This is a genomic window from Pseudomonas sp. PDM30, from assembly GCF_019218985.1.
Taxonomy (GTDB): domain Bacteria; phylum Pseudomonadota; class Gammaproteobacteria; order Pseudomonadales; family Pseudomonadaceae; genus Aquipseudomonas; species Aquipseudomonas jessenii.
The window spans coordinates 747,068-802,684 of the sequence record NZ_JAHUWM010000001.1 but is presented as its reverse complement, the minus strand read 5'-3'; the positions used below and the strand labels follow the sequence as shown (position 1 = coordinate 802,684).

General features: G+C 59.3%; 58 protein-coding genes. 30 read left to right on the top strand and 28 right to left on the bottom strand.

Annotated elements, in window-relative coordinates; all coding sequences use genetic code 11:
* Positions 1 to 188 precede the first annotated feature (188 nt).
* The gene (locus tag KW840_RS03750) at positions 189 to 1,124 is read right to left on the bottom strand and encodes a chemotaxis protein CheV (protein ID WP_007973464.1); all 936 of its coding nucleotides are present in this window, start codon (positions 1,122 to 1,124) and stop codon (positions 189 to 191) included.
* Positions 1,125 to 1,587: 463 nt separating this feature from the next.
* Between KW840_RS03750 and KW840_RS03745 the strand changes: the two genes are divergently transcribed.
* From KW840_RS03745 to KW840_RS03735, 3 genes are all read left to right on the top strand, one after another.
* On the top strand, positions 1,588 to 2,058 hold the full coding sequence (locus KW840_RS03745) for a hypothetical protein (protein ID WP_057713847.1): 471 nt from the start codon (positions 1,588 to 1,590) through the stop codon (positions 2,056 to 2,058).
* A gap of 399 nt (positions 2,059 to 2,457) precedes the next feature.
* The gene (locus KW840_RS03740) at positions 2,458 to 3,351 is read left to right on the top strand and encodes a sensor histidine kinase (RefSeq protein ID WP_057713846.1); all 894 of its coding nucleotides are present in this window, start codon (positions 2,458 to 2,460) and stop codon (positions 3,349 to 3,351) included.
* Positions 3,348 to 4,007, top strand: coding sequence for a response regulator transcription factor (locus KW840_RS03735; protein WP_150812306.1), 660 nt, complete (start codon positions 3,348 to 3,350; stop codon positions 4,005 to 4,007). The genes KW840_RS03740 and KW840_RS03735 overlap by 4 nt, the downstream gene beginning before the upstream one ends.
* On the opposite strand, the gene yegS is transcribed toward KW840_RS03735, so the two are convergent.
* Positions 3,991 to 4,908, bottom strand: a complete 918-nt coding sequence (gene yegS, locus KW840_RS03730; RefSeq protein ID WP_218494472.1) for a lipid kinase YegS — start codon at positions 4,906 to 4,908, stop codon at positions 3,991 to 3,993. The two genes, KW840_RS03735 and yegS, sit on opposite strands and share 17 nt — an antisense overlap.
* A 208-nt stretch (positions 4,909 to 5,116) precedes the next feature.
* Here yegS and KW840_RS28415 point away from each other — a divergent pair, with 208 nt between their 5' ends.
* Positions 5,117 to 5,431, top strand: a complete 315-nt coding sequence (locus tag KW840_RS28415; RefSeq protein WP_224795438.1) for a hypothetical protein — start codon at positions 5,117 to 5,119, stop codon at positions 5,429 to 5,431.
* 64 nt (positions 5,432 to 5,495) lie between these two features.
* On the opposite strand, the gene glp is transcribed toward KW840_RS28415, so the two are convergent.
* Positions 5,496 to 6,722, bottom strand: a complete 1,227-nt coding sequence (gene glp / locus KW840_RS03720; RefSeq protein WP_218494471.1) for a gephyrin-like molybdotransferase Glp — start codon at positions 6,720 to 6,722, stop codon at positions 5,496 to 5,498.
* Positions 6,706 to 7,245, bottom strand: a complete 540-nt coding sequence (moaB, locus tag KW840_RS03715; RefSeq protein ID WP_090457038.1) for a molybdenum cofactor biosynthesis protein B — start codon at positions 7,243 to 7,245, stop codon at positions 6,706 to 6,708. Before moaB ends, glp begins: the two co-directional genes overlap by 17 nt.
* A gap of 81 nt (positions 7,246 to 7,326) precedes the next feature.
* Here moaB and mobA point away from each other — a divergent pair, with 81 nt between their 5' ends.
* Both mobA and KW840_RS03705 read left to right on the top strand, forming a co-directional pair.
* Complete coding sequence (gene mobA / locus KW840_RS03710; protein ID WP_057713841.1) at positions 7,327 to 7,929, top strand: molybdenum cofactor guanylyltransferase MobA; 603 nt, start codon at positions 7,327 to 7,329, stop codon at positions 7,927 to 7,929.
* Positions 7,930 to 8,006: 77 nt separating this feature from the next.
* Positions 8,007 to 8,228 carry a YgdI/YgdR family lipoprotein gene (locus KW840_RS03705; protein ID WP_007994800.1) on the top strand — a complete coding sequence of 74 codons (222 nt, stop codon included), beginning with the start codon at positions 8,007 to 8,009 and terminating at the stop codon, positions 8,226 to 8,228.
* 84 nt (positions 8,229 to 8,312) lie between these two features.
* Here KW840_RS03705 and KW840_RS03700 read toward each other — a convergent pair whose 3' ends face one another.
* The 4 genes from KW840_RS03700 to KW840_RS03685 all read right to left on the bottom strand — a co-directional run bounded on the left by KW840_RS03700 (position 8,313) and on the right by KW840_RS03685 (position 11,314).
* Positions 8,313 to 9,203: a pseudouridine synthase gene (locus KW840_RS03700; protein WP_218494470.1), complete on the bottom strand. Its 891-nt coding sequence runs from the start codon at positions 9,201 to 9,203 to the stop codon at positions 8,313 to 8,315.
* Positions 9,204 to 9,273: 70 nt separating this feature from the next.
* Positions 9,274 to 9,591 carry a hypothetical protein gene (locus KW840_RS03695; protein WP_057713839.1) on the bottom strand — a complete coding sequence of 106 codons (318 nt, stop codon included), beginning with the start codon at positions 9,589 to 9,591 and terminating at the stop codon, positions 9,274 to 9,276.
* 172 nt (positions 9,592 to 9,763) lie between these two features.
* Positions 9,764 to 10,000 (bottom strand): glutaredoxin family protein, encoded by a 237-nt coding sequence (locus KW840_RS03690; protein ID WP_057713838.1) that lies wholly within the window; start codon positions 9,998 to 10,000, stop codon positions 9,764 to 9,766.
* 105 nt (positions 10,001 to 10,105) lie between these two features.
* Positions 10,106 to 11,314 (bottom strand): ammonium transporter, encoded by a 1,209-nt coding sequence (locus KW840_RS03685; RefSeq protein WP_150755995.1) that lies wholly within the window; start codon positions 11,312 to 11,314, stop codon positions 10,106 to 10,108.
* Positions 11,315 to 11,642: 328 nt separating this feature from the next.
* On the opposite strand from KW840_RS03685, the gene KW840_RS03680 reads away from it, so the two are divergent.
* The 8 genes from KW840_RS03680 (at position 11,643) to KW840_RS03645 (ending at position 22,322) form a co-directional block, all read left to right on the top strand.
* Positions 11,643 to 11,957: a YqjD family protein gene (locus KW840_RS03680; RefSeq protein ID WP_057713836.1), complete on the top strand. Its 315-nt coding sequence runs from the start codon at positions 11,643 to 11,645 to the stop codon at positions 11,955 to 11,957.
* A 1-nt stretch (position 11,958) separates the two neighbouring features.
* Positions 11,959 to 12,348, top strand: coding sequence for a phage holin family protein (locus KW840_RS03675; protein WP_057713835.1), 390 nt, complete (start codon positions 11,959 to 11,961; stop codon positions 12,346 to 12,348).
* A complete protein-coding gene (locus KW840_RS03670; protein ID WP_057713834.1) occupies positions 12,345 to 12,689 on the top strand; it encodes a hypothetical protein in 345 nt (114 codons plus the stop codon). Before KW840_RS03675 ends, KW840_RS03670 begins: the two co-directional genes overlap by 4 nt.
* Positions 12,690 to 12,905: 216 nt before the next feature.
* Entirely contained in the window at positions 12,906 to 14,234 is a 1,329-nt protein-coding gene (locus KW840_RS03665; RefSeq protein ID WP_218494469.1) for a deoxyguanosinetriphosphate triphosphohydrolase, read from the top strand.
* A 178-nt stretch (positions 14,235 to 14,412) separates the two neighbouring features.
* On the top strand, positions 14,413 to 14,805 hold the full coding sequence (locus KW840_RS03660; RefSeq protein ID WP_057713832.1) for a response regulator: 393 nt from the start codon (positions 14,413 to 14,415) through the stop codon (positions 14,803 to 14,805).
* A 245-nt stretch (positions 14,806 to 15,050) separates the two neighbouring features.
* Positions 15,051 to 15,677 (top strand): response regulator transcription factor, encoded by a 627-nt coding sequence (locus KW840_RS03655; RefSeq protein WP_057713831.1) that lies wholly within the window; start codon positions 15,051 to 15,053, stop codon positions 15,675 to 15,677.
* A gap of 8 nt (positions 15,678 to 15,685) precedes the next feature.
* Positions 15,686 to 19,327 carry a transporter substrate-binding domain-containing protein gene (locus KW840_RS03650; RefSeq protein ID WP_218494468.1) on the top strand — a complete coding sequence of 1,214 codons (3,642 nt, stop codon included), beginning with the start codon at positions 15,686 to 15,688 and terminating at the stop codon, positions 19,325 to 19,327.
* 49 nt (positions 19,328 to 19,376) lie between these two features.
* Positions 19,377 to 22,322 (top strand): HD domain-containing phosphohydrolase, encoded by a 2,946-nt coding sequence (locus tag KW840_RS03645; RefSeq protein ID WP_218494467.1) that lies wholly within the window; start codon positions 19,377 to 19,379, stop codon positions 22,320 to 22,322.
* Here KW840_RS03645 and KW840_RS03640 read toward each other — a convergent pair whose 3' ends face one another.
* Positions 22,323 to 22,805, bottom strand: a complete 483-nt coding sequence (locus KW840_RS03640) for a GAF domain-containing protein (RefSeq protein WP_057713828.1) — start codon at positions 22,803 to 22,805, stop codon at positions 22,323 to 22,325. It lies immediately after the preceding gene.
* Positions 22,802 to 23,692: an ATP-binding protein gene (locus KW840_RS03635; protein ID WP_057713827.1), complete on the bottom strand. Its 891-nt coding sequence runs from the start codon at positions 23,690 to 23,692 to the stop codon at positions 22,802 to 22,804. The genes KW840_RS03640 and KW840_RS03635 overlap by 4 nt, the downstream gene beginning before the upstream one ends.
* Before the next feature lie 123 nt (positions 23,693 to 23,815).
* Here KW840_RS03635 and KW840_RS03630 point away from each other — a divergent pair, with 123 nt between their 5' ends.
* Positions 23,816 to 26,179: a response regulator gene (locus KW840_RS03630; protein WP_218494466.1), complete on the top strand. Its 2,364-nt coding sequence runs from the start codon at positions 23,816 to 23,818 to the stop codon at positions 26,177 to 26,179.
* On the opposite strand, the gene KW840_RS03625 is transcribed toward KW840_RS03630, so the two are convergent.
* From KW840_RS03625 to msrB, 3 genes are all read right to left on the bottom strand, one after another.
* A complete protein-coding gene (locus KW840_RS03625) occupies positions 26,163 to 26,624 on the bottom strand; it encodes a MarR family winged helix-turn-helix transcriptional regulator (protein WP_057713825.1) in 462 nt (153 codons plus the stop codon). The genes KW840_RS03630 and KW840_RS03625 overlap by 17 nt on opposite strands.
* Entirely contained in the window at positions 26,621 to 27,106 is a 486-nt protein-coding gene (locus KW840_RS03620; RefSeq protein WP_056727098.1) for a glutathione peroxidase, read from the bottom strand. Before KW840_RS03620 ends, KW840_RS03625 begins: the two co-directional genes overlap by 4 nt.
* Before the next feature lie 195 nt (positions 27,107 to 27,301).
* Complete coding sequence (msrB, locus tag KW840_RS03615; RefSeq protein ID WP_218494465.1) at positions 27,302 to 27,697, bottom strand: peptide-methionine (R)-S-oxide reductase MsrB; 396 nt, start codon at positions 27,695 to 27,697, stop codon at positions 27,302 to 27,304.
* 226 nt (positions 27,698 to 27,923) lie between these two features.
* Between msrB and KW840_RS03610 the strand changes: the two genes are divergently transcribed.
* Positions 27,924 to 29,135, top strand: coding sequence for a pyridoxal phosphate-dependent aminotransferase (locus KW840_RS03610; RefSeq protein ID WP_007973513.1), 1,212 nt, complete (start codon positions 27,924 to 27,926; stop codon positions 29,133 to 29,135).
* Positions 29,136 to 29,451: 316 nt separating this feature from the next.
* Positions 29,452 to 30,342 (top strand): protease HtpX, encoded by an 891-nt coding sequence (gene htpX / locus KW840_RS03605; RefSeq protein WP_007973520.1) that lies wholly within the window; start codon positions 29,452 to 29,454, stop codon positions 30,340 to 30,342.
* Between the two features lie 181 nt (positions 30,343 to 30,523).
* Here htpX and KW840_RS03600 read toward each other — a convergent pair whose 3' ends face one another.
* On the bottom strand, positions 30,524 to 31,180 hold the full coding sequence (locus KW840_RS03600; RefSeq protein ID WP_218494511.1) for a thiopurine S-methyltransferase: 657 nt from the start codon (positions 31,178 to 31,180) through the stop codon (positions 30,524 to 30,526).
* Between the two features lie 102 nt (positions 31,181 to 31,282).
* Between KW840_RS03600 and KW840_RS03595 the strand changes: the two genes are divergently transcribed.
* Positions 31,283 to 32,050: a class III extradiol ring-cleavage dioxygenase gene (locus KW840_RS03595; protein ID WP_218494464.1), complete on the top strand. Its 768-nt coding sequence runs from the start codon at positions 31,283 to 31,285 to the stop codon at positions 32,048 to 32,050.
* A gap of 219 nt (positions 32,051 to 32,269) precedes the next feature.
* On the opposite strand, the gene KW840_RS03590 is transcribed toward KW840_RS03595, so the two are convergent.
* Positions 32,270 to 33,943, bottom strand: coding sequence for a DEAD/DEAH box helicase (locus KW840_RS03590; RefSeq protein ID WP_007973525.1), 1,674 nt, complete (start codon positions 33,941 to 33,943; stop codon positions 32,270 to 32,272).
* Positions 33,944 to 34,365: 422 nt separating this feature from the next.
* On the opposite strand from KW840_RS03590, the gene KW840_RS03585 reads away from it, so the two are divergent.
* Positions 34,366 to 35,157, top strand: coding sequence for a crotonase/enoyl-CoA hydratase family protein (locus KW840_RS03585; RefSeq protein WP_218494463.1), 792 nt, complete (start codon positions 34,366 to 34,368; stop codon positions 35,155 to 35,157).
* Positions 35,158 to 35,263: 106 nt separating this feature from the next.
* Here KW840_RS03585 and KW840_RS03580 read toward each other — a convergent pair whose 3' ends face one another.
* Entirely contained in the window at positions 35,264 to 36,019 is a 756-nt protein-coding gene (locus KW840_RS03580) for a spermidine synthase (protein ID WP_102672544.1), read from the bottom strand.
* A 150-nt stretch (positions 36,020 to 36,169) separates the two neighbouring features.
* On the opposite strand from KW840_RS03580, the gene KW840_RS03575 reads away from it, so the two are divergent.
* A complete protein-coding gene (locus KW840_RS03575) occupies positions 36,170 to 37,516 on the top strand; it encodes a class II 3-deoxy-7-phosphoheptulonate synthase (protein WP_057713820.1) in 1,347 nt (448 codons plus the stop codon).
* Positions 37,517 to 37,613: 97 nt separating this feature from the next.
* On the opposite strand, the gene KW840_RS03570 is transcribed toward KW840_RS03575, so the two are convergent.
* Positions 37,614 to 38,843: a winged helix-turn-helix domain-containing protein gene (locus KW840_RS03570; protein WP_218494462.1), complete on the bottom strand. Its 1,230-nt coding sequence runs from the start codon at positions 38,841 to 38,843 to the stop codon at positions 37,614 to 37,616.
* A 64-nt stretch (positions 38,844 to 38,907) separates the two neighbouring features.
* Positions 38,908 to 39,123: a DUF1127 domain-containing protein gene (locus KW840_RS03565; RefSeq protein WP_008049076.1), complete on the bottom strand. Its 216-nt coding sequence runs from the start codon at positions 39,121 to 39,123 to the stop codon at positions 38,908 to 38,910.
* Between the two features lie 95 nt (positions 39,124 to 39,218).
* On the opposite strand from KW840_RS03565, the gene KW840_RS03560 reads away from it, so the two are divergent.
* A complete protein-coding gene (locus KW840_RS03560; protein ID WP_057713818.1) occupies positions 39,219 to 40,073 on the top strand; it encodes a LysR substrate-binding domain-containing protein in 855 nt (284 codons plus the stop codon).
* On the opposite strand, the gene KW840_RS03555 is transcribed toward KW840_RS03560, so the two are convergent.
* Positions 40,063 to 40,812 (bottom strand): sulfite exporter TauE/SafE family protein, encoded by a 750-nt coding sequence (locus tag KW840_RS03555; protein WP_218494461.1) that lies wholly within the window; start codon positions 40,810 to 40,812, stop codon positions 40,063 to 40,065. The genes KW840_RS03560 and KW840_RS03555 overlap by 11 nt on opposite strands.
* 111 nt (positions 40,813 to 40,923) lie before the next feature.
* Here KW840_RS03555 and KW840_RS03550 point away from each other — a divergent pair, with 111 nt between their 5' ends.
* The 4 genes from KW840_RS03550 (at position 40,924) to KW840_RS03535 (ending at position 44,238) form a co-directional block, all read left to right on the top strand.
* Positions 40,924 to 41,880, top strand: coding sequence for a LysR family transcriptional regulator (locus KW840_RS03550; RefSeq protein ID WP_154860244.1), 957 nt, complete (start codon positions 40,924 to 40,926; stop codon positions 41,878 to 41,880).
* 67 nt (positions 41,881 to 41,947) lie between these two features.
* A complete protein-coding gene (locus KW840_RS03545; protein WP_150812289.1) occupies positions 41,948 to 42,409 on the top strand; it encodes a MarR family winged helix-turn-helix transcriptional regulator in 462 nt (153 codons plus the stop codon).
* Between the two features lie 361 nt (positions 42,410 to 42,770).
* On the top strand, positions 42,771 to 43,190 hold the full coding sequence (locus tag KW840_RS03540) for an organic hydroperoxide resistance protein (RefSeq protein ID WP_218494460.1): 420 nt from the start codon (positions 42,771 to 42,773) through the stop codon (positions 43,188 to 43,190).
* A gap of 34 nt (positions 43,191 to 43,224) precedes the next feature.
* The gene (locus tag KW840_RS03535; RefSeq protein WP_218494459.1) at positions 43,225 to 44,238 is read left to right on the top strand and encodes an alpha/beta hydrolase; all 1,014 of its coding nucleotides are present in this window, start codon (positions 43,225 to 43,227) and stop codon (positions 44,236 to 44,238) included.
* Between the two features lie 173 nt (positions 44,239 to 44,411).
* On the opposite strand, the gene KW840_RS03530 is transcribed toward KW840_RS03535, so the two are convergent.
* Together KW840_RS03530 and earP are read right to left on the bottom strand one after the other, a co-directional pair.
* Positions 44,412 to 44,981 (bottom strand): elongation factor P, encoded by a 570-nt coding sequence (locus KW840_RS03530; RefSeq protein WP_007943632.1) that lies wholly within the window; start codon positions 44,979 to 44,981, stop codon positions 44,412 to 44,414.
* A 48-nt stretch (positions 44,982 to 45,029) separates the two neighbouring features.
* On the bottom strand, positions 45,030 to 46,172 hold the full coding sequence (gene earP, locus KW840_RS03525; RefSeq protein WP_218494458.1) for an elongation factor P maturation arginine rhamnosyltransferase EarP: 1,143 nt from the start codon (positions 46,170 to 46,172) through the stop codon (positions 45,030 to 45,032).
* 124 nt (positions 46,173 to 46,296) lie between these two features.
* Between earP and KW840_RS03520 the strand changes: the two genes are divergently transcribed.
* Positions 46,297 to 46,707, top strand: a complete 411-nt coding sequence (locus KW840_RS03520; RefSeq protein ID WP_218494457.1) for a hypothetical protein — start codon at positions 46,297 to 46,299, stop codon at positions 46,705 to 46,707.
* A gap of 2 nt (positions 46,708 to 46,709) precedes the next feature.
* Positions 46,710 to 47,192, top strand: a complete 483-nt coding sequence (locus KW840_RS03515) for a GreA/GreB family elongation factor (protein WP_218494456.1) — start codon at positions 46,710 to 46,712, stop codon at positions 47,190 to 47,192.
* Between the two features lie 16 nt (positions 47,193 to 47,208).
* Here KW840_RS03515 and cysB read toward each other — a convergent pair whose 3' ends face one another.
* From cysB to KW840_RS03490, 5 genes are all read right to left on the bottom strand, one after another.
* Positions 47,209 to 48,183 (bottom strand): HTH-type transcriptional regulator CysB, encoded by a 975-nt coding sequence (gene cysB, locus KW840_RS03510; protein ID WP_015094029.1) that lies wholly within the window; start codon positions 48,181 to 48,183, stop codon positions 47,209 to 47,211.
* 113 nt (positions 48,184 to 48,296) lie between these two features.
* On the bottom strand, positions 48,297 to 48,800 hold the full coding sequence (locus KW840_RS03505) for a universal stress protein (protein ID WP_056727114.1): 504 nt from the start codon (positions 48,798 to 48,800) through the stop codon (positions 48,297 to 48,299).
* Between the two features lie 95 nt (positions 48,801 to 48,895).
* Complete coding sequence (locus KW840_RS03500; protein WP_046043378.1) at positions 48,896 to 49,801, bottom strand: 5'-nucleotidase; 906 nt, start codon at positions 49,799 to 49,801, stop codon at positions 48,896 to 48,898.
* Positions 49,802 to 49,826: 25 nt separating this feature from the next.
* A complete protein-coding gene (locus KW840_RS03495) occupies positions 49,827 to 50,780 on the bottom strand; it encodes a putative 2-dehydropantoate 2-reductase (RefSeq protein ID WP_218494455.1) in 954 nt (317 codons plus the stop codon).
* Positions 50,777 to 51,163 (bottom strand): co-chaperone YbbN, encoded by a 387-nt coding sequence (locus tag KW840_RS03490; protein ID WP_057713808.1) that lies wholly within the window; start codon positions 51,161 to 51,163, stop codon positions 50,777 to 50,779. The genes KW840_RS03495 and KW840_RS03490 overlap by 4 nt, the downstream gene beginning before the upstream one ends.
* Between KW840_RS03490 and KW840_RS03485 the strand changes: the two genes are divergently transcribed.
* On the top strand, positions 51,162 to 51,605 hold the full coding sequence (locus KW840_RS03485; RefSeq protein WP_079246728.1) for a PilZ domain-containing protein: 444 nt from the start codon (positions 51,162 to 51,164) through the stop codon (positions 51,603 to 51,605). The genes KW840_RS03490 and KW840_RS03485 overlap by 2 nt on opposite strands.
* A 187-nt stretch (positions 51,606 to 51,792) precedes the next feature.
* Positions 51,793 to 52,869, top strand: coding sequence for a 3-deoxy-7-phosphoheptulonate synthase (locus KW840_RS03480; RefSeq protein WP_007973561.1), 1,077 nt, complete (start codon positions 51,793 to 51,795; stop codon positions 52,867 to 52,869).
* Positions 52,870 to 52,957: 88 nt separating this feature from the next.
* Here the strand turns inward: KW840_RS03480 and KW840_RS03475 are convergent, their stop codons facing one another.
* The gene (locus KW840_RS03475; RefSeq protein ID WP_007973562.1) at positions 52,958 to 53,245 is read right to left on the bottom strand and encodes a GNAT family N-acetyltransferase; all 288 of its coding nucleotides are present in this window, start codon (positions 53,243 to 53,245) and stop codon (positions 52,958 to 52,960) included.
* A gap of 640 nt (positions 53,246 to 53,885) precedes the next feature.
* Here KW840_RS03475 and oprI point away from each other — a divergent pair.
* Positions 53,886 to 54,137, top strand: coding sequence for an outer membrane lipoprotei OprI (oprI, locus tag KW840_RS03470; RefSeq protein WP_003199355.1), 252 nt, complete (start codon positions 53,886 to 53,888; stop codon positions 54,135 to 54,137).
* A 124-nt stretch (positions 54,138 to 54,261) separates the two neighbouring features.
* Here oprI and KW840_RS03465 read toward each other — a convergent pair whose 3' ends face one another.
* On the bottom strand, positions 54,262 to 55,236 hold the full coding sequence (locus KW840_RS03465; RefSeq protein WP_057713807.1) for a L,D-transpeptidase family protein: 975 nt from the start codon (positions 55,234 to 55,236) through the stop codon (positions 54,262 to 54,264).
* Positions 55,237 to 55,617 lie beyond the last annotated feature (381 nt).

Sequence of the window (55,617 nt, the reverse complement as noted above, 5' to 3'; positions counted from 1 at the left end):
AGCTCCCTGGTAGGTAAAAACGCCACCCTATACGAGCTTGGTCAGCGAATCAAAGTGCAAAAACCCTGCAGGAGCGAGCTCGCTCGCGAAAAACCCAAGGACGCCGCTGGGCTCCGGTTTACGCGTTATCGTTCAAGACCATCGCGAGCGAGCTCGCTCCTACATCCTACAGGTTGACCATGGCCTGATCAGGCCGGTACTTCGTCGAGCATCAAACGCTGGCGCACCACGTCGACGAGTTTGTCCGGCTGGAATTTGGAGAGGAAATTGTCGCAGCCGACCTTCTTCACCATCGAGTCGTTGAAGCTGCCGGACAGCGAGGTGTGCAGCACCACGTACAAGCCGCGCAGGCGCGGGTCGTTACGGATCTCGGTGGTCAGGCGATAGCCATCCATTTCCGGCATTTCCGCATCGGTGAAGACCATCAGCAGTTTTTCGGTCATGTCCACGCCGGTATCAGCCCAGGCCTTGAGCATGTTCAAGGCCTTCAACCCGTCGCTGGCAATATGCATCTTCACGCCCAGCTGTCCCAGGGTATCGCGCAATTGCGCCAGGGCCACGTTCGAGTCATCCACCAGCAGCACCTCACGGCCACGGGCGCGTTCCAGCACCGGATCTTCGAGCTTGTCGCGGGAGACTTTGGCGTTGTACGGGACGATTTCGGCCAGAACCTTTTCGACGTCGATGATTTCCACCAGTTGATCATCGACCTTGCTGATGGCCGTCAGGTAGTGCTGGCGGCCGGCGCTGCTCGGGGGCGGCAGGATGGCTTCCCAGTTCATGTTGACGATCCGGTCCACGCCACCGACCAGGAAGGCCTGAACCGAACGGTTGTATTCGGTGACGATAATCGTGCTGCCAGGCCCCGGCACCAGCGGGCGCATGCCAATGGCCTGGGAAAGGTCGATCACCGGCAGGGTCTGGCCACGCAGGTTGACCACGCCGCACACAAAAGGATGCCGCTGCGGCATCAGCGTCAACTTTGGCAGCTGCAGGACTTCCTGTACTTTAAAGACGTTGATCGCGAACAATTGCCGTCCGGCGAGCCGGAACATGAGAATTTCCAGGCGATTCTCACCCACCAGTTGCGTGCGTTGGTCTACCGTGTCGAGAATGCCGGCCATCAATGACTCCAGGTCTTGTTCGGATGAATTCACTCAAGGAAGGTTATCGGCTGTTTTTGCCGAAGCTTGACTCTCTCTAAAATGCCACGCCCAGCCATTGATGTCACATTAACATCATGCTTTACTGGCGCGGTGATTACATCTGCTGCACTTCTGCGCCCCGCGACCATTGTTCGAGCGAAAAGTTCCACTGCGTAAGGGATTCCCCTATCAATAATCAGGCGCAACCTGATATTCGCAATATCCGATAGCCATTAATGTGACGCCATTCTCATTGCATGAACGGAGTCAGGCTTTTGTGTGCGATCGCAAGTCAGTGGCCAACCACCCTCTCGTGTTCCCCAGCCTGCTTCCGGGCCAGCCGCTACTCGTTCATCCGACGACTCGGTAATGCCGGAGTTCCGACCGCCCTCGTCGACACACACGATATCCCCTCATTTGACATGACGTTGTGGAGATAAGTATGCCGAACGACCGTAAAGAGTGGGCCCAGCGTCTCACGGGGTTTCTTGTCGAGGCTGAAACACTCCTGGCTAAAACCGAGGAATGCCTGAGTCATCTGCAGTTGATCAGCAATGACAAGGACGCCATCGACTGTTTGCTCAGCACACTGCTCAAGCTGGCCAACAAGGCTGATGCCCTGGCGTTGGCGGCCGTGTCTGAATTTTCTCTGCATATTCATGGCCTGCTCAACCACGCACAGAACACCATGTGTCTGCACGACGAGGCGCTGAGTGCCCTGAAAGACTGCCTGACCCTGGTTGCCTGGCAACTCGAGCTCATCGACCAGACCACCGGACAGCTCAGTCTCGACGACAGCGAGCAGGTCACCCTGATCGAAGCCTTTGCCTTTCAGGTCGGGCAAAGCCGGTTTCAACCACCTGTCAACTCCAGGCCCTTCACCCTCGTATCCTATTCAGAGCGACAGGCCTGAACTTGCCAAACCATGCCGCATGGCGTGTTTTGGTTATCAATACCGCGCTGTAACTTGAGTGCGCACATGTCGCAAATGAATATTTCGTAGCTATAAGCGACGCATTTAAACAACCGGCATTTTTCGACGGTAACAACCCACTTGTTCCATTATGGAAGCATCGTCAAAACGACTGGATTCCTGACTTTTCGGACATACATACGGACGCGACCAACGGTATCTTAAGTGCTACTATGCCGCCTGTTAGTTGACGCCAATTAATGGCAGTGTGATCGCAGCCGAATACAGCTCGCTGCAGTTCGCAGCTGAACTCCTCGGCGCTCCACATTAAAAAAACAGGGGCCTGTCAGCCAGCATGACCGGTCAGCCCGCAGCGAACATCCATTGGCTCCATCCGCTATGCACGCCAGCCTCAAGTCAATCGCCACGTGGCCACCCTCCCGAGCAAATGCACGCCTATTCACGCTGTTGCTATGTGCCTGCTCGACCCTCGGCAGTTTGCTGGTCCATGGCTTGTCCATTCCGTTGCCCCTGTCATTGCTGGTGCTCAACGTTGCCGCGCTGACCAGTGTTGCCGTGCAGTACTGCCTCTCGCGCAAATCGATCAAATTCCAGCCTCAGGAACTGGCGGACCGGCTGTTGCAGGTCCAGGAAAACGAGCGTCACCGGCTGAGCCGCGAACTGCATGACGACATCGGTCAATTGCTGACCGCTGCCAAACTGCAAAGCGACTGGCTCAAACGCCGGATGCCCGAAGAGCTCCAGGGACAATGCGCGGTCCTCTGCGACACGCTGGAAGAAACCCTGGCCAAAGTTCGTGACGTATCCGCCATTCTCAATCCCCGGCAGTTGACCAGCCTTGGGCTGGAAGCCAGTCTGCGGGCACACCTGCTCAAGACCCTGGCCAACACCCCGGTGCACTGGAGCCTGGAATGCCAGCAGCGCCTGACCGGCATACCGGAGGAAATGGCCGTGGCAGCTTTCCGTATTACCCAGGAAGCGGTCACCAACATCCTGCGACATGCCCAGGCCAAGAACCTGCTGGTATGCCTGCAGCGCCTGCCTCAAGGCCTGAAGTTGCAGATCAGCGATGATGGTCAGGGTTTCGCGCCCGCAACAGACCCTGGTCGTGAAGGGCAGCGCGGTATGGCCGGGATGTCGGAACGGATCGATCAACTGGGCGGCACACTGACCGTTACCAGCGAGCCGGGCAAAGGCACTCAAATCGAAGCTCTTTTTCCCTGGGCGCCCCGTGCGCTCGAACGGGCCAGTTCGAATAAGGTTATGCATTGACTTGTAACTTACTACTGGTGGATGACCACTCGCTGATCAGGGCTGGCGTGCGCGCCCTGGTAATGGATCTGCCCGGCTATGCCGTCATCGGTGAGGCCAGTGACGGCTCGCAGCTGCTCGAAATGGTTGGGCGTCTGTCCCCGGATATTATCCTGCTGGATATTTCGATGCGCCAGACCGGCGGCCTCGAAGCCTTGCAGCAACTCAAGCGGGTGCGCCCGCAGAGCAAGGTCCTGATCCTCTCGATGCACACCGACCCTGCCCTGATCATGCAGGCGCTGGAGTCCGGAGCCCATGGCTACCTGCTCAAGGACACCACGGCGACCGAACTCGAGCACGCGCTGGAAGCCTTGCGCAACAACGAGCGCTATCTGAGCCCGGCCATTGCCCACACGGTGATCACTCAGGCACTGACCCGAAACCAGAAGCACCCACCCGAACCTGCCGACTCGCACAACCTGACGGCACGCCAACTGGAAATCCTGCGGTTGATCGTTCGCGGAAAATCCACCCGAGAGATCGCCAACGGCCTGGGGTTGAGCGTCAAGACCGTCGAAACCCACCGCTCGCAGATCATGAAGCGCTTGCAGATCTACGATGTGGCCGGCCTGGTGTTGTTTGCCGTGCGTGAACAAATCATCAGCCTCGATGACTAGGCACTTCACTGTCGCGTAACAACGGCGAATTCTCAGGTAGATGCACGAGTAAAGCCGCCGGGCGAACCGAGAAACGCAGGCTGTCCCCTTCCAGCGGTTCACCGTCAAGGTTGATGTACAACCCTTCCGAAACCTTGATCTCGACCCAGGGCAGGCGCGCCCGAACAAACATGCTGTCGATGCCAAAGCCTTCGGTCAGCAGGTTTTTCAAAGTACTGACCACCTCCTGCGGTGCCGGCAGGATGCTGATATCCAGCAAACCGTCATCAACCAGTGCCTGCGGGCACAATTCCCGCCCGCCTCCGGCCTGCCGACCATTGCCGATGCCCAGTGCCAGCAGATCGCCTCGCCAGTGAAAGTCCGGCCCCTGCAATTCACCGTACGCGGTATGCAGCTCATTGAAGCGTGACAAGCCGGTGAACAGATACGCCGCACCGCCGAGGATTTTCTTCAGATCCTCCGGGGTGTTCGCTGTGACATGACTGCCGAACCCACCGGTGGCCATGTTCAGGAATATCTGCCCATCAACCTCCCCCAGATCAATGGCAGTCGGCACGCTATCGAGCAGCTCCAGCGCCTGATCGGGTTCCAGGGACACACCCGCCGCACGCGCAAAATCATTGGCGGTACCTAGCGGCATCAATACCAGGCTGGCTTTTATCGAATGCTCCGCCATAGCCTCGGCAATATCGCGCAAGGTGCCATCGCCACCGCCGGCAATGATGTATCGATACCCGGCCGCCAACGCTTCGCCCACCAGCCTTTGCGCATCGCCGGCTTCCCAGGTCAATCGAACAGCCAGCTCCCGACCTCGCTCACGCTGGCTTTCGACGGCGGTGCGAACCGCCTCGTTGAGCGCTTGCTTGCCATGCAGAATCAATAGCGCCTTGCGATCGCTCATTACTCACTCCCGGTTTGAATGGCATCTGGGAGATGTTGACCGCGAAGGCTCCGGTAAAAGTCGCCAGAAATCGAATTATTTCCAGTCGGAAAGCCTTGGCCCCCACACGGCAGGACTTTTCTTACAAAACGTTAGGAATCGGCTCAATTGACCGAAAATCTGAATTGGTAGACTTTGAGGATCCAGCTGGACATCACAAGGACGTGCCATGCAACACCAAAACCTCGCATCACCGGCCATCCTGGTCTTGCCGCTCGCAGATAACAAAAATACAGGCCATCGAGCTGAATGCCGCAACAGCACAAAAGCCACGGGAGAAATTGATATGGAACCTCGCGTCACCGAGCTGGAAACACACCTCAAGTGCATACGCCGGGACATTGAAGAAGCCCGGGATGACGTCAAATCCATCAGGCACCGGCTTGTCTATTCCGCCTGCGGAACAGCCGTGATCCTCTGTCTCCTTGGCTGGATCGCCAATAGCCGTTTCGAGCAGGTCATTTCATTGCTTCTGGCCCATTGAGTGCCCTCCCACACAAGACCCGACTCAATCAACCGGGTCTTGTGTGACAAAGCCGCTGAAGCTATCAGCTCAGGACTTCGCTCAGCGGAATGAAGAAAACGCTATCGCCCTGAGCCAGCGTGCGCCCTTCCAGGACCTCTACCAGTCCATCAGCCCAGGCAGCGCTGCGCAGAACACCGGAACTCTGGTTTTTGTAGATCGTCGCCCTGCCGCTTTCCAGCCGTCCGCGCAAATACTCACGCCGATTGCCTGGCTGGAGCCAGTCAAACCCTGCCGGCACCTGCACCTTCAGCGGCTCAACGTCCATTACCCCCTGACGGCGCAAGAGATAGGGCCTGGTCAACAAGGCAAAGGTCACGAGGGTCGATGCGGGATTGCCCGGCAAGCCAATCACCGGCACACCGCGAAAATGCCCGAACGTCAGCGGTTTACCGGGCTTGATGGCGAGTTTCCAAAGCGTCAGTTCGCCCTCCTCGCGCAAGGCGATGCCCAGAAAATCGGCTTCCCCCACCGATACGCCACCGGTCGAGAGGATTAGGTCGACATCTTTCAACTCACCTAATCGGGTGCGAGTGGTTTCCAGATTGTCCGGCAGAATTCCCGCGTCGACGACCTCACACCCCAAACGCTGCAACCAGCTGCACAACAACACCCGGTTGCTGTTGTAGATCTGTCCTGGCCCCAGCGCCTGCCCCGGCTCAATCAACTCGTCGCCGGTAGACAGCACCGCCACGCGCACCTTTCGAACCACCTCCAGCTCAGCGCATCCCAGGGAAGCAGCCAATCCTTGCTCGATCGGCCCCATCTGCGTACCTGCTGGCAGAATCAGCTCACCGACAGTGGTTTCCTGGCCTTGCGGACGGATGTTCTGGCCTTGGGTCAAGGCTTGAGTGAAACGTACTCGCTCATCGGCCTGAACCTCGGCGTTCTCCTGCATCTCGACGCAATCGGCACCGGCGGGAACAGGCGCTCCGGTGAAAATGCGCGCACAGGTTCCTGGCTGCAACGGATCGGGGGCCTGGCCGGCAAACACCTTCTGACTGACCGGTAACGGCTCTCCCGTCCAGTCGACCGTGCGCAAGGCATAACCATCCATGGCACTGTTGGGCCAGGGCGGCAGATCAAGCGTCGATACCAGATCTTGCGCCAGTACACGCCCCTGTACCTGCGCCAACGGCAAGCGTTCACGCTCGACAATCCTTGACGCCTCGGCCATTTCCAGCAAGCGCGCCAACGCCTGCTCGACAGGCATCAGGCTGCCAGACTTGCCAGGCTTACCCACGGGATTCACAAGGCGCGGCCTGTTTCAAATGAGGCACGAAATTGCACGGCCGATGCCGCGCATCCAGCTGCTCGGCCAAAATGCCGTCCCAAGCGGTGCGCACAGCATTGGTCGAGCCCGGCAAGCAGCAAACCAGCGTGCCGTTGGCCAGACCGGCCAACGCCCGGGACTGAACGGTCGAGGTACCGATATCGGCAACCGAAATCTGGCGGAACAGCTCACCAAATCCATCGACCTGTTTGTCCAGCAGGCACGCAACGGCTTCCGGCGTGCTGTCACGTCCGGTAAAACCGGTGCCGCCGGTGATCAGCACCACCTGCACGACATCGTCGGCAATCCAGTTGGCGACTTGCGCGCGAATTTTGTACAGGTCATCTTTGAGCAACACCCGGGCCGCCAGGTAATGACCGGCAGCGGTCAAGCCGTCGACAAAGACCTGACCTGAGGTGTCGGTTTCCAGTGTGCGGGTATCGCTGACAGTCAGCACTGCAATATTCAGCGGTGCGAAAGGTACATCAGCCTTGGCTTTCATAGGCTCGTCCAGTTGTAGGAGAAACAGCCCGGTGTTATATCACAGCGCTCCGTTTTTTCGCCGCCCCCATGGAGGCTTGCCATGACCACGAATTCACAATTGCCACCCTGCTCCATTCTGCTCCTGGCGGGCGGCCGCGGCCAACGTATGGGGGGGCGGGATAAAGGGTTGCTGGACTGGCACGGCGAACCGCTGATTGTGCATCTGCATCGCAAGACCCGCCCGCTGACCGATGACCTGATCATCTCCTGCAATCGTAACCCTGAGAAGTACGCCCCCTACGCCGACCAGTTGGTCCACGATGATGAAGGTGACTTCCCCGGGCCGCTGGCCGGTATTCGCGCAGGCCTGAAAGCTGCTCGCCATACCCATCTGCTGGTCATGCCCTGTGACGTTCCGGGCATTGATGCGGCGCTGATCGGCAATATGCGCGAGGCCGCCAACCTGCATCCGGACAAGCCGCTGATGGTGCGGCATGATCACCACTGGGAGCCGTTGTTGTGTGTGATTCCCGTGCTACACAGGGCAGCATTCGAAAATGCCTGGAACGAGGGTGAGCGCAGCCCTGGCCGGTTGATGCGCAATCTCGGCGCGACCGCGCTGCAATGCCCCGACAACGACCCTCGGCTGGCAAATCTCAACACGCCGGAACTTTTAAGCGGTCATGACACTGTGTCAGACTGATATCGATCAGGAACTTGCGCGGACGCTGCACGTCTCAAGTTCAGCAACCACAGAATTCTTATTCGGAGACACAACTCATGACTCAACGGACCCTCGCCACTTTCATGCTCGCACTGGGCCTTGCCACCCTCGCCGGTTGTGCATCGCCTACAGTGATCACCTTGAATGACGGTCGCGAAATCCAGGCCGTCGACACGCCGCAATTCGACAAGGATTCCGGTTTCTACGAATTCGAACAGCTCGACGGCAAGCAGACCCGCATCAACAAAGATCAGGTTCGTACCGTCAAGGAGCTGTAATCCCGACGCCGCCGGATACACAAAAGCCCGCTTGATGCGGGCTTTTTCATGCCTGGAGAACAGCGCTTCAGGATCGCGTCCCGATCACCATTGCAGGGTGATTTCACTCTCGAACTCACGCGCCTGGCCCGTGACCGGATCGATAAACTTCAGCCCCTGAGCCAGCAACTTCAAAGGATTGGCGTAGTCATCCTGCGCATCCTTGAGCACCTCGGGGTAAAACGGGTCGTTGCAGATAGCGGCTCCCAACGCCGCCATATGTACCCGTAGCTGATGTTTCTTGCCCGTCACCGGGTAAAGACCATAACGCCAGAGCTCCCCCAGTTTCTCCCTGACTTCGACCGCCGTCTCGGTATTGCTGGCACCCGGGCCTTCCTGCATGCGGAAGAACGGTTCGCCATCGACCAGTCGGCTTTTATGCACCAACGGAAAAGCCAGGCCGGGCAGCGCCTTTGCGATGGCCTCGTAGCGCTTTTCGATCTGCCGGGTTGGAAACAACGCCTGATAAGCCGAACGGGTCTGCGGATTGGCGGAAAACAGCACCAGCCCCGCGGTGTGCCGGTCGATGCGATGCAATGGCACCAGGTGCGGATTGTCCAGGCGACGGATCAAGCGCCGGAGCAGCGTTTGTTCGACGTATTCGCCAGCCGGGGTCACCGGCAGGAAATGCGGCTTGTCGGCGACCACCAGATGCTCATCCGCGTACAGAATCGACTCGATCACCGGGATCGGTTTTTCATCCGGCACTTCGCGAAAATAATGAATCCGCAAACCTTCCCTGTAGGCCAGGTCGAGGGCAATCGGCATGCCCTGCCCATCGAGGACCCGGCCACGGGCAATTCTGTCCAGCCATTGTTCACGACCGATGGCGCTGAAATGCTCACACAGGCAATCGACAACGGTCTGCCACGGGCCAGGTGGCAAGTAGAGCGTACTGGCCTGACTGTGTGCCGCGGAAAAAGAAGAAGTGGACATACGAAAGCTCTAACCTCAGTGCAGAGCGGCATTATCCAACAGCAAGGGGTACGAACCTAGAGAAGATTCCTCAAGCAGGGATCCGCGTGCGCGCCGCCGCTTCGGTGTACTCCTTGAGCCAGCGCAGTACATCGACCGCCTCCCAGCGGGCGGGATCATACAGGGCGTACAACAATCCCTGATAACCCACGACATCGAGTTGCCGGTGATAACCCGCGCGTTGAAACAAGGCTTCGATTTCTGCGAAACAGGTATTGAAATGCGTTTTGTTGAAGGGCGTTTTCCCCTCGGTCACCAGACCATCCAGGCGCAACTCAAGGACAGCCTCGCGCACGACGTCCGCGGACATCCGGTTCACGCTATTCTTCAACTGTTCGACATTGACCACGATTCATCCCTCTCACGCCCGGGCTTGCCTGCTCACTCCCGAAAATCAGGAACGGCAAGACAGGCACTTCGAATAACTGTATACGCATACAGTATCCGATCAACACCGAATAAGCCAAGGGGATCAATCGTAAAGTTCGACAGGCGGGACACGCCACCAACGCAAAAACCGCTCAACCCAAGAACGCCACCACCTGATCGGCACTGAAAGGCCAGCCCAGTTCAGCACCGGTATCGACTCGCCGCAACACCGGAATTCGCAGGCTGTAGGCTGCGAACCATGTTTCATCGTCAGCGATATCCACCAGCTCCACCAGCAGGCCGCGCTCGACGAATTCCATCAACATGGCTTCGGCTACTTCACAAAGATGGCATCCAAGGGTGCCGAACAGCTGACATTCGGGAAGCATGAGCGCTCAACCAGAAAATGAAGTGATCATTCTAGGCCTGCCCCGAAAAACCGTCGAGCCATTGCGGCCCCTGCCATGATGCCGCCGACCATGAAAAGACCTGAGTCAGTCCTGGCTCACGGCGCCGATCTTGTGGATCGACAGGTCCGCGCCGTAATACTCCTCTTCCTGACTCAGGCGCAATCCATGCAGCGCCTTGATCACGCCATACACTGCAAACCCGCCGGCCAGTGCCACTGTGATGCCCAGCGCAGTGCCGATCAACTGGCTGATCAGGCTGACCCCGCCCAACCCGCCCAAAGCGGTCTGGCCGAAGATGCCGCAGGCAATGCCGCCCCACACGCCGCACAAACCATGCAACGGCCACACACCCAACACATCGTCGATGTGCCATTTGCCTTGGGCCGCGGTAAAGCACCAGACAAACAGCGCCCCCGCAACGGCACCGGTGACCAGCGCCCCCACAGGATGCATCAGGTCGGAACCGGCACAGATTGCCACGAGCCCCGCCAACGGGCCGTTGTGCAGAAAGCCAGGGTCATTGCGCCCGACAATCAGCGCCGCCACCGTACCGCCAACCATGGCCATCAACGAATTCACCGCCACCAGTCCGCTGACACCTTGCAGGGTTTGCGCGCTCATGACGTTGAAGCCGAACCAGCCAACAATCAGGATCCACGAGCCCAGTGCCAGAAACGGGATGCTCGATGGCGCGAACGCGACCAGCCGACCGTCGCGATAGCGGCCATTACGCGGTCCGAGCAACAACACCGCCGCCAGTGCCAGCCAACCGCCCATGGCATGCACCACCACCGATCCTGCGAAGTCATGGAAACCGGCACCAAAGCGCTCCAGCAACCAGGCTTGCAGACCCAGGTTGCCGTTCCAGACAATGCCTTCGAAGAACGGATAGATGAACGCGACGATCAACGCGGTTGCACACAACTGGGGAACAAACCGGGCGCGCTCGGCGATGCCTCCGGAAATGATCGCCGGGATCGCCGCGGCAAAGGTCAGCAGGAAGAAAAACTTCACCAGGCCATAACCATGGTCGGCATTGAGCACCGCCGCTGGTTGCATGAACGTCACGCCATAGGAAATCCAATAGCCTATAAAGAAGTAGGCCAGTGTCGAAACGGCGAAGTCGCTGAGGATTTTCGACAACGCATTGACCTGGTTTTTCTGTCGCACGGTTCCGACTTCGAGAAAGGCGAAACCGGCGTGCATGGCCAGAACCATGACCGCACCGATCAGAATGAACAGCGTGTTGGAGCTATGGACCAGGGTGTCCACAGCGCTTTGCAGGTTTTCCATGGGATGGGCAGACCTTATGGCAGAAAAAAGCACCAAAGCAGTTCGCGATGACTGGCCATGCACCAAGTTGCAGCTTCAAGACATCAGCGCACTGATCTCGTTGAACCACTTTGGCGCACGGACGCCGTCCAGGAAAAACGCGCCCCGGACGTTTACGCGAGTTTTTGATTGTTGGTCCTACGGTTTTACTGAAATCATGCCCGGCAATAGCGCAATGGTGCGGACCGGCGCACCACGACTCAGCAAAAGTTGTACCAGTCATTTGTACTGAACCTTCGCCGAAGGCTCATACTCGAACGCATCAGAAAGCCACTTAAGGAGATCCACCATGGCCCGCCCCCAGGCAAAGACTGCTCAAGAAATCCTGATGAACGACTTTCAGACACTGGTCAGTGACACCGAACGCTTGCTGGAGCACACCGCGACCCTGGCCGGCGATCAGGCCGACGAGTTGCGCGAGCAGATCCATGAAAGTCTCTTGCGTGCCCGTGAAACCCTGAAGCTGACCGAAGACTCCCTGCGCGAACGCGGCAAGGCTGCTGTCACCGCCACGGAAGACTATGTCCAGGCCAACCCTTGGCAATCCGTCGGGATCGCGGCCGGCGTGGGTTTCCTGATCGGCCTGCTGGCCAGCCGGCGCTGATATGTCGATCGGCGAATCCGGCCCGTCCGTGACGGGAACCAGCTCCTCATCGCGGCGCCTGGGTGCTGCCTTCCTTGGGTTGCTGCACAGCCATGTCGAGCTGTTCGGCATCGAACTGCAGGAACAAAAAGCCCGCACCGTCAGCCTCTTGCTGTTTGCGGGCCTGGCGCTGGTGTTTGCGTTGCTGCTGTTGGTGGGGCTGTCGACGCTGGTGCTTATCGTGTTCTGGGACACGTATCGCCTGACCGCCATCATCGGGCTCTGTGTGTTCTACTCCCTCGCCGCCATATTCTGTGGAATGCGCTTGAGAGCGGCGATTTTCGATGAGTCCTCGCCCTTCCATGGCACCCTGGAAGAGCTGGCCAACGATCGGGAGCGCCTGCTGCCATGAACCTGCCTGAATTGCCACAAAACAGCTCACGCACGGAAATGCGCAAGGCCCTGATCCGCCTGCGCATGGAAATGCACCGCCAGGAAATCCGCCACGAATCCTCGCAACTGCTGCAGCCCTTGCAACGGGTGCGCGGGATGACGCAAAACCTGCAGGACGGCTTCGGCATCAAGCACGCTCCACTCTGGGGCGTGGCCGCCGTCACCTTGCTGGGCTTTCTGACCGGCAAGGGTGCGAAAAACGGGGGTGGCCTCAGCAGTCTGACCCGGCTGATCCGCCTCGGCACCACACTGGGGCCGCTAATCAAACTGATCATGCAAGGCTCTTCGCGCAAAGACTGATCAGTTTCTTTCTGGCTGCATGCTTGTAAAGTCGACGGGATGCGCTCCTCTATCGAGGGGTGCAATCCTGTGCGCCTACCCGGTCAACAGGCACCCTCCAGAAAATGATCTTGCAAGGAGGCCTCGATATCAACGCCGCCGGGTTGTAGTTCCGCTTGCAGGTCATGGCGCGAAACGGGAAGCTAGGCCATCAGACACCTGACGGAGTGACCCGCCTTGGATTGGCATACCCTGCTTACCCGCGAACGCCTCGGAAAACCTTTGCACAGCCCGGAAGAACTCGGCCGCAGCCCTTTTCACAAAGACCACGACCGCATCATTTTCTCGGGAGCTTTCCGCCGTCTCGGGCGCAAGACCCAGGTCCATCCGGTGTCCAGCAACGATCACATTCATACGCGCCTGACCCACTCGCTGGAAGTCAGTTGTGTGGGTCGCTCACTGGGCATGCGCGTCGGCGAAACCATCCGCAGGACCCTGCCCGAATGGTGCGAACCCAGCGATCTGGGGATGGTGGTGCAATCGGCCTGCCTGGCACACGACATCGGCAACCCGCCGTTCGGCCATTCCGGTGAAGACGCGATCCGCCATTGGTTCCAGCAAGCCGCCGGCCGTGGCTGGCTGGATGCAATGAGTGAAGCCGAGCGCAATGACTTCCTGAATTTCGAAGGCAATGCCCAAGGCTTTCGGGTACTCACCCAACTTGAGTATCACCAGTTCGACGGCGGCACCCGCCTGACCTATGCAACGCTGGGCACGTACCTGAAGTATCCATGGACAGCCAGGCACGCCGACTCGCTGGGCTACAAGAAACACAAGTTCGGCTGTTATCAGAGCGAGCTGCCACTGCTGGAGCAGATCGCCCAAAAACTCGGCCTGCCACAACTGGAGGAGCAACGCTGGGCGCGGCACCCGCTGGTGTACCTGATGGAGGCCGCCGACGACATCTGCTATGCGCTGATCGACCTGGAAGACGGCCTGGAAATGGAGTTGCTGGAATACGCCGAAGTCGAATCCCTGCTGTTGGGCCTGGTGGGCGATGACTTACCGGAGACCTATCGCCAGCTCGGTCCCGACGATTCGCGCCGACGCAAACTGGCTATCCTGCGCGGTAAAGCCATCGAGCACTTGACCAATGCTGCGGCCCGCGCCTTCGTCGAGCAACAGGATGCGCTGCTGGCCGGTACACTGCCCGGCGATCTGGTGGAACACATGCACGGTCCCGCCAAGCGTTGCGTGCTCAATGCCAAGGACATGGCCCGCAAGAAAATCTTCCAGGACAAGCGCAAGACCCTGCATGAGATCGGCGCCTACACCACGCTGGAAATCCTGCTCAACGCCTTTTGCGGTGCCGCGCTGGAGCAGCACAATGGGCGTACGCCGTCGTTCAAGAGCCGCCGCATCCTTGACCTGCTGAGCAACAATGCACCCGATCCTCACGGCCCGTTGCACACTTCGTTTTTGCGCATGATTGATTTCATCGCCGGCATGACCGACAGCTATGCCAGTGACATGGCCTTGGAAATGACCGGCCGCGCCAGGCACTGAGGTGTATCGATTGATCAGCCATTACGGCATTCGTTATGGCTGATACCCCCTTCAGCATCCAACTGCACTCAAGTTTCGTCGAATTGCCCTACAGCACATGGCGAGCAAACTGATCGCTTGCCCGGTACTCTCGCGGAACAATCGCCCTCCCTTCCGTTCGACAGATGAAGTGCGCGCCATGGCCGAAGACGATCTACGCATCCTCGTGGTGGAAGACCATCCCTTCCAACTGATAGCCACTCAATGCCTGCTGGAAAGTTATGGCTTCACCCGACTGACGACCACCGACAGCGCCAAAGGCGCCCTGCTGCAACTGCTCGGGGCCGACCAACCGTTCGACATCCTTTTATGCGATCAATGCCTGCCCGACCTGACGGGACTCGATCTGGTCCGGTTCGCCAGCCAGCGAGGGTTGATCAGGCAGGCGATCATTCTCAGTAGCCTGACGACATCTGAACTGGATGAGCTTGAAAAAACGGCCTCTGAACAGGGGCTGCCATTATTGGGTTATTTGATAAAACCACTGAAACAATCTGAATTTAGAGACTTGTTGACCTCAGCACCACTATAGAAAAAAACATATAAAAACTGACAAACATACATTGAAAAGCTTACAAACTACTTCCATTTAAAGCACACCCGCATGCTGGACTTCTTTCAGCCTTCCTAATAAGAAACCTAGTTAATACGTAGTCCCATTCTTTTTCATCTGTAGGATTTTTCCTATATTGCTGCTACAGACTGGTCAGTTCATGCGTCCCTCCAAGCATCTGAGCTATGGTGCGCGCTTTATTTGAGCTCGCATGGGACTTGATTATGAACTCCGTTTTTATTGTCGACGATCACCCGGTTATCCGCCTTGCCGTTCGAATGTTACTGGAACATGAAGGTTACAAAGTCGTCGGCGAAACTGACAATGGGGTCGATGCCATGCAGATGGTTCGCGAATGCATGCCGGACCTGGTCATTCTCGACATCAGCATTCCAAAACTGGATGGCCTGGAAGTGCTATCCCGATTCAATGCAATGAGCACCCCTCTTAAAACCCTGGTACTGACAGCACAATGCCCGACACTTTTCGGAATTCGTTGCATGCAATCGGGTGCATCGGGCTATGTCTGCAAACAGGAGGACATCAGTGAACTGGTCAGCGCCATAAAAGCGGTATTTGCAGGTTACAACTATTTTCCGAGCGAGGCTTTGAACCCCATCCGCGGAGATGAAACACGCTGCATGGAACTGGAACTGTTCAAATCCGTAAACGACCGGGAACTGATGGTCTTGCAACTTTTTGCCCAAGGCCGCACAAACAAGGAAATAGCCAAGGGCATGTTTCTGAGCAACAAGACCGTGAGCACCTACAAAAAGCGCCTCATGCAGAAACTCAAAGCCAAATCCCTGGTTGAACTGATCGAGATGGCAAAACGTAACGCACTCGTGTGAGAACCTGGATGCCCAGACGTTTGAAGGTCTATCTGATTCAATTGACCGCAGGTCTATGCGTGAGCACCTCGTTGTTCGGGGCACCGGGCAATGAAAACTACACGCTGCTCAGCCGCTCGAAGGTCGGAGCGCTGGAGGTTCGGCTGGATGAATCCCAGCGACAATGGATCAAACAAAAAAACCAACTGACGCTCGGTACGTCGGCCCCGGACTATCCCCCATTCGACCTGACCACCAGTGGTCAGGACTATGAAGGTTTTACCGCCGATTACGCCGGTCTCCTGGAAAAAGTAACCGGTCTGCCCGTCACGGTTCAGCGTTTCGATTCCCGAGGGGCCGCGATCTCTGCGCTGGAAAATGGCGAAGTCGATCTGCTCGGCACCGCCAATGGATTCGAAGCTGGCAACGCCGACATTGCACTGTCCATACCCTATGCCGTCGACCAACCCGTATTGGTCACCCGCGAAGGGGAAACACGATCCCTCACCGATGGCCTGGCCGGATTGCGCCTTAGCATGGTGTATCACTACTTGCCGCTGGCGGAAGTCAAGGCGTTGTATCCGAAGGCGATCATCACGTCTTATCCGTCCTATCAGAATGCGATCAATGCCGTTGCTTTCGATCAGGCGGACGTGTTTCTCGGTGACACCATTTCAACTCACTACATGATCAACAAGGGGTATCTGAACAACATCCGCATGGCCAACTTCGGCAAACATGAAGCCTTTGGTTTCAGCTTCGCCGTCAACCGGAACAACCCTGAGCTGCTCGGCATCATCAACTCCATGATCACGGCCATCCCCTCCAGTGAACGAGAAAACATCGCCAAACGCTGGAGCGCCGGTAGCGACATTCTGCTGACCGATCAAAAGCTGCAACTCACTGACCGCGAAGAACGCTGGCTGAGCCACCACCCGATTGTGCGCGTTGTCGTCAACGAAGCCTTTGCGCCACTGACATTTTTCGATAGCAATGGCAATTTTCGCGGGGTCACCGCAGATTTGCTTGAGCTTATCAGGCTGCGTACCGGCTTGCGCTTCGATATCCGGAGCAGTCGAAGCGATGACGAGATGATCAAACAGATCAAGGACAACAAGGTAGATGTGATCGCCGCGTTGCTCCCCAGTGCCGAACGTCAAACCCAGCTGAACTTTACCCGCCCCTTTCTGGAAAATTCCTACGTCCTGCTGACCCGCAAGGCCGCCGACAGCTCGACCAACCTCGCGCAGCTACAGGACAAGCGCCTGGCCATTGCCCGCGGCAATCCAATCATCGATTACCTGCGCAGAGAGTTTCCCCGAATCAATTTGATCGAAACCCCGGACACCTTCAGCGCCGTGGAGTTGCTCGCCGAAGGCCAGGCAGAGGGCGCGGTGAACTCACTGGTCATTGCCAATTACTTTATTTCCTCGCGGCTGTTCGAGCACACATTGCAAATCAGCACCACCATCGGCACCGAGCAGGCAGCGTTTTCCCTTGCCACCGCTCGGGGCGCCAAAGAGCTGAACGCCATTCTCGACAAGGCATTGCTGAGCATCTCGCCGGAAGAACTGGGCATCATCAACAGTCGCTGGCGCGGCTATTCAGCGTCCTCGCAAAGCAACTGGCGCAACTATCAAAGACTGTTCTACCAAATCGTCATCGGTGCCGGCGTGTTATTGCTGATTTCCATTGCGTGGAACGACTACATGCGACGCCAGATCAAGCAGCGCAAGGCCGCCGAGCGTGCGCTGAACGACCAGTTCGAGTTCATGCGATCGCTGGTCAATGGCACGCCCCATCCGATCTACGTACGTGATCGCCAGGGGCTGCTGCAAAGTTGCAACGACAGTTACCTGCAAGCGTTCTGCGCCCGGCGTGAAGATGTCATTGGCAAAAGCGTCATGCAGGGATCGATGAGCAATGTGTTCGAAGCCCGGGAGTACCAGGCCGACTACCAGCGCGTAGTGGCCGAGGGCAGACCGTTGATCGTCGATCGCGAGCTGCACATTGGTGGCCGGCGGCTGACGATCTATCACTGGATTCTTCCCTATCGGGATTCCAGCGCAAAAGTGCAAGGCATTATCGGTGGCTGGATCGACATCAGCGAACGGCGGCAACTGCTCGACGATCTGCGTTGCGCGAAAGAACGCGCCGATAACGCCAACCGGGCCAAAAGCACGTTTTTGGCCACGATGAGCCATGAGATCCGCACGCCGATGAATGCAATCATCGGCATGCTTGAACTGACACTCAAGCGTCTTGATCATCAGCACCCGGAGCGTCCGGCCATCGATGTCGCGTACAACTCGGCGAATGGGTTGCTGGAATTGATCGGCGACATTCTCGACATCGCCAGAATCGAATCAGGACGCTTGAGCCTGACTCCGGAGCGGGTTGATCCGGGTGAACTTGTGACCTCGGTCGTGCGGATTTTCGAAGGTCTGGCCCGACAGAAGGAACTCGAGCTGCTGCTGGAGTTTTCATCGGCGAACCCGACCTTCGATGTGTTGCTGGACCCATTGCGCTTCAAACAGGTGCTGTCCAACCTGATCAGCAATGCCATCAAGTTTACCGAGCAAGGCCAGGTCCGGGTCATTGTCGACCTGCACCCGGCAACGCAACCTGAGCATGTGCAGATGCGGGTGCAGGTTCACGACAGTGGTATCGGGATCAGCGAACAGGATCAACAACGCCTGTTCGAACCCTTCGCTCAGGCCGACCACGCCATGCAATCGGCCAGGGGAGGCGCAGGGCTGGGGCTGGTGATCAGTCGCAATCTCTGCGAGATGATGGGCGGCAGCCTGCAATTGCGCAGCGAGCCGGGCATCGGTACCCAAGTGGAGGTGTTGCTGCAGCTGGAAACGTTGCCGCTGCAACAGTCGGCCCGTGCGGTCGAAACCCAGGTCGTCGTCGCCACAACCCCATTGAATGTTCTGGTAGTCGACGATCACTCGGCCAATCGATTGCTCACGTGCCAGCAACTGGAGTTTCTTGGGCATCGATTTACCGTCGCGGCCGATGGACAGGAGGGATTGGAGGCATGGAAGGACCAGCCTTTTGATCTGGTGATCGCCGATTGCAACATGCCGGTCATGAACGGTTATGAGCTTGCCCGTGCCATTCGCCAGCATGAGCGACAACTCCATCGTCCTCCCTGCACCGTTCTCGGCTTTACCGCCAACGCCCAACCGGAAGAAATACAACGCTGCAAACAGGCTGGAATGGACGACTGCCTGTTCAAACCCCTCAGCCTCGGAGCCTTGAGTCAATGGGTGCAAGGCATTGAACCAACCCATGTAGCCCCGGCGTTCAGCCTTCACGGGTTGAAACTGCTGACCGGGGGCAACCCGAAATTGAACCGACGATTGCTGAACGAGTTGGTGAACAGCAACCGCCAGGATTTGCCAACGCTGCTGTCGCTATCCAGCTCTGGGGATACGCAAGCGCTGCAGGACATTGCCCACAAAATCAAAGGCGCAGCCCGGATAGTACAAGCCTCCCGACTGATCGACCGCTGCGAGGCACTCGAAGCCGCCTGTCATGAGGATTCCGATCGCGAAAAAGTGGCCGGATGCTGCAAATCCATGGAGCGCACCATGCTCGAACTGGAGGACGCGTTGCTACGTCAGATCGAGCATTACGACGAAGGCAAACTGCCAGAGCCTTAACTATGCTTGGTCCCTCAGCGGTGTGTTGACCATCATGGAGAAACCCGCAATGCCTGACCCACTGCGCACGGATCCACGTCGGTTTCCGCTGCATGTCCATATCAGCGTGATGTTCACCTTTTTGCTGTTGCTGACCGGGGCGGTGCTTGGGCTTTTCAACTACCGGCAAACCACACAGATCATCTTGTCCAGCAGCGAAAAACTCTTCAACCGCATTGAGCAGGATGTCCGCCTGGACCTGCACGCGACCTATGACCCCATTCGTCATCTGTTGAGCCTGCTGGCACTCAATCCGGCGGGCCAGTCCCCTGATCTGGAACAGCGCCTGGCACTGCTCGAACCGTTCAGCCAGTCACTCGAGGACAACCCCAACCTGGCTTCACTGTACCTGGGCTACGACAATGGTGACTTTTTCATGGTCCGCCCGCTGCGCACCCCGGAGGTCAAAGCCCTGGTCAAGGCTCCGGACACGGCGGTTTTCCAAGTCTGGAGCATCGAGCACGACAGCAACGGCCAGCCCCACTCCCAGTCGTTGTTTTTCGACCGGAGCCTGGCACTTGTCAGCCGTCAGGACAACCTGAACGACACGTACGACCCACGCAACCGCGCCTGGTTTACCAGCGCCCGCGGCGACAACGACCAGATCACGACCGAACCCTATATCTTCTTTTCCACCCACAACATCGGCACGACGCTGGCACGACGCAGCGGCGACAAGGCAATCCTGGCCGCCGACCTGACTCTGGCCGAACTCAGCGCGACCCTGGCCAAGCACGTCGTGACCCCCAGTACCGAAATCGTGCTGTTCGATGCCGAAGGCAATGCCATTGCCTACCCCGACAGCCGCAAGCTGATCATCGATGATCAGACGTCCCGCCTGGTCAAGGCGGCGGACCTGAGCCCCGGCCTGGACGCGTTGCTCAATAGTCCCCCTCAGGGCAGTCGCCTGAACGCCAACGGCCGGCAGTGGATCGTGGCCCGCAGCCGCATGCAGGAAGGCGGCCCCCAAGGCCTGCAATTGGCGCTGCTGGTACCGGAAGACGAGTTGCTCGTCGACGCTTACCGGATGCGCTGGCAGGGTGCGCTGATTACCCTGGCAACCTTGCTGTTATGCGTGCCGTTGGGTTGGCTGACATCAAGAATCCTGGTCAAACCCTTGCGCGCCCTGGTGCAGGAGGCCGATGCGATTCGCAGTTTCGATTTCAATTTTCCGCTTTCCCGTCGCTCGCCGGTGCTCGAAGTCGACCAGTTGAGTGTGTCGATGGCACGAATGAAAGACACCCTGGCGAGCTTCTTCCAGATCACTGACAGCCTCAGCGCCGAAACCCGTTTCGCCCCGCTGCTGGAACGGGTGTTGTTTGAAACCGTGAAAATCGGCCAGGCCCAGGCCGGCCTGATCTATCTGCGCGAAGGTGATGGCCAGCACATGAAACCCCACGGACTGGTCATCAATAACACCGCCGAGAACCTGCAAGACTTCGACATCCGCGGACACTCGCTCGAGAACCCGCAAAGCCCCCCATGGCTGCACCAGTTGGCCAACGTCGACAATGTCGTCAGCAACCTGGGGTTCGAGCAGGCGGGTGATCTGCAGAAAATCCTGCTCGCGCTGGAAAGTCCTCGGGTCCATCTGATCGGGATCCGCCTGCACAATCGCCACAACGAAACCGTGGGTCTGCTGGTGTTGCTCTTGGCCGACAGCGGCGAGCAGAGCGATCTGGACAAGCTGCGGCCGGACCGCATTGCGTTTCTCCAGGCGGTGTCCGGCGCGGCTGCCGTGTGCATCGAAAGCCAGCGCCTGCAAGCCCGGCAAAAACAGCTGCTGGACGCCTTCATTCAACTGCTGGCCGGCGCCATCGACGCCAAAAGCCCCTACACCGGCGGCCATTGCCAGCGCGTGCCGGAACTGACCCTGATGCTCGCCCAAGCGGCGGCAGCGAGCCAGGAGCCCGCCTTCAGCGCCTATCAGCCGACCGAAGATGAATGGGAGGCACTGCACATCGCCGCCTGGCTGCACGATTGCGGCAAGGTCACCACCCCGGAATATGTCGTCGACAAAGCCACGAAGCTGGAAACCCTGACCGATCGTATCCACGAAATCCGTACCCGCTTCGAGGTACTCAAGTGCGATGCCTGGATCAGCTACTGGCGGGGCATTGCCTTGGGCGGTGACGAGCAACCGTTGGCGGAACTGCGCAATGCCAGCCTGGCCGGACTCGATGATGATTTCGCCTTCGTTGCCCGCTGCAACCTCGGCGGCGAAGCCATGGCCGACGCTGACCTGCAACGCCTGCGCCGCCTGGCTGAACGAACCTGGACCCGGACCCTGGATGACCGGCTGGGCGTGTCCTGGGAAGAAAACCGGCGTCAGGCCCGAACGCCCGCCCCCAACCTGCCCGTCAGCGAACCGTTACTGGCGGACAAACCCGAGCACCTGTTCGAACGCAGCGAAAACGAAGTGATACCGCAAGACAATCCCCTGGGCTTCAAGCTCGACGTTCCGCCCCACAAATACAACCGGGGCGAGTTGTACAACCTGAGCATTGTCCGGGGCACCCTGACGAGCGAGGAGCGGTATGTCATCAATAACCACATCGTTCAGACGATACTGATGCTCAACCATCTGCCGTTCCCCGAGCACTTGCGCAGCGTCGCGGAAATAGCCGGCGGGCACCACGAAAAAATGGACGGCACCGGGTATCCGAAACGCTTGAAGCGAGAAGAAATGAGCTTGCCGGCGCGGATGATGGCGATTGCCGATATTTTCGAAGCGTTGACGGCCGCCGACCGCCCCTACAAAAAAGCCAAGACCTTAAGCGAGGCGCTGGGCATCATGGCGTTCATGTGCCGTGATGCCCACATCGACCCGCAGCTGTTCGGGCTGTTCATCAAGGCACAGATCTATTTGCAGTACGCCAGGCGCTTCCTCGACCCCGGGCAGATCGATACGGTGGACGCGTCGGGCCTGCTGACCAAGGCCGGCCTGGCGTCTTGATCAGCAGTCGGTCAGGCGCAGGAAAATCGCCGCCAGCTGTTCGATTCCAGCCTGGTCCTGCGCGGTGAAGCGCGCGAGTTTCGGACTGTCGAGGTCGAGCACACCGATCAATCGGCCGTCCTTGACCAACGGCACCACCAGTTCGCTGTTCGAGGCGCTGTCGCAAGCAATGTGACCGGGAAAAGCGTGCACATCTTCGACTCGTTGAGTCTGCAGGGTGGCTGCCGCCGCCCCGCAAACGCCACGACCGAACGGAATCCGCACGCAAGCGATCTGCCCCTGAAACGGGCCCAGCACCAGTTCTTCATTACGGTTGAGGTAAAAACCGGCCCAGTTCAAATCATCGAGTTGATTGAACAGAAACGCCGAGAACTGTGCGGCATTGGCGATGAAGTCCCGCTCGTCCGCCAGCAATGATTCCAGCTGCGCGTGTAGCATGCCGTAGCCTTCGAGGCCCTGGCCGCTCTTTTGTAAATCGATCATGCCTTGTGCTCCAACAGTTTCAGCCCGACCCAGTAACGGGCAAATTGATAGGCGCAACGCCCATTGCGGTTGCCTCGGCCGGTGGCCCAACGTACCGCCAGAATGTCCAGTTCTTCGGTGCGCTGCCACGCCAGTCCGGCCTTGCCGGCCAACTGGCCGATCCAGTGCTCGACGACGTCGAGGAAGTGTTCCTGGGTAAACGGATAGAACGACAGCCACAGGCCGAAGCGGTCCGACAGTGCGATCTTGTCTTCCACCGCCTCACTCGGATGCAGTTCGCCGTCGACCCGTTTCCAGTTTTCGTTGTCACTTTCCTTTTCCGGCACCAGGTGGCGACGGTTGGACGTGGCGTACAACAAAACGTTGTCCGGCGCCTGTTCCAGGGAGCCATCAAGGACGCTCTTGAGCACTCGGTAATCCCCCTCGCCCGACTCGAACGAGAGATCATCGCAAAACAGCACGAAACGCTGGGGCAGTTTGCCGATCTGTTCGACCACCCGCGGCAGGTCTGCCAGGTGATCACGTTCAATCTCGATCAAGCGCAAACCGGCGTGAGCGTGTTCGGCCAACAAGGCGCGCACCAGCGACGACTTGCCGGTGCCGCGCGAGCCCCAGAGCAAGGCATGGTTGGCTGGCATGCCGTCAAGGAATTGCCGGGTATTGCGCCCAAGCTGCTCGACTTGCCGGTCGACGCCGATCAGGTCCGACAAACGCATGTCGAGGCTGACCTCCAGCGGCATCAGATAACCGCCGCGCGACTCACGCTGCCAGCGCGCGGCCAGGCATTGCGTCCAGTCGATGGCTGGCCGTGGCGCCGGCAGCAACGGCTCGATACGGGCCAGAACGGCATCGGCGCGTTCAAGAAAAGCATTCAATCGGGAATCCACGACTTCTCCTCGGGCACGTTCACAGTAATGATGGTGATACAGCGACGAAACACAGCGTCACACAAGCGGCTACCCCCGCGGTACAGCCCTCGCGAGAACATCAGCAGGCAGGCATGATCGACTATGCTTGAGCAGCGAAAGGAAACGGAAGTGGTTCACCCCCCCATGGACATCAAATTCACCAACCGGCTGTCATTCAAGCAAGCCCGGCTTACCGTGCTGGTCGGTTTCATTCTGGGCACGCTGCTCAGCCTGCTGCAAATAGGCATCGATTATGCCAGTGAAGACGCCTCCATCAATCGTGAAATCCTTTCATTGCTGGAAATCAGCCACAACCCGGCCTCGCGAATCGCCTACAACATCGACGCCGAACTCGCCAAGGAACTGACCCTGGGCCTGCTGCGCTCGCCAGCGATCATTAGCGCAAAACTGATCGACAACAACGGCACCGTGCTGGCCAACGTCAAGCGACCCGGTGTGGAAAACGGTTACCGGATGCTCAGTGACTTCCTGTTCGGCGCCAGCCGACAGTTCGAAGACCGGCTTTACCTGGATAATTTACCCAACGAATCCCTGGGTACGCTACGGCTGAAAGTCGATACTTACTCCTTCGGCAACCGGTTCCTGCGCCGGGCCGAAGTGACCCTGCTCAATGGCTTCGCCCGCAGCCTGCTGCTGTCCGGCATCCTGCTGGCGCTGTTCTATGTGATGCTGACCAAACCCCTGGTGCGGGTCATCCGTGAACTCAGCGGTCGCGACCCGAGCAGCACCGAGGCGACCTCGCTGGAGTGTCCCGCCGGGCACGCCAACGATGAGATCGGCGTGCTGGTCAAGGCTGCCAACCAGCAATTCAGGAACATCGCCACCGAAATCCAGCAGCGGCGCAATGCGGAAAACCGCCTGACCGAATATCTTGGCCAACTGGAAAACATCGTCTCGGCCCGCACTGCCGAACTCAAGGCGATCAACGACCGGCTGAGCCAATCCAACGAGGAACTGGAAGCCGCCCGCAGCACAGCACTGGACATGGCCGAAGCCCGCTCGGTGTTCCTGGCCAACATGAGCCATGAAATCCGCACGCCCCTCAATGGCTTGCTCGGGATGATCGCGCTATCCCTCGACGGACCGCTCAATGCCGAACAACAGCAGCAACTGTCGATCGCCCATGATTCGGGCAAAGTGCTGGTGGAATTGCTCAACGATATTCTCGATTTGTCGAAGTTCGATGCCGGCCAACTCGAACTCGAACACATCCCCTTCGACCTGGGTTCGCTGATCGAAGACACCGCCAACCTGTTGTCGCAGAACGCCGCCCCCAGCGTCGAACTGACCTGCCTGATCGATCCGTATTTCCCAGCACTGGTGCTCGGCGATCCGACCCGGGTGCGGCAGATCGTCAGTAACCTGCTGTCCAACGCCCTCAAGTTCACCCGTTTCGGGCGGGTCGACGTACGCCTGTCGACGTTTGGCGACGGCGTCAGAATCGAAGTCTGCGACACCGGCATCGGCATCCCTCAGGAGGCGCAGGTCAAGATCCTCCAGCCTTTCACCCAGGCCGGTGCCGGCATTACCCGTCAATTTGGCGGCACCGGGCTGGGCCTGGCCCTGACCTATAACCTTTGCGAAGCCATGCAGGGGCGTCTGACCATCAGCTCCGAGGCGGGTTTTGGCAGCCAGTTCTGCGCGGAGTTGCCATTGCCCAGCCATACCCGTGCAATGCCAGCTATTTCGCTCAGGGGCAAAGTCATTGCCATCACGGCCGCCAGCAGCGGACTGGGGGAACTGTTGAACAGCCTGTTGCCTGTCTGGGGGCTGGACTATGAACGGCGTTCCATGGATGACCCATTGCTTGGCCTGGCAGCCGACGTGCTCATCACCGACTGCCCCGAATGCCTGTTCAGTTTGCGCCCCACCCTCAGCGCGCCAATCCTGCTGATCACCGCGTATGGCAACTTCATGCCCAGCGAAGAGGTCAACGCACTCGCCCCCTTGCAACAGCAGGCCCGCCCTTTGGCCCGCAGTATGCTACTTCAAACGTTGCGCAGGATCCTGCAACCGCAAACCCAACCGGTCAACGAGGCTCGACTCGACACACAATGCCCGCAACGTCGCGGGCGCGTGCTGTTAGTGGAAGACAACCCGGTCAACCAGTTGGTGGCCAAGGGCATGCTCGGCAAACTCGGCTGCGAGGTCACCACCGCCGCTCATGGTGGCGAGGCACTGGATCAACTCGAGCAACGGGATTTCGACCTGGTGCTGATGGACTGCAACATGCCGGTAATGGACGGCTATGAAGCCAGCCGGCAAATCCGCCGCAGCGGACGCTGGCCACAACTGCCCATCGTTGCCCTGACGGCCAACGCCATGTCGGAGGAGCGTGAACGCTGTCGTGCCGCGGGTATGAGCGACTACCTGGCCAAACCCTTCCGGCGCGAAGAACTGGCCGCCCTGCTGGACCTGTGGATCCCCGCTATGACAGCGCCTTGATCTGCCCCAACAAGTGATCGAGGCCATCGCGCAATTCGTTGAGACGATTCAGATCGACCCCGCTGTCGCACAACAGGCGCGCCTTGAGTGGCCCAACCTGTTCGCGCAAGGCCGTGCCGGCTGGCGACAGGCTCAGGTGCACTTCACGTTCATCGCGCGCCGAACGCTGACGCTGCACCAGTTGCAGTTGTTCCAGGCGCTTGAGCAAGGGTGTCAGCGTGCCGGAATCCAGAGCCAAACGCTCGCCCAATGCCTTGACGGTCGGTTGCTCCGGGGTCGCTTCCTGCCACTCCCATAAAACCAGCATCGCCAGGTACTGAGGGTAAGTCAGGCCCAACTGATCGAGCATTGGCTTGTAGCCGCGAATCACCGCCCGGGATGCCGCGTACAGCTTGAAGCACAACTGGCTGTCGAGCTTCAGGGAATCAACTGACAAGGTGTTCATTTGAGCAGGGCTTCGATCTCGCGGGTCAGGTCCTGCGGCTTGGTCGCCGGAGCGAAGCGCTTGACCAGTTGCCCGTCCTTGCCGATCAGGAACTTGGTGAAGTTCCACTTGATGCCCTGGGAACCCAGCACCCCCGGTGCGCGCTTTTTCAATTGCACGAACAGCGGATGGGCATCGGCACCATTGACGTCGATCTTTTTGAACAGCGGGAAGCTGACACCGAAGTTCAGCTCGCAGAACTCGGAGATCGCCCCTTCATTGCCCGGCTCTTGCTTGCCGAACTGGTTGCAGGGAAAGCCGAGCACCACCAGGCCTTGGTCCTTGTAGGTCTGCCACAGCTCTTCCAGGCCTTTGTACTGCGGAGTGAAACCGCACTTGCTGGCCGTGTTGACCACCAACACGGCTTTGCCGGCGAAATCCGCCAGAGTCTTTTGCTCACCCTTGATCGTGGTGCAAGGAATGCTCAGCAGGTTGTCGCTCATGTTTGAGGTTCCGATTGAATGGAAGAGATAACAAAATAGCGAGCAATTGAATTGCGTGCAATTTAAATTATCGAACGCCAATCCACTGTAGGAGCGAGCTTGCTCGCGATGGACCAGAGAACAACTCGGGGCACCAGGCTTCCCGCGTTATCGCTGACGACCATCGCGAGCAAGCTCGCTCCTACAGGGCTCGCATTACACGCGCGGCACGAGGTCCAGGCACACTGAATTGATGCAATAGCGCAGGCCCGTTGGCGGCGGGCCGTCGGGAAAAACGTGCCCCAGGTGCGCGTCGCATTTGGCGCAGACCACTTCGGTGCGGATCATGCCGTGGCTGACATCACGGATTTCGGTCATGGCGCTGTCGCCGATTGGCGCGTAGAAGCTCGGCCAGCCGCAACCCGAGTCGAACTTGGTTTTGGAGTCGAACAGCGGCTCGTTACAGCAGATGCAGTGGTAGATACCGTCGGTCTTGGTGGCGTTGTACTTGCCGGAAAACGGTCGTTCGGTGCCTTTGAGGCGGCACACGTTGTACTGCTCCGGGTCGAGCATCGCCTTCCATTCTTCCAGGGTTTTTTCCAACTTGTCCATCATCACACCTCAGCGGCTGAAAAAGCCCGATCTGTACCTTTTCCACGGATCGGGCGGCACGTATGATTGCGCCTCGTCAAACGCCAGTCTGGCAGCCAGACCACGCGCATTCAAACGGAAATATGGGTGCTGCATCTCAAGGCGTCAGGCCTGTGTGAATACGCAGGATTCCCAGCACGGTTGCCCAAACGCCGTCTGGATCGTTCATTTTCGGGAACACATCGCCATGCAGGTCAGCAAATCGAACAAGCTCGCCAACGTCTGCTACGACATTCGCGGCCCGGTGCTCAAGCACGCCAAGCGCCTGGAAGAGGAAGGCCATCGCATCCTCAAGCTGAACATCGGCAACCCGGCGCCCTTTGGTTTCGAAGCACCGGATGAAATCCTCCAGGACGTAATCCGCAACCTGCCGACCGCCCAGGGCTACAGCGATTCCAAGGGCCTGTTCAGTGCGCGCAAGGCCGTCATGCAGTACTACCAGCAAAAGCAGGTGGAAGGCGTCGGCATTGAAGACATCTACCTGGGCAACGGCGTTTCCGAGCTGATCGTGATGTCGATGCAGGCCCTGCTCAACAACGGCGACGAAGTGCTGGTGCCAGCGCCGGACTATCCGTTGTGGACCGCAGCGGTAAGCCTATCGGGCGGTAACCCGGTGCATTACCTGTGCGACGAGCAAGCCAACTGGTGGCCAGACCTGGCCGACATCAAGGCCAAGATCACCCCGAACACCAAGGCCCTGGTAATCATCAACCCGAACAACCCGACCGGCGCGGTGTACTCCAAAGAAGTCCTGCTGGGCATGCTGGAACTGGCTCGCCAGCACAATCTGGTGGTGTTCTCCGACGAGATCTACGACAAGATCCTCTACGATGACGCCGTGCACATCTGCACCGCCTCCCTGGCGCCGGACCTGCTCTGCCTGACCTTCAACGGCCTGTCCAAGTCCTATCGCGTGGCCGGTTTCCGTTCCGGCTGGATCGCCATCTCCGGCCCGAAACACCACGCCCAGAGCTACATCGAAGGCATCGACATGCTGGCCAACATGCGCCTGTGTGCCAACGTGCCGAGCCAGCATGCGATCCAGACCGCCCTGGGTGGCTATCAGAGCATCAATGACCTGGTGCTGCCCCAGGGCCGCCTGCTGGAGCAACGCAACCGCACCTGGGAGTTGCTCAACGACATTCCGGGCGTGAGCTGCGTCAAGCCGATGGGGGCGCTGTATGCATTCCCGCGGATCGACCCCAAGGTCTGCCCGATCCATAACGACGAAAAGTTCGTCCTCGACCTGCTGCTCTCCGAGAAGCTGCTGGTGGTTCAAGGCACCGCTTTCAACTGGCCATGGCCAGACCACTTCCGCGTCGTGACCCTGCCCCGTGTCGATGACCTGGAGATGGCCATCGGACGCATTGGCGGCTTCCTCAAGTCCTACCGCCAGTAAGCGATCTGTCACCGTGCGACGTTCCCGAACGTCGCACGGTGATTCATCCGGCAACATTTGTTTGCATTGCGCCACTGACAGTCGCCTTGACCGCTGCCGGATCGCGCCCTGCCTGCTCGCGCCTAACAAAGGCGGGGCCTTCGACATGAATTGACTGACAAACACTTCCCGCATACTTGTCGGAAATACCCTGCAAGCAGCTAGACTGTTGCCGTAGGACACAGTTTGAAATAGTCACCCGGTTGAATACCCCGGTGCAGCACCTTATATACCCCGCAGTACGCCACATCTTTAGCATGAGGAGATTTCTACAACCATGATGCGCATCCTGCTGTTCTTGGCCACTAACCTGGCGGTCGTGCTGATTGCCAGCATCACCCTGAGCCTTTTCGGCTTCAACGGGTTCATGGCGGCCAATGGGGTTGACCTCAACCTCAATCAGCTGCTGATCTTCTGTGCGGTCTTTGGTTTCGCAGGTTCGCTGTTCTCGCTGTTCATCTCCAAGTGGATGGCGAAGATGAGCACCAGCACCCAGATCATCACCCAGCCACGCACCCGTCACGAGCAATGGCTGCTGCAAACCGTCGAGCAACTGTCTCGCGAAGCCGGGATCAAGATGCCCGAAGTCGGTATCTTCCCGGCCTACGAGGCGAACGCCTTCGCCACCGGCTGGAACAAGAACGACGCATTGGTCGCGGTCAGCCAGGGATTGCTCGAGCGCTTCTCGCCGGATGAAGTGAAAGCCGTCCTGGCCCACGAAATCGGTCACGTGGCCAATGGCGACATGGTCACCCTGGCGTTGATCCAGGGCGTGGTGAACACCTTCGTGATGTTCTTCGCACGGATCATCGGCAATTTCGTCGACAAGGTGATCTTCAAGAACGAAGAAGGCCAGGGTATTGCCTACTACGTGGCGACCATCTTCGCCGAACTGGTTCTGGGCATCCTGGCCAGCGCCATCGTCATGTGGTTCTCGCGCAAGCGTGAATTCCGTGCCGACGAAGCCGGTGCAAACCTGGCCGGCACCGCCGCGATGATTGGCGCCCTGCAACGCCTGCGGGCGGAACAAGGACTGCCGGTGCACATGCCCGACACCCTGAACGCCTTTGGCATCAACGGTGGCATCAAGCAAGGCTTCGCTCGCATGTTCATGAGCCACCCGCCGCTGGAAGAGCGCATCGACGCTCTGGCTCGTCGTCGGGGCTGATACACCCCACAGCAAAGCAAAAGGCCCGCAGCGATGCGGGCCCTTTTTTGTCTGCAGATTGCCGCGGTGCTCATTCTGGCCTCATCGCGAGCAGGCTCGCTCCCACACAGGTTCTGAGTCGCACACAAATTCACTGTGGGAGCGAGCTTGCTCGCGATGAGGCCAGTACAGCCAGCCACTATTACCGACTGGAAACCCGATAAACCCGCTCCTCAAGCCGCGTGACACCCGCCTCCAGGAATTTCCCGCTCTCGCTCAACACATCCTGATCTTCCAGGATCTTCAGCGCCCATGAGTCCCCGAACAACCGCCGCACCTCATCATCGAGCACAGCAAACGGCGGGCCGGGCATTTGCGCCTGGTCATAGTCCAGGGTAATCACCAGGCCGTGGGACTCCTTCGGCAATATCCGCTTCAAATGGGCGGCGTAGCGCTCTCGCATTTCCGCCGGCAGCGCGATCAACGCCGCGCGATCATAAAGCGCGGAGCAGTCGGCCACATCGCCTGCCGTCAGCTCGAAGAAATCGCCGCACCACAGCTCAATGGAACCTGCCCGATAAACCTTGAACGGCCCCTGCTCACTGATGGCCGGATCAAAGCCATGTTCGCTGAAAAACTCCTCGATGGCTTTTTCCGACAGTTCGACCCCCAAGACCTCATGGCCTTGATGGGCGAGCCATAGCAAATCCAGGCTTTTTCCACATAACGGCACCAACACGCGTGTGCCTGCTTCAAGGCTTAACGCCGGCCAGAACCGCTTCAGATGAGGGTTCACCTGCGGCAGATGAAAGCCGATCTGGTTCGCCGCCCATTTCTTGTGCCAAAACTCCGGCTGCATAAATAACCCCGAAAATTCGATCAAAACACTCTAAAACTTATATTAGATTTAGATTAATGATCTGACTGAAGATGTTGCATCTTAACTCTCAGGAGCTCATTCATGTTCCCCAGCTTGTACATATCCCACGGCTCCCCCATGCTCGCCCTGGAACCCGGCGCCAGCGGGCCGGCACTTGCCCGCCTGGCCGCCGAGATACCGAAGCCCAAGGCCATCGTGATTGTTTCCGCGCACTGGGAAAGCAATGAGCTGCTGGTCGGCGGCAATCCACAACCGGACACCTGGCATGACTTCGGGGGCTTCCCCAAAGCCCTGTTCGAAGTCCAGTACCCGGCTCCCGGTGACCCACGACTCGCCGCCGAGGTTGCCGAACTATTGAAAACCGCTGGCTTTGCTGCACGTATCGACAGCAATCGGCCTTTCGACCATGGCGTCTGGGTGCCTTTATCGCTGATGTATCCGCAGGCTGACATCCCGATTGTCCAGGTTTCATTGCCCACCCGTGGCGGTCCTGCCCTGCAGACCCGTGTTGGCCACGCGCTGACCAGCCTGCGCGAGCATGGCGTCCTGCTGATCGGCTCCGGCAGCATCACTCACAACCTGCGGGAACTGGACTGGCATGCCGGCCCCGAGAGCGTTGAGCCCTGGGCCCTGGCGTTTCGCGACTGGATGATCGACAAACTCGCAGCGAACGACGAAGCCGCGCTGCACGACTATCGCGCGCAGGCGCCAAACGCTGTACGCAATCATCCGAGTGATGAGCACTTGTTGCCGTTGTACTTTGCCCGCGCCGCTGGCGGGCAGTTCAGCGTTGCTCACCAAGGGTTCACCATGGGGGCGCTGGGCATGGATATTTACCGCTTCGGCTGACAGACAGACCGCGTCGCGGCCTTCGTCGGAACGCCGCCCGGAGCAAGCCCGCTCCCACATTTGATCGCATTCTTTCTGAAGTAACGCGGTCGCCTGTGGGAGCGGGCTTGCTCGCGAAGGGGCCACCGCCACTCTTCAGCCGGACTTGAACTGCAGGCAAAAAAAATCCCCGAACCAGTCGGGGATTTTTTATGTTCGATCAATCAGCCCGAGAGCGGATCAATCTTCGCGGTAGCGACGCAGCTTCAACTGCTTACCGGCAACGCGAGTGTCCTTCAGCTTGGTCAGCAACTTCTCCAGACCATCTTCCGGCAGCTCGACGAGGCTGAAGCTGTCACGCACCTGGATGCGACCGATCGCTTCACGCGCCAGGCCACCTTCGTTGAGGATGGCGCCCAGCAGGTTCTTGGCGGCGATACCGTCACGCGCGCCCAGCGCGGTACGGCAACGTGCACGGCCTTCGCCCAGTGGCATCGGAGCGCGACGCTCGCGGTCACCACGCTCAGGACGATCACCGGAACGCTCTGGACGATCGCCACGCGGTGCATTGTTCGGCACCAGTGGACGCTCTTTCTCGATAGCGGCCAGGTTCAGCGCTTGACCGTTGGTAGCCTTGCGCAGCAGGGCTGCGGCCAGGGCACGCGGGCTGCAACCGATGTCGGCGGTCAGGCGATCGAGCAGATCACCGTGGGTCGATTCGGCTTCAGCCACCAGCGGCGACAGGCTGTTGGTCAGCTTCTTGATGCGCGCATCCAGAACGGCTTGAGCGTCCGGCAGGCGAACTTCAGCAACCTTTTGACCGGTTACACGCTCGATCACTTGCAGCATGCGGCGCTCACGCGGAGTCACCAGCAGCAGTGCACGACCTTCGCGACCGGCACGGCCGGTACGGCCGATACGGTGAACGTAGGACTCTGGATCGTACGGCATGTCAACGTTGAACACGTGAGTGATGCGCGGAACGTCCAGGCCACGAGCGGCAACGTCGGTCGCCACAACGATGTCCAGACGGCCATCCTTGAGGGAGTCGATCACGCGCTCACGCTGGTTCTGGGCGATGTCACCGTTCAGCGCAGCGGCTTTGTAGCCTTTGGCTTCCAGGGCACTGGCCAGGTCCAGGGTCGCTTGCTTGGTGCGCACGAACATGATCAGGGCGTCGAAATCTTCCACTTCCAGCAAGCTGAGAACGGCCGAAGTCTTCTGGTCAGCGTGAACCAGCAGGTGAGCCTGCTCGATCGCGGTAACGGTCTGGGTCTTGCTCTGAATCTTGACGTGCTTCGGATCGCGCAGGTGGCGTTCGGCGATGGCACGGATCGATTGAGGCAAGGTGGCCGAGAACAGTACGGTCTGACGGGTTTCCGGCATGGCCTTGAAGATGACTTCCAGGTCGTCCATGAAGCCCAGCTTGAGCATTTCGTCGGCTTCGTCGAGAACCAGGTGGTTCACGGTCGCCAGTACTTTTTCGTCGCGACGCAGGTGGTCGCACAGACGGCCCGGAGTGGCGACAACGATTTGTGCGCCATTACGGATTGCTTTCAGTTGTGGGCCCATCGGCGCGCCGCCGTAGACAGCCACAACAGTCACGCCCGGCATTTGCTTGGCGTAGGTTTCGAAAGCGGTTGCAACTTGTAGCGCCAACTCACGAGTTGGGGCCAGGATCAGAGCTTGCGGCTCGCGCTTGGACGGATCAATGCGGTGCAGAATTGGCAGGGCAAAGGCAGCGGTTTTACCGGTACCGGTTTGCGCCTGACCAATCATATCGTGACCGGCGAGAATGATCGGGATCGACTGCTGCTGAATGGCCGAAGGCTCTTCATAGCCGGTAGCGACTACTGCAGCGACAATATTTGGATGAAGTTCAAGAGCGGCGAAGCCGCCGATTTCCTGGGTCATGGGTCTGCCTCTAAGTGCATCCGCAAAGACCCATGCTCCAAAGCTGCACATGCCGTGTTGAGACTCAAGAGTCGCCCTGGCAGCTTTGTCGGCGGGGATTTGCGAAAACGAATGAATGAAAAGAATCGTCAAGGAAGAGTCCGCTGGGCGGACGTGCAGCCGAAGCTGGCTTCGGGGAATTGCGCTACCTAAACGCGGCCCGGTTAAAGGCCGGCGCGCACTATACCGGAATTCGCCCAAAAAGGGAGCTTTTTTTATCGGAAATCCACCGGATACACCGTTGTGTAACAGGCTTTGCGAATAATCGGTCAGCCGTCTATTTTTCAAAGGCCCGGCCCTGCGGGTGATAGCGCTAAAACGGTTCACCCTTTGCCGTGCAGACCGCCGGTCTGGCACGCCTTCCCCACCCCGAGGACCGCTCCATGAATCAGCCCAGCTCCAGTCGAGTCAGCCGCGAACGGCATGGTCATGTGTTCCTGATCGGTCTGGATCGGGTGGCCAAGCGCAATGCCTTCGATCTCGACCTGCTCAACGCGTTGAGCCTGGCCTATGGCGAGTTCGAAGCCGACAGCGAGGCGCGGGTGGCGGTGGTGTTCGCTCATGGCGAACACTTCACCGCCGGGCTCGACCTGGTCAATGCCAGCGTCACACTGACAGATGGCTGGCAGGTTCCACCCGGCGGCTGTGATCCGTGGGCGGTGTTCGCAGGTCCCAGGGTCAGCAAACCGGTAATCGTCGCCGCCCAGGGCTACTGCCTGACCATCGGCATCGAGTTGATGCTGGCCGCCGACATCAACCTGTGCGCCAGCAACACCCGGTTCGCGCAAATGGAAGTGCAACGCGGAATCTTCCCGTTCGGCGGCGCCACCCTGCGCCTGCATCAAGTGGCCGGCTGGGGCAATGCCATGCGCTGGTTGCTGACCGGTGATGAATTCGACGCCCGTGATGCCTTGCACCTGGGTCTGGTGCAGGAGGTCATGGCCAGTGAGGACTTGCTGCCCCGGGCGATTGAACTGGCCGAACGGATCGCCCGTCAGGCACCGCTTGGGGTGCAGGCGACGCTGATGTCTGCGCGACAGGCCCGGTATGAAGGGGAAACCGCGGCGGCACAGGCGTTGCCGCAGCTAGTCAAGAAGTTGATGGCTACCGAGGACGTCAAGGAAGGTGTGCGGTCGATGGTGGAGCGGCGGCCGGGTGTCTTCAAAGGGCTTTAGCCTTGTATTGCCAGTAAGAAAGCTATCGCGAGCAAGCTCGCTCCCACAGGGGATCGCGGTCAAATGTGGGAGCGAGCCTGCTCGCGATGGGGCCATCACTGACAACTCAGGTAGCCGGGCGAATCGCCTTGATCAACGAATCCAGCGAGTACCCCAACCGCGGCGCCAGCGCTTCGGCGCGGGCGATCAGGCCATCCATGTCCAGTTCCTGGTCCAGCTCCGACGGCACGATCAGAATCACGTTGCCCTCCTTCACCGGCAGCTCCCAGTAATGTCGGTGATACAAACCGCGCAACAAGGCGGCGCCCAGGGGTTTGCCATCGTCGGTCGCCCACTGATTGATGACCAGCCAGCCACCCGGATTCAATCGCTTCTGGCAGTTTTCCAGAAAGCTCCATGCCAGATGACCGACACCCGGACCGACATCGGTATAAAGGTCGACGAAAATCAGGTCGGCCGACTCAGCGGTGTCCAGCAGTTCCAGCGCATCGCCAACGCGGATGTACAGGCGCGGATCGTCATCCAGCCCCAGATATTCAATAGCCAGGCGCGGTACGTCCGGGCGTAGTTCGATGGCTTCGACATCTTCCAGCGGCAGGAACTTGAGGCAGGCCTGGGTCAGCGTCCCGGCACCGAGGCCGAGAAACAGCGCACTTTCCGGTTGCTGGTGGCACAGCGCACCAATCAGCATCGCCCGGGTGTAGTCATACTCGAGCCAGCTCGGATCGGCCGTGAACACGCAGCTTTGCTCGATGGCATCACCGAATTCGAGAAAACGGTAATCGGCCACTTCCAGCACACGAATCACGCCGAACTCGTCCTGTACCTCGGCGAGCAGATGCTCGACGCGCTCCTCAGTCATTTCATCTCCTGATCGTCACCGGGGCCGGCAACGCAATAACACCGCGTGTAGAGAGCGGCAAAGGCGAGATTGTCGGCGAAGCGACAGGAACAGGTCACGCACTAATTTGCTGATAACATGGAGGTCCGAGCGAAAACACTAGAGACCGCGATGAGCCAACCCTGGAGCCCCGACAGCTGGCGCGCCTTGCCGATCCAGCAACAACCCCAATACCCCGACGCCGCGCATTTGCAGCAGGTCGAGCAGACCCTGGCAAGCTATCCGCCACTGGTGTTTGCCGGTGAAGCCCGGGAGTTGCGCCGTCAGTTTGCCGAGGTGACCCAGGGCCGCGCGTTTCTGTTGCAAGGTGGCGACTGCGCCGAAAGTTTCGCCGAATTCTCCGCGGCAAAAATCCGCGACACCTTCAAGGTGTTGTTGCAGATGGCGATCGTGATGACCTTTGCTGCCGGCTGTCCGGTGGTCAAGGTCGGGCGCATGGCCGGGCAGTTCGCCAAGCCCCGTTCGGCCAATGACGAAACCATCGATGGCGTGACCTTGCCCGCCTACCGTGGCGACATCGTCAACGGTATCGGTTTCGACGAAAAAAGCCGCGTGCCGGACCCGGAACGCCTGCTGCAGTCCTATCACCAGTCCACCGCCACCCTGAACCTGTTGCGTGCATTTGCCCAGGGCGGTTTTGCCGATCTGCACCAGGTGCACAAGTGGAACCTGGACTTCATTGCCAACTCGGCGCTGGCGGAAAAGTACAGCCACCTGGCCGACCGTATCGATGAAACCCTGGCATTCATGCGCGCCTGCGGCATGGACAGCTCGCCGCAGTTGCGCGAAACCAGTTTCTTCACCGCCCACGAAGCGCTGCTGCTGAACTACGAAGAAGCCTTCGTGCGTCGCGACAGCCTGACCAACGACTACTACGACTGCTCGGCCCACATGCTGTGGATCGGCGACCGCACCCGTCAGCTGGACGGCGCCCACGTCGAATTCCTGCGCGGGGTGAACAACCCGATCGGGGTCAAGGTCGGCCCGAGCATGAACCCGGACGACCTGATTCGCTTGATCGACGTGCTCAACCCGCAGAACGATCCGGGTCGCCTGAACCTGATCGCGCGGATGGGCGCGAACAAGGTCGGCGATCACTTGCCGCAGCTGATCCGCGCCGTCCAGCGCGAAGGCAAGCAGGTGCTGTGGAGTTCCGACCCGATGCACGGCAACACCATCAAGGCCAGCAGCGGCTACAAGACCCGCGACTTTGCGCAGATCCTCGGCGAGGTGAAGCAGTTCTTCCAGGTACACGAAGCCGAAGGCAGTTATGCCGGGGGTATCCACATCGAAATGACCGGGCAGAACGTGACCGAGTGCATCGGTGGTGCACGACCGATCACCGAGGATGGCTTGTCGGATCGCTACCACACCCATTGCGACCCGCGGATGAATGCCGATCAGTCGCTGGAGCTGGCGTTTTTGATTGCTGAAACCTTGAAGCAGGTTCGGCGCTAGATTTTGCTTCTCTGATAGACCGCCATCGCGAGCAAGCTCGCTCCCACATTGGACCGCGCTCCCCTGTGGGAGCGAGCTTGCTCGCGAAGAGGCCAGCTCAGCCACCCTCAATCTGCGCCAGTGCCACCCGCAACCTCGCCGCACTCGCCCGCGGGCAATTCAGCTGAACCTGTGCCAGCCCCAGCCAATCCGCCATCTGCCGCAGATTGACCGCCAACGCCAACATCCCCTCGTCATCCAGCCCCGCCTCCTCCTCATGCACCGCATGCACCGCCAAACGGTCCGCCCCGCGTTCGGCGCGCAGATCGACTCGTGCGGCAATCCGTTCGTTGTGCAAAAACGGCAGGACGTAATAGCCGTACACCCGTTTGTCCGGCGGCGTGTAGATCTCCAGCCGATAGCGGAAATCAAACAGCCGCTCGGTCCGGCTGCGTTCCCAGATCAGCGAATCGAACGGCGAGAGCAAGGCACTGGCCACGACTTTACGCGGCACTTTTGGCTCGGGCAGACAATAGGCCGGTTGTCGCCAGCCCTGCACTTCGCAGGTCAGCAATTCCCCGGCCTCGACCAACTCGGCCAAACGTGGACGACTGTCCGCAGGATTCAAGCGGAAATAGTCACGCAAATCCTTCTCCGTACCGACCCCCAAGGCCGTTGCCGCATGCCGCAACAGGCCGCGCTGGGCCTCGTCTTCACTCAGGACGGGGTGCGCAAGCACCGCCGAGGGAATCACTCGCTCCGGCAGATCGTAGAGCCTTTCGAATCCGCGTCGTCCGGCAACAGTCACTTCACCGGCAGCGAACAACCATTCCAACGCATGCTTTTCCGCGCTCCAGTCCCACCAGGGACCGGCCCGCTCCTGACGGGTCGACAGACTTCCGGCACCCAACGCGCCCTGCTCCTCGACCGAAGCCAGCACCCGGCGAATGGTGTCTTGCTGCTCACGGCCAAAGCGCGCCAATTGCTGATAAATGTCTTCGCCACGGCCCGCACGCTGCATGCGCCAACGCATCAACGGGAACATGGAAAGTGGCAACAACGAGGCTTCATGGCCCCAATACTCGAACAACGTACGGCGCCGGCCCTGACTCCAGGCAGCCTGGTCGAGCAAATCGGAGGAGTAGTTACCGAGGCGGGAAAATAGCGGAAGGTAGTGCGAACGCACCAATGCATTGACCGAATCGATCTGCAAAATGCCCAGCCGTTCGATCAGGCGATTGAGCGCAACAGCCTTGATCGCCGCTGGCGGCGACCGCCCGTTGAACCCTTGGGCGGCCAGCGCCAGACGCCGAGCCTGTTTGAGGGTAAAGGACAACGTTGCGGGCATGGGTGCCTCCTTGTCTGCTCGCAACCTACCTCACCGGTAAGGGGTTTGTGTAGCGTGGCATTCATCATTTATGCATCGGGTCATTCCAGAACGGCTTGATCGACTCGTTCTCCACATCCGCACGGCTCATGCCGATGTCCTTGAGTGCCTCGTCGCTCAAGCTCGCCAGCAATTCGCGCTCGCGATGCAATTCGTACCAGCGGCCGACCTTGTGCAGCAGATCGGATATCACGTGAATCGAGTGTTTTTCTGATCCTTGGAACTCATGTTGACCTTTCATCTTGTTGCCCTCCGTTTGGATGGCTCCAGTCTCGCGCCGGGTCTAAGATCAATCCAACGAATGTTTCTGATGTCACATATCTCGGAGATTGATGAATGTCGGCCTACCCGAGTATCGATACCGAAGTGTTGCGCACCTTCGTCGCCATCGCCGACCAGGGCGGCTTTACCCGCGCCGGGGAATTGGTCAACCGCACCCAGTCCGCCGTCAGCATGCAGATGAAACGACTGGAAGAAGATGTGCTGCAGCGTCAGTTGTTCCAGCGCGACGGGCGGCAGGTGCGACTGACGGCTGAAGGCCAGGTGCTGCTCGGCTATGCGCGACGCATCCTCAAGCTGCACAGCGAGGTCTTCAATACGTTGCGTGAGCCCGACATGGTCGGCACGGTGCGTATCGGCACGCCGGACGATTATGTGATGCGGTTCCTCCCGGGGATTCTGCGCCGGTTTGCCCAGTCTTACCCGCTGATTCAGATAGAAGTGCACTGCGAATCATCCAAACAACTGTTGATGCGCCAGGACCTCGACCTGTCAATCGTGACCCGCGAACCGGGCAGCGAAATCGGCCAGTTGTTGCGCAAGGAACGCTTTGTCTGGGCCGAGGCACAATGCTACAGCGCCCACGAGCAGACGCCGCTGCCACTGGCGATGTTCAACAGTGATTGCTTCTGCCGCCAGTGGGCCTGCAATGCCCTGGATGCCCGGGGGCGCGATTACCGGGTGGCGTACAACAGCGACAGCCTGTCGGCGATCATGGCCGTGGTCAGCGCCGGCCTGGCCGTCACGGCGCAACTTGAAAGCCTGATCACCGCGGACATGCGCATCCTTGGTGAGGCCCAGGACCTGCCGCTGCTGCCCGAGGCCAGCATCATGCTCGTGCGCAACCTGCATAACCCGTCACCCATCACCGAGTGCCTGGCCGAGCACATCATCGAAGGCTTCAAACTTTGAAGGCGAGCATCACCGCACAGAACACCAGGAACCCGCAAAACAGCCCGCGCAGCAGCCGCTCCGGCAATGCGTGGGCAACCTTCACGCCCCAACTGATGCTCATCAGCCCACCGACCGCCAAGGGCAAGCCGATCACCCAATTGACCTGATGGTGCGCGGCGTAAGTCACCAGCGTCACCCCCGTACTCGGCAAGGCCAGCGCCAACGACAGCCCCTGCGCAACCACTTGGCTCGTGCCGAACAGGCTGGTCAGCACCGGTGTCGCCACCACCGCGCCCCCCACGCCGAACAACCCGCCCATCGTGCCGGATGCAGCGCCAAGCAGGCCCAGCCAGGGCCATGAGTAGTTCATCTGCGAAGCCGGCGGAGCGCTGGCGGCGAACATGCGAACGAGGTTGTACGCCGAGAGTGCGATCAGAAACGCAACAAAGCCTATGCGCATGGTTTGCGCATCAATGCCCACCGCCCAGATCGACCCGAGCCAGGCGAAGCAAAACCCCATGATGGCCAGCGGTAACGCGTGACGCAGTTCGATACGGATGCGCTGATGATAGCGCCACAGCGCCAGCATCACGTTCGGCACCACCATCACCAGCGCGGTGCCTTGGGCAATCTGCTGATCGAGCCCGAACAGCACGCCCAGCAGCGGAATGGCGATCAGGCCGCCGCCGATGCCAAACAAACCGCCGAGCGTGCCCAACGCAGCGCCGAACACCAGATACATCAAGAACTCAATCACAGCATTTTCCCCGTTGCCGTCAGGCCTTTGATCCTACGCAGTTGCTTCTGGCACGGAAACGCATAGCAACGCACAATGGCTATGCCAAATTCGCACAAGCACAAACCTGCCATGAACCCCAATCAACTGACCGACCAACTGGCCTTGTTCCTCGACGTGCTGGAAACCGGCAGTTTTTCCGCCGCCTCGCGCCGTCATCCGCTAACCCCTTCGGCCGTGGCACGGCGTATCGACAGCCTGGAAAGCGCGGTCGGCAGTCAGCTGTTCCTGCGCAGCACGCATGCGGTACGCGCCACGCCGGCGGGATTGGCCTTTGCCGAGCGCGCACGGCGGATCGTCGCCGAATTGCGCCTGGCCCGGGCCGAGGCGGTGTCCCTGAGCAGCGCGCCGGAAGGCCTGATTCGTATCGATGCGCCGGCAGCCTTTGGTCGCCGGCACCTGGCACCGGTGATTGCCGATTTCCTGATGCTCTACCCCGGACTCGATGTGCAACTGCACTTGATCGACAGCTTCGTCGACATGCAGGGCCTGAACCTCGGCAAGGTCGATCTGGTGCTGCGCGCCGGGCAACTGGCCGATACCCGGCTGGTGGCCACGCCACTGGCGAGCATGGTGCGTATCGCCTGCGCCAGCCCTGATTATTTGCGGCGTCGCGGCGTGCCGACCGAGCCGACACAGCTGATTGAACACGACGGACTCGACTGGGATGGCCTGGCTCCGCCCTTCGCCTGGCGTTTCGAGCGCGACGGGCAAATGCACTTGCACCGGCCGGCGCGGATCCGCATGAGCGCCAACAATGCCGAGGCGCTGGTGTGCGGCGCATTGGCCGGACTCGGTATCGCGCACCTGCCGACCTGGCTGGCCAGCGAATACCTGTTGCGGGGTGAGTTGCTGCCGCTGTTCTGCGACAGCGGTCTGCCGAAACCGGAAAGCGCCGGCATCTACGCCTTGCGCCTGGAACAGCAGCCCAACTCCCGCAGTCGCTTGTTGCTGGAGTACCTGAAAACCCGCTTCAGCCCGATTCCGCCCTGGGATCTGGTGCTGCAAACCCATTTGCAACGGCACTGATCAAAATTATCTGGCGCATTAAAGACTCGCCCGCTAGATTCTTCAGATCACAGATCAAGGCTTCGACATGACCACCGAGCGCAACACCCCGGACAACTGCGACAACCTGCTGCTGGACAATCAGGCGTGCTTCGCCCTGCATTCCACTTCGCTGATGATGACCAAGGTCTACAAACCCTTGCTGCAAGCGCTGGGCCTGACCTACCCGCAATACCTGGCGATGATGGTGTTGTGGGAAAAGGACGGTTTGACCGTAGGTGAAATCAGCACGCGGTTGCTGACCGATCCTGGCTCGTTGACGCCGCTGCTCAAGCGCCTGGAAGCCGAAGGCCTGCTCAGCCGAACCCGCAGCCGCGAAGATGAGCGGGTGGTGATCGTCGAACTCACCGAACAGGGCCGGGCGTTGCGCGACAAGGCCCGGGACATTCCCCAATGCATCCTCGGCGCCAGCGGGATGACCCTGGAGCGCCTGAAAAACCTGCAGGCGGAACTGCAGGAGTTGCGTCGCCACCTGCAAGATAGCCTCTAGTCTCCAAACCACCACAAATCCCTTGTGGGAGCGAGCTTGCTCGCGATGGCGGTGTATCAGTCAGCATCATTGCTGAATGTGAGACTGCAATCGCGAGCAAGCTCGCTCCCACAGCGGCTCTGCGGCCCACCAGAAAACCGGGTTCGCCACCCTCCCCAGAAAAAAACCCGCTGAAAATCCCCCTCGATAGCTCTAGCTCAATACTTTCAACCTAAACCACCTCACAGCCTTGCGTCTTTTTTCAAATTTCTTTGAAAAAATATATTGCGCGCTAAACATTAGCGCGATACATTTATTTCGCACTTACTTAGCGCGCAAACATTTAGCGCAAAACAAACAAACCCTGAACGAGGCTTTCACCATGCAAACTCTCTACACCGCAATCGCAACCTCCACCGGTGGCCGTGACGGTCGTGCGGTTTCCAGCGACAACATCCTCGACGTCAAGCTCGCCACGCCCAAAGAACTCGGCGGTGCCGGCGGCGCAGCCACCAACCCAGAGCAACTGTTCGCTGCCGGCTACTCCGCCTGCTTCATCGGTGCCCTGAAATTCGTGGCCAGCCAGACCAAGCGCAGCATTCCTAACGACGCTTCGATCACCGCTCATGTCGGCATCGGCCAGATCCCTGGCGGCTTCGGCCTGGACATCGACCTGCACATCAGCCTGCCGGGTCTTGAACAAGCCGATGCACAAACACTGGTCGATGCGGCCCACCAGGTCTGCCCGTACTCCAACGCCACCCGTGGCAACGTCGATGTGCGTCTGCACGTAACCGTCTAAGCGCTGACTACCCAGGCCCGAACAGGAAACGAACATGAACACTTTCAGCAAAGTCTTGACCGGTACCCTTCTCGCCTTGTCCATCAGCAACGCGTTCGCAGGTACCGGGGTTGAACACAACACCCAGGCGTTCCTCGACGTTCTCAACGCCGGAACCGGCAAGCCGATGGAGCAAATGACGCCCGCCGAGGCCCGCGCCGTGCTGGTGGGCGCGCAGGCCGGGGTGAAGCTGACGCTGCCAAAAGCCGATGTCAGCCAGAAGACCATTCAAGTCGACGGCCAACCGATCAGCCTGACCATCGTCCGGCCGGCCGGGGTCAAGGGCGAGCTGCCGGTGTTCATGTTCTTCCACGGCGGTGGCTGGGTGCTGGGGGACTTCCCGACCCACGAGCGGCTGGTGCGTGACCTGGTGACGGGTTCGGGTGCCGCGGCCGTATTCGTGAACTACACGCCGTCGCCGGAAGCGCATTACCCGGTGGCGATCAACCAGGCTTACGCCGCAACCCGATGGGTGGCCGAGCATGGCAAAGAGATCAACGTCGATGGCCAGCGCCTGGCGGTAGCCGGCAACAGTGTCGGCGGTAACATGGCGGCTGTGGTTGCGCTGATGGCCAAGGACAAGGGCACACCGGCGATCAGGTTCCAGGTGCTGTTGTGGCCGGTGACTGATGCCAACTTCGAAACCGCGTCCTACAACCAGTTTGCCGAAGGGCACTTCCTCACCAAAAACATGATGAAGTGGTTCTGGGACAACTACACCACCGACGCCAAGCAACGGAACGAGATCTACGCCTCGCCACTGCGCGCAACCACCGCCCAGTTGAAAGGATTGCCTCCAGCGCTGGTGCAGACCGCCGGGGCCGACGTATTGCGCGACGAAGGCGAAGCCTACGCCCGCAAGCTGGACGAGGCCGGTGTGCCGGTGACCTCGGTTCGCTACAACGGCCTGATCCACGACTACGGTTTGCTCAACGTGGTGAGCCAGGTGCCAGCGGTGCGTTCGGCGATGCTGCAGGCTTCGCAAGAGCTCAAGGAACACCTGAAATAAAAACTGTGGGAGCGAGCTTGCTCGCGATAGCGGACTGTCAGGCAACATCTTTGTTGAATGGTCGGACGCCATCGCGAGCAAGCTCGCTCCCACAGGGTTTCTGGTTGAACCCGAAATCGAAGGTAAAAAAAGCCCGACTCAATGGTCGGGCTTTTTCATTCCTGAAGCTGTGCTTATTTGGCACGGCCTTTGTAGGAACCGCCTTCGCGGGTATCGATCTCGATCATGTCGCCGATTTCGATGAAGTCAGCAACCGACAGCTCGGTACCGTTCTTCAGTTTGGCAGGCTTCATCACCTTGCCGGAAGTGTCGCCGCGAGCGGAACCTTCGGTGTAGTCAACCTGACGCACGATAGTGGTCGGCAGCTCTACGGAAACCAGACGCTCTTCGAAGAAGATCGCTTCGCAAACATCGGTCATGCCTTCTTCAACGAAAGGCAGAACGGCTTCGATGTCTTCAGCGTTCAGCTCGTACATGGTGTAGTCGGTGGTGTCCATGAACGTGTAGGTGTCGCCGCTGATGAAGGACAGGGTCGCTTCTTTGCGGTCGAGGATTACGTCGTCCAGTTTGTCGTCGGCGCTGTAAACGATCTCGGTCTTGTAACCGGTCAGCAGGTTTTTCAGCTTGGTCTTCATGATCGCGCTGTTACGACCGGACTTGGTGAATTCAGCTTTCTGAACCAGCCAAGGATCGTTTTCGAGACGAATCACGGTCCCGGGTTTCAGTTCTTTACCAGTTTTCATTGCGAATATCCGAATTTGGATGGGATTTACAAAAATCTAGGCCGCGTATCATATCCAATTTCCATAAAACTGTACCAGCGCCGTGGCAAGATCGGCCTGCAATGCCTGCTCCAGACACCACGCCTCGGCGTGTTTTTCCAGCTCTGGCCAGTGTTTACGAGTGAATTGCCAGTGGTCGGCCATTTTTTCACCGGCGTTCCACGCCCGCCAGAGACCGCTGATCGCCTCCCGCGCAGGCGCAGATAACCCCTTCACATAGAGTTCGAGGAAGGCTTCGAGCTTGTCCAGGTGGATGTCTTCTTCCTGCCGGTAGATATGCCAGAGAAATGGCCGGCCAGCCCATTGCGCGCGCACAAAGGAATCTTCGCCGCGCACGGCATTGAAATCGCAGCACCACAGCAACCGGTCGTACTGGTCCTGGCGGACGAATGGCAGCACTTGCACGGTCAAGGCGTCGCGCACATGCACGGCACCGGCCGCCACCCCCTGCACACCGAGCCAACGCTCGACGTCGCCGAGAATCCGCCCTTCCGGCACCAGCAGATGAGTGGCAGTAGAATCGCCGGCCATTGCATCAAGCCAACTGGCCAGACCGGTGTTTTCGTAGGCAAACAATGAGATCAGCTGCGCGCCGGGCGCAGGATCAATTCCCAAGCCTTGCAGGAATTTTCTTTGAGCCTGCGGGTTTTGCTGAAATTGCCGACGCCGCTCCAGCAACCCTCGCTCACGCAGCAGTCCGCCGGTGCCCTTCTGAAATCCCGGGAAGAAGAAGAACTTCTGCACGTTTTTGTACTTCACCGAGGGCAAACCGTGGCAGCCGATGACCCAGTCCTCGGCGCTCAGGTAATCCAGGTTCATCCACAGCGGCGTCTTCTCCCGTTCGGCCATGGCCTCCATATAGGCGCTCGGCAATTGGCAGGCAAAAGCAGCAATCACCACATCGGCGGCTTCGGTCGGTTGCCACTCGGCTGGCCATTGGCGCACTTCGACGCCTTGCTGCAACTGCCTGGGAGCATGGATGTCGATTTCCGGGCACAGGCGCTCGAACGCTCGCAGGTCATCGACCCATAGACGCACCGCCAGCCCATGTTCGGCCACCAGTTGCCGGGCCAGTCGCCAGGTCACGCCGATGTCGCCGAAGTTGTCGACCACGGTGCAAAAAATATCCCAGCGGGTTTTCATTTCAGGCATTCCAGGCTCCCGTTGGCAAAGGCGCCGATTGTCCGCATAAATTACCCCGTGCAGAAGAGCCGACGGCGATTATTCTTCATGCGACAATCACCACTCGCCAGTGACCTTTCGCCAGGAGGCAACCATGCCCCACCGCCCCACTCCGCGCCGATCCTTCCCGATCAGCCTCAGCGCCCTGCAACTGACCGGCAGTATCGCCCTCGGCATGTGGCTCGGGTTCATTGCCATTGTGTTGACCTGCTGGCTCGCGTCGCGCCTGCTTTTCAGCGAGCAACTCGCCCCGGTCGCGGCGGCGGTTGAGCAGCTGGCCCAACCACCCGCAGTGGCTCAACCGCTGCCGAACATTCCGCCACAGAGCCCGCTGTTCGAGCAATATGAAGAAAACCTGCGCAAGAACGAACAGCAGCAACGGCTTGATCAGGCACGTAGCAGCAGTCGCAACCTGGCCAACCCGAACTGTCAGTTCTGGCTGCAACAGGACCGGACTGCACCCAGCGAAAAAAGCCGCGCCAACGTCCTGCAATTCTGCGATTGATCATGAATAAGCAAACCGTCCACCAACTGATTCTCGACAGGCTGCGGGTCGATCTCGACATCGCCGAACGGGCCGCGCAAACCGCCTACGAAACGGCGACCCACGAAGAAAACATCGCCGAGAACAAGTACGACACCCTGGGGCTGGAAGCGTCCTATCTCGCGGCCGGGCAAGCCAGGCGGGTCGAGGAAATTCGCCAGTCACTGAGCCTCTGCCAGAACCTCGCCCTGCGTCCGTATGACGATCAGCGGGGCATCGAAGTGGGCGCGCTGCTCGGGCTGGAGGACGAAAAGGGGCGCGAACAATGGCTGTTTCTGGCCCCCGATGCAGCAGGGTTGAAGGTCGATCTGGTGGGACAACTGATCACCGTCATCACCCCGCGCTCACCGCTGGGCAAAAGCCTGCTGGGCAAGTTCGAGGGCGATGAGGTGGAGATCATGGTGGCGGGCGCTCGGCAACAGTTCGCTGTCACCGAGGTGGTTTGACCGGCAGGAAACGCTATCAGTGAACGGGTAGTTCGACGCCTTCGAACAGCTCTTCCAGTTCCTGCTTGTTGTGGCACTGAATGGCCTTGGCCATGACTTCGCGGGTCAGGTGCGGCGCGAACTTCTCGATGAAGTCGCACATGAAACCCCGCAGGAAGGTGCCGCGACGGAAGCCGATCTTGGTTACGCTGGACTCGAACAGTTCGCTGGCATCGAGTACCACCAGGTCGCTATCGAGCTTGGTGTCGACAGCCATTTTTGCCACGATGCCTACGCCCAGACCCAGACGAACATAGGTCTTGATCACGTCGGCGTCGGCGGCGGTGAACACCACTTTCGGCGTCAGGCCGCGATGGCTGAAGGCTTCGTCGAGTTTCGAACGGCCGGTAAAACCGAACACGTACGTCACGATCGGGTATTCGGCCAGTGCTTCGAGGGTCAGTTTCGACAGCTTGGTCAGCGGGTGGCCCTGAGGCACGACCACGCAACGGTTCCAGCGGTAGCACGGCATCATCACCAGATCACCGAACAGCTCGAGCGCTTCGGTGGCAATGGCGAAATCCACGGTGCCGTCAGCGGCCATTTCGGCGATTTGCATCGGCGATCCCTGATGCATGTGCAGGGCCACGTCCGGGTATTGCTTGATGAAATTGCTGATCACCGGCGGCAACGCATAACGCGCCTGGGTATGAGTGGTGGCAATCGACAGGGTGCCTTTCTTCTCGTTGGAGAACTCCTGGGCGATCTGCTTGATGCTTTCAACCTTGCGCAGAATCTCGCCAGCGGTGGTGATGATGCGCTCGCCGGCCGGGGTGACACGGGTCAGGTGCTTGCCGCTACGGGCAAAAACCTCGACGCCCAGTTCGTCTTCCAGCAGACGGATCTGCTTGCTGATGCCCGGTTGAGAGGTGTAAAGGCTTTGGGCTGTAGCGGAAACGTTGAGGTCGTGGTGCGCCACTTCCCAGATGTAGCGCAATTGTTGAAGCTTCATATGAATCCCTCAAAGCAGGTAGACGCCACGGGCATCAGCGACGGTATATAACTATATTAATGGCTCGAAGAATAAATCTAGAACTTTTTTATCAAATTGCCATTATTCGTGTTCTAGCGATCCCCTTGACGACGACGTTGCACCAGCGGCACCAGATAGACCGGCACCTTGGACAGTTGCAACACTCGGGCGGCGGTTCGCCCCAGAGGCGTTTCCGCACCAGCACCATGGCTGTGACTACCTACGATCAACAAATCCACGGAGAGTTTCTGCGCCTGGTCCAGAATCACCTGCGACGGATCGCCCTGCAGCACCCGTACTGCCTGAATCCGCTCCAGGTCGTGCTCCCCTTCATCCCCCAACTCCTCACGAAAACTGTCGAGCACCCGCTGCTCGATACTGGCAATCACCGTATTGAGGCCCTGGCTGTGAAACTCGTTCAGCGCCTGTTCATCGAGATAACTTTGCAGCACCGATTCGGCAAACAACCCCATGGGTTCAACCGCATGCACGACATACAAACTGGCATTGAAGGTCCTGGCCAGTTCCAGGGCATGCTGCATCACCACGGGCGCGTACAGACCAAGGTCAGTGGCATACAGCATCGAACGAATCATATGACCTCCTCGACTGCCAACATGGCGGAGATTTGATTCAGCTTAGCAGTGCCTTGGCGACTACGACGTCCCGCGCAACGCATTGAACGGTGGGCTTAAACCTTTTGCTCGTTGCTTATGCCATGGGGCACATGACCGGTGGCGACGACTTCTCGGGCCAACTCGCAGTGACCGGCCTGATCGTCGAAAAACACGTCGGCCGCGAAGGCTTCGAGAAAGGCCGACTTGGTCAGGCCGCCGAGGAACAGCGACTCGTCGAGACGGATGTCCCATTCGCGCAACGTGCGAATGACCCGCTCATGGGCCGGCGCCGATCGCGCCGTGACCAGCGCGGTACGGATCGGACAGGTGTCCTCCGGGAACTCACGCTGCAGCAGGTTGAGGGCCGCGAGAAACCCTTTGAACGGCCCACCGCGCAACGGTTCGCGGGCGGCCTCACGCTCGCTGGCCTGGAACGCCTCCAGACCACCGGCCTGATAAATGCGTTCCGACTCATCGGAAAACAGTACCGCGTCTCCATCGAAGGCAATGCGTAACTCGTCGCTGGCCGCACGGCTGGCACCGCCCGACAGAATGGTCGCTGCCGCGAACCCGGCGTCCAGTGCATTGCGCACGTCTTCGGCGTGGGTCGAGAGAAACAGGTCGCAGCCAAAGGCCTTGAGGTAGGGATACGGACTGCGCCCGCCGACAAAGGCCGCACGGGAAATGGCCAGTCCGTAGTGGTCAATCGAGTTGAACACCCGCAGCCCGGTGTCGGCGCTGTTGCGCGACACCAGAATCACCTCGACCCGGGCGCGGCCGAGGCTGTTGTTGAGGTTCAGGAGTTTCTGCACCAGCGGGAAGGCATCGCCGGGCTCGAGGATTTCGTCTTCGTGTTCGATCTGATATTGCCGGTAGGCCTCGACACCACTCGACAGGTAGACCTTGTGGCTTTCGCTCAGGTCGAACAGCGCCCGCGAAGAAATCGCCAGCACCAGCTTGTCGTCAATTGCCTTTGGCATGCCCTTCCCCCTCAGGTCGGTCGAATCAGGTATTGCGTCGATCAATGAAACTCAAACTGCGATACAAGGCCTCGATGCGTGGCATCTCACACCCGGCAGCCTTCGCCGCCGCCAAAGGCCGGGCGTAGATCGCGGCCAGTTCCAGCGGTCGCTTGTGCAAATAATCGTGGTACATGCTCGGCCAGTAGTCGGGCATCTTTTCGGTCACCATGAACAAATGCTCGGCATAGCCTGCCGGTACGTCGTGCCCGCAGGCAACAGCGCCTTGGACCACTTCAGCCATCAGCGCCTTGATCAGCTCGCGGCTGTCGGCATCGGCCATCAACGGTGTGGTGCTCGCCCCCAGCAAAACCGAGAGACCGTTGTAAGGGATATTCCAGACCAGTTTTTGCCAACGCGCCTGATGTAAATTCGCCATGGCCTGGGAATCGAGGCCGGCGCTGCGAAACAGCCCGACGCCCTCCTCGACAATTGCGCTGCGTGCCGGCCCATCGGCGGGACCGCTGTGATAACCCACATGGACCGCGCCCAGCGCCTGATGGGTAATGACACCCGGCGCCTCGCGATGGACGCAGATGTAGCAGAGCCCTCCAAGCACATGCAGCGAATCGGGGAGCAACGCGCGCAGGCTGTCTTCGACGTCCAGGCCGTTTTGCAACAGCAGTACCTTGGCGTTCGGTGCCGCCGCCTGCAGGATGGCAGGTGCCAGGTCGGCGTTGCTGGTGGTTTTCGCGCCCACCAGCAGCCAATCGCAAGGTGGCATGTCTTGCGCGTCCGAATAGGCCTGCACCGGGTTCAACGTCAGTACACCGTGGGGCGCGCTATCGACTCGCAAGCCATGCTCGGCCACCGCGGAGAACTCGCTGCGCAGCAGAAAATGCACATCAAAACCGGCACGTGCCAGCATCACCCCGTAGAAACCGCCGATTGCGCCGGTCCCGATAATGCCGATCGTCGGCTTGGCAACTGTCCCCATCATGGCAACTCCTCTGCTGTTCGACTCAGCGCCTGGTGCACGGCCCGATTGAGCTCGGTGCCGGTCAGGCGCGATTTCAGTGCTCCAAAGAATTCACCGTCGCGAACGACAAACAGCGCCGGCAAGTGAAAAACCTGATAACGCTCGACCACCCCGCCGTTGTTGCCGGCATCGATCCAGCACAGTCGATCGACTGCCAGGTCGAGTGTCGGCAATTGCTCGCGGGCAAAACGGCAACTGGCGCAGCCGACACTGGTGAAAATGACCAGCGATACACCGCTCATCGCCAGCAGCCGTTGGTCGGCGTCAAAATCGGTCAGTTCCAATTCGACCACTATACTGGGAGGAACAATGTCAGATGGCCGACACATGGAGTCTGTGTTCATGGGACGATTCATTCCTCACCCTGACGATGTGCCCGTCGAATTAACGTTGCTGAAACCTGAGTGTCTTTCGCGACGACAGCTGCACACTATCAGTCTCGGGGGCATGGCTTGCAATTATCACCGTGCGTGGCGTCACGGCACGGCGCTGGAGGTACGCATGCCGACCGTGAACCCGGACATGCGCTACCTGGGCTATGTCGCCTGGTGCCTGCGACGCAAGCGCGGTTATCTGGTAGGCATCGCTTTCGTCGATGAACAAACGCTGTTCAGCGCCCGGATGGGCGAACAGGTGTGCCAGATCGAACGCTACTGCCGCCTGCATGAGGCCCACGAAGACTTGCAGGACATCCAGGCCCTGGCCCTCGAATGGGTCCAGGAGCATGCCGACGAGTTCTCTCACGATTCGGTGCGCAAGGCTTTTGCGCAACCGGTGCTGGAATAGAGGCATTCTTGATCGGTTTGCCCCTCGCGGCAGGGAAACTGACTGCGAAACCCCACCAAACCGGCGTCTGCCCATTGTCGAGCCACGGTGTAACGCGCTAAGGTTCAGCTCCCCGACGCGCTTAATTTGCTGTGCTCCGCCGCGCGGGTTCGCTGGCGGCCGGCACCCGTGACCTGACGAGTAAACGATGGCTGATTTACCGATCAACGACCTAAACGTCGCCTCCAACGAGACACTGATCACTCCCGATCAGCTCAAGCGCGATATTCCCCTGAGCGACGCCGCACTGCGCACCGTCACCAAGGGCCGCGAAGTCATTCGCAACATTCTGGATGGCACCGACCATCGCCTGTTCGTCGTCATCGGGCCTTGCTCGATCCACGACATCAAGGCCGCCCACGAATATGCCGAGCGCCTGAAAGTTCTCGCCGCCGAAGTGTCCGATACCCTGTATCTGGTCATGCGCGTGTATTTCGAGAAGCCACGTACCACCGTCGGCTGGAAAGGCTTGATCAACGACCCGTACCTGGACGACTCGTTCAAGATCCAGGACGGCTTGCACATCGGTCGCCAGTTGCTGCTGGACCTGGCCGAAAAAGGCCTGCCGACCGCCACCGAAGCCCTCGACCCGATCTCCCCGCAATACTTGCAGGACCTGATCAGCTGGTCGGCCATCGGCGCGCGCACCACCGAATCCCAGACTCACCGTGAAATGGCCTCCGGGCTGTCCTCGGCCGTCGGCTTCAAGAACGGCACAGATGGCGGCCTGACCGTGGCGATCAACGCCCTGCAATCGGTTTCCAGCCCGCACCGCTTCCTGGGTATCAACCAGGAAGGTGGCGTGTCGATCGTGACCACCAAGGGCAATGCCTACGGTCACGTGGTGCTGCGCGGCGGCAACGGCAAACCGAACTACGATTCGGTCAGCGTTGCGCTCTGCGAGCAGGCGCTGAACAAGGCGAAGATCAAGCCGAACATCATGGTCGATTGCAGCCACGCCAACTCCAACAAGGATCCGGCCCTGCAACCGCTGGTGATGGAGAACGTCGCCAACCAGATCCTCGAAGGCAACAAGTCGATCATCGGCCTGATGGTTGAAAGCCACTTGAACTGGGGCGCCCAGGCGATCCCGAAAGACCTCGCCGACCTGCAATACGGCGTGTCGATCACCGACGCCTGCATCGACTGGACCGCGACCGAAAACACCTTGCGCAGCATGCATGCCAAGCTCAAGGATGTGCTGCCTAAACGCGATCGCAGCTGATCGCCTGTTTGGCGGTGCAAAAAGCACACACAAAAAAAAAACGCCGGGCTGGACCCGGCGTTTTTTTATGTGTTCGTTTTGTTGAAGGTCACTGACTCAGCTTGGCCGCATGCCGCTGGTGACGCTCCATGTAGCGCTCGACGTAGGAGCACGATGGAATGACGGTGTAGCCCATTTCGTCAGCGTACTCCAGCGCCTTCTCGGTCAAGGCTGCCGCAATACCGCGACCACGCAATGCGTTGGGCACGAAGGTGCGATAGATATCCAGGGTCTGTTTCCCCAGATCCATATAGGTCAGATAGGCACGATGACCGTCCACATTGGTCTCGAACTGATGACCAGCCTGGTCATGGTGGATGGACAACGCCTCGCTCATCACTACTCCTCGCGGGTCTGGAATTCCGACCCCTACCTTACCGATGTTTTTCCGGCGAAGGAACATCTACGCCACCCCGTGCCTGAGTGGGCACCGAGAAGAGCTGCACCGATCTCGCGCTACCGAGCACGTACAAATAGTAGGCACCATTGGCAGAAATGCTCAAGGTGCGCTCGTCATCGTGCGGGTTGGCGGGTGCTGCTCCGGATCACGCAGGATTGCGCTCGACCGAAGATCACTCCGGGTCGATAGCCTGAACATTGCCGGATGTTGAGACTTAAGACGAGCGCCCGCTGTTAAAGTCACCTGAACATCGAGAAAGATATTGGGAGGCGCTACGCAAAAGCCGAACAAAAGTGTAGACGAATCCATGTAGGCGGACTTTAGCCAGGCGGGAAAAAGAGCGGTGTGCCGAAGGAACTTTTTCTCTCCAGTTCGCTCAGCCACGGGCCTTGCAGCTGGATATTTTTTAAACAGTTCAGTTAAAAGTTGCTCGAAAAAGAATCAACGCCTACAATTTTTTTTGCTTCTTGCGTCACGTCAGTTTTACTTACTACAAGTAATGGGTAGTATGTACGCCGGCTCTTTCCTCAATCGGAGGAGATAGCTACTTAATAGAAAGTCCTTGAAGGGGAACACGATGAACAACGTTCTGAAATTCTCTGCTCTGGCTCTGGCCGCAGTTCTGGCTACCGGTTGCAGCAGCGCATCGAAAGAAACCGAAGCACGTCTGACCGCTACTGAAGACGCAGCTGCTCGCTCCCAGGCTCGTGCAGACGAAGCTTACCGTAAAGCTGATGAAGCTCTGGCTGCTGCTCAAAAAGCACAACAGACTGCTGACGAAGCTAACGAGCGTGCTCTGCGCATGCTGGACAAAGCTAGCCGCAAGTAATAATCCTTCGGGATTGTTATCAAGCCGACCCATTTTTTGGGTCGGCTTTTTTATTGCCTGGCGTTTCTCCAGGCAATAAAAAAACCCGTCGACGCTGTCCGCGCCGACGGGCTCTTTGCCAGCGTTACTGCAGCGGGTCGATCGGCATGCTCGATACCATCGGTGCAACGCCGTTGCCCGGCACAGCGATCTCAACCGGCAGGCCGTCTTCAGCGGCGACCACATCACGCACCACATCCCAGTTCATACGCAGGTTGTTGGTGATGTCTTCACGCTTGAGCATCGCATTGATGACTGCGGTGTGCTTGTCGACCACCGACGGGTTGCCCTTGTCGTCCAGCGGCGTATGCGCCTCCAGATAGACCTTGCCGCCACTGAGACCAAACTTGTACGGGTCGTTGATGATCCGCACGGACGTTCCGACCGGCACCATGCCCGCCATTTCCAGCACGTTGTTGTTGAACATGCGGAAGCAACCGTGGCTGGTGCGCATGCCGATACCGAACTTCTTGTTCGAACCGTGGATCAGGTAGCCCGGTGTGCCCAGGGTGAACTTGAACGGCCCCAGCGGGTTGTCAGGGCCGGCCGGCACAACGTTGGGCAGCGGGTCACCGTCTGCTGCGTGCTCGGCCTTGATCGAAGCCGGAGGCGTCCAGGTAGGGTTCGGTGTCTTGGCGGTGATGCTGGTGTGGGCAATCGGCGAGCCCCAGCCTTCACGACCGATACCCAGCGGGAACGTGTACACCACGTTCTTGCCTTTCGGGTAGTAATAGAGGCGGTACTCGGCCAGGTTGATCACGATGCCTTCACGCGGACCTGGTGGCAGGATGAAGCGAGTCGGCAGAATGATTTCCGTACCGGCGCCAGGCAACCAGGCATCGACACCCGGGTTGGCCGCGACCATTTCCGTGTAGCCCAGATCGTAGGCGGTACCAAGGTCGGCGAAGGTATCTTCGTACTTGGCCTTGATCACCTGCACCTGGCCGATGATGTCCTCACCGGGCGGTGGCAGGGGAAGCTCCAATGCTGCGACTGGACCGGCCACTAAGAGGGCGGCAAGAGTCAGGCAGCGGGTGACGGCAGGAAAGCGCGACAACATCCGGAAAATCCTATGCATGATCAACTGAGAGTATAAGAACGCGATTGTACACTGCAGTCCGTTATTTCGGGGAGATCGCCCGATTACAGGCAGTGCAAGGCGATATTGAGATTATCCTCGATCCCGTGTGGGAGCGGGCTTGCTCGCGAAGGCTGTAGGGCAGGCGGTGTGGATTTTTGAGGGTGAGGCGGCCTGCTGGCCGGGCCGATCACAACTGAACGCGTTTCCCTGTAGGAGCGAGCTTGCTCGCGAAAAACGCCAGGACAACGCGGGCATTCAGGCAGCACGCGTTATCGTTGACGTCCATCGCGAGCAAGCTCGCTCCTACAGAAGAGCAGAGCAACGGCAGGTCGGCGCACACCCGTGCTCTTCACCACTCAA

Bases quoted from the DNA above. Each gene is read 5' to 3' on its own strand.
- KW840_RS03560 (WP_057713818.1), top strand. From the start codon at position 39,219: ATGTCGGCCTACCCGAGTATCGATACCGAAGTGTTGCGCACCTTCGTC.
- KW840_RS03480 (WP_007973561.1), top strand. From the start codon at position 51,793: ATGGCTGATTTACCGATCAACGACCTAAACGTCGCCTCCAACGAGACA.
- cysB (WP_015094029.1), bottom strand. From the start codon at position 48,183: ATGAAGCTTCAACAATTGCGCTACATCTGGGAAGTGGCGCACCACGAC.
- KW840_RS03630 (WP_218494466.1), top strand. From the start codon at position 23,816: ATGCTTGAGCAGCGAAAGGAAACGGAAGTGGTTCACCCCCCCATGGAC.
- KW840_RS03520 (WP_218494457.1), top strand. From the start codon at position 46,297: ATGCCCCACCGCCCCACTCCGCGCCGATCCTTCCCGATCAGCCTCAGC.
- KW840_RS03705 (WP_007994800.1), top strand. From the start codon at position 8,007: ATGACTCAACGGACCCTCGCCACTTTCATGCTCGCACTGGGCCTTGCC.
- KW840_RS03530 (WP_007943632.1), bottom strand. From the start codon at position 44,981: ATGAAAACTGGTAAAGAACTGAAACCCGGGACCGTGATTCGTCTCGAA.
- KW840_RS03500 (WP_046043378.1), bottom strand. From the start codon at position 49,801: ATGCCAAAGGCAATTGACGACAAGCTGGTGCTGGCGATTTCTTCGCGG.
- KW840_RS28415 (WP_224795438.1), top strand. From the start codon at position 5,117: ATGCAACACCAAAACCTCGCATCACCGGCCATCCTGGTCTTGCCGCTC.
- KW840_RS03465 (WP_057713807.1), bottom strand. From the start codon at position 55,236: ATGTTGTCGCGCTTTCCTGCCGTCACCCGCTGCCTGACTCTTGCCGCC.
- KW840_RS03535 (WP_218494459.1), top strand. From the start codon at position 43,225: ATGAACACTTTCAGCAAAGTCTTGACCGGTACCCTTCTCGCCTTGTCC.
- KW840_RS03475 (WP_007973562.1), bottom strand. From the start codon at position 53,245: ATGAGCGAGGCGTTGTCCATCCACCATGACCAGGCTGGTCATCAGTTC.
- earP (WP_218494458.1), bottom strand. From the start codon at position 46,172: ATGCCTGAAATGAAAACCCGCTGGGATATTTTTTGCACCGTGGTCGAC.
- KW840_RS03595 (WP_218494464.1), top strand. From the start codon at position 31,283: ATGTTCCCCAGCTTGTACATATCCCACGGCTCCCCCATGCTCGCCCTG.
- KW840_RS03585 (WP_218494463.1), top strand. From the start codon at position 34,366: ATGAATCAGCCCAGCTCCAGTCGAGTCAGCCGCGAACGGCATGGTCAT.
- mobA (WP_057713841.1), top strand. From the start codon at position 7,327: ATGACCACGAATTCACAATTGCCACCCTGCTCCATTCTGCTCCTGGCG.
- KW840_RS03505 (WP_056727114.1), bottom strand. From the start codon at position 48,800: ATGATTCGTTCGATGCTGTATGCCACTGACCTTGGTCTGTACGCGCCC.
- KW840_RS03580 (WP_102672544.1), bottom strand. From the start codon at position 36,019: ATGACTGAGGAGCGCGTCGAGCATCTGCTCGCCGAGGTACAGGACGAG.
- KW840_RS03660 (WP_057713832.1), top strand. From the start codon at position 14,413: ATGGCCGAAGACGATCTACGCATCCTCGTGGTGGAAGACCATCCCTTC.
- KW840_RS03675 (WP_057713835.1), top strand. From the start codon at position 11,959: ATGTCGATCGGCGAATCCGGCCCGTCCGTGACGGGAACCAGCTCCTCA.
- KW840_RS03620 (WP_056727098.1), bottom strand. From the start codon at position 27,106: ATGAGCGACAACCTGCTGAGCATTCCTTGCACCACGATCAAGGGTGAG.
- KW840_RS03690 (WP_057713838.1), bottom strand. From the start codon at position 10,000: ATGCTTCCCGAATGTCAGCTGTTCGGCACCCTTGGATGCCATCTTTGT.
- KW840_RS03745 (WP_057713847.1), top strand. From the start codon at position 1,588: ATGCCGAACGACCGTAAAGAGTGGGCCCAGCGTCTCACGGGGTTTCTT.
- KW840_RS03650 (WP_218494468.1), top strand. From the start codon at position 15,686: ATGCCCAGACGTTTGAAGGTCTATCTGATTCAATTGACCGCAGGTCTA.
- yegS (WP_218494472.1), bottom strand. From the start codon at position 4,908: ATGAGCGATCGCAAGGCGCTATTGATTCTGCATGGCAAGCAAGCGCTC.
- KW840_RS03600 (WP_218494511.1), bottom strand. From the start codon at position 31,180: ATGCAGCCGGAGTTTTGGCACAAGAAATGGGCGGCGAACCAGATCGGC.
- KW840_RS03490 (WP_057713808.1), bottom strand. From the start codon at position 51,163: ATGAACACAGACTCCATGTGTCGGCCATCTGACATTGTTCCTCCCAGT.
- KW840_RS03545 (WP_150812289.1), top strand. From the start codon at position 41,948: ATGACCACCGAGCGCAACACCCCGGACAACTGCGACAACCTGCTGCTG.
- KW840_RS03495 (WP_218494455.1), bottom strand. From the start codon at position 50,780: ATGATGGGGACAGTTGCCAAGCCGACGATCGGCATTATCGGGACCGGC.
- KW840_RS03670 (WP_057713834.1), top strand. From the start codon at position 12,345: ATGAACCTGCCTGAATTGCCACAAAACAGCTCACGCACGGAAATGCGC.
- KW840_RS03570 (WP_218494462.1), bottom strand. From the start codon at position 38,843: ATGCCCGCAACGTTGTCCTTTACCCTCAAACAGGCTCGGCGTCTGGCG.
- KW840_RS03645 (WP_218494467.1), top strand. From the start codon at position 19,377: ATGCCTGACCCACTGCGCACGGATCCACGTCGGTTTCCGCTGCATGTC.
- KW840_RS03485 (WP_079246728.1), top strand. From the start codon at position 51,162: ATGGGACGATTCATTCCTCACCCTGACGATGTGCCCGTCGAATTAACG.
- KW840_RS03640 (WP_057713828.1), bottom strand. From the start codon at position 22,805: ATGATCGATTTACAAAAGAGCGGCCAGGGCCTCGAAGGCTACGGCATG.
- KW840_RS03685 (WP_150755995.1), bottom strand. From the start codon at position 11,314: ATGGAAAACCTGCAAAGCGCTGTGGACACCCTGGTCCATAGCTCCAAC.
- oprI (WP_003199355.1), top strand. From the start codon at position 53,886: ATGAACAACGTTCTGAAATTCTCTGCTCTGGCTCTGGCCGCAGTTCTG.
- KW840_RS03540 (WP_218494460.1), top strand. From the start codon at position 42,771: ATGCAAACTCTCTACACCGCAATCGCAACCTCCACCGGTGGCCGTGAC.
- htpX (WP_007973520.1), top strand. From the start codon at position 29,452: ATGATGCGCATCCTGCTGTTCTTGGCCACTAACCTGGCGGTCGTGCTG.
- KW840_RS03575 (WP_057713820.1), top strand. From the start codon at position 36,170: ATGAGCCAACCCTGGAGCCCCGACAGCTGGCGCGCCTTGCCGATCCAG.
- KW840_RS03700 (WP_218494470.1), bottom strand. From the start codon at position 9,203: ATGTCCACTTCTTCTTTTTCCGCGGCACACAGTCAGGCCAGTACGCTC.
- KW840_RS03515 (WP_218494456.1), top strand. From the start codon at position 46,710: ATGAATAAGCAAACCGTCCACCAACTGATTCTCGACAGGCTGCGGGTC.
- KW840_RS03750 (WP_007973464.1), bottom strand. From the start codon at position 1,124: ATGGCCGGCATTCTCGACACGGTAGACCAACGCACGCAACTGGTGGGT.
- KW840_RS03680 (WP_057713836.1), top strand. From the start codon at position 11,643: ATGGCCCGCCCCCAGGCAAAGACTGCTCAAGAAATCCTGATGAACGAC.
- KW840_RS03565 (WP_008049076.1), bottom strand. From the start codon at position 39,123: ATGAAAGGTCAACATGAGTTCCAAGGATCAGAAAAACACTCGATTCAC.
- moaB (WP_090457038.1), bottom strand. From the start codon at position 7,245: ATGAAAGCCAAGGCTGATGTACCTTTCGCACCGCTGAATATTGCAGTG.
- KW840_RS03610 (WP_007973513.1), top strand. From the start codon at position 27,924: ATGCAGGTCAGCAAATCGAACAAGCTCGCCAACGTCTGCTACGACATT.
- KW840_RS03740 (WP_057713846.1), top strand. From the start codon at position 2,458: ATGCACGCCAGCCTCAAGTCAATCGCCACGTGGCCACCCTCCCGAGCA.
- msrB (WP_218494465.1), bottom strand. From the start codon at position 27,697: ATGGACAAGTTGGAAAAAACCCTGGAAGAATGGAAGGCGATGCTCGAC.
- KW840_RS03625 (WP_057713825.1), bottom strand. From the start codon at position 26,624: ATGAACACCTTGTCAGTTGATTCCCTGAAGCTCGACAGCCAGTTGTGC.
- KW840_RS03655 (WP_057713831.1), top strand. From the start codon at position 15,051: ATGAACTCCGTTTTTATTGTCGACGATCACCCGGTTATCCGCCTTGCC.
- KW840_RS03590 (WP_007973525.1), bottom strand. From the start codon at position 33,943: ATGACCCAGGAAATCGGCGGCTTCGCCGCTCTTGAACTTCATCCAAAT.
- KW840_RS03550 (WP_154860244.1), top strand. From the start codon at position 40,924: ATGAACCCCAATCAACTGACCGACCAACTGGCCTTGTTCCTCGACGTG.